Below are 43,585 nucleotides of genomic sequence, written 5' to 3'. Positions count from 1 at the left end.
TCATAAGAGGCAGTCATGCTTCCAACTCCCTTGTTGAGATCCGCAAAACCCCAACAGGATAAGCCGAAAGGCCGGAAGTGTGACTGTCCCTCAATCATTCGCAGTGATCCGTTCTCTCCGGAGGCGACCTCTTTCATGTCACCTCCCTTGTTGTCTCAGGACTTGCATGCTCAAGCGAACACCACCTGGATGTCCGTGTATTCCTCTAGCCCCTCTACGGCGAACTCGACGCCGAAGCCGGAGGCCTTGACGCCGCCGAAGGGCGCGTTCGGCTGGATTGCGCCATGCTTGTTGATCCAGACCGAACCACATTCCATGCGAGCCGCGACCTTCTTGGCGGCGGTGCGGTCGGAGGACCAGACCGAGCCGCCGAGGCCGTTCGGGCTGTCATTGGCCATACGGATCGCATCCTCGATGTCCGAATACTTGATCACCGGCAGCGCCGGGCCGAACTGCTCCTCGTCGACCAGCGCATCGCCATTCGAAAGGCCCGAGACGATGGTCGGCGGGAAGAACAGGCCCTCGCCCGCTTCACCGCCGAGCAGCACCTTGCCGCGGCCCTTGGCGTCGGCGACGAGGCGGCTCACCTTGTCGAACTGCATGCGGTTCTGGATCGGCCCGAGAACGCTCGTTTCTTCAAGGCCGTTACCGACCGGGATATTCTTCGCATAGGCGACCAGCGCCTCGCAGACGGCGTCGTGGATGGACTCATGCACATAGAGGCGCTTCATGGCGGCGCAGGTCTGGCCGTTGTTGATGAAGGCGCCCCAGAACAGACCTTCGGCGATTGCCGCCGGATCGGCGTCCGGCAGCACGATGCCGGCGTCGTTGCCGCCAAGTTCCAGCGTCAGGCGCTTCATCGTTTCGGCAGCCGAGCGCATGACCTTCTGGCCGGTGGCGCAGGAGCCGGTGAAGACGATTTTGCGGATGTCCGAATGGGCTGCCATGGCGCCGCCGAGGTTGAACTCGCCCGTATCGTCGCCGGTAACGACGTTGAGCACGCCGGCCGGCAGCACTTCGTTCATGATCTCGACGAGGCGCAGCGTCGAAAGTGGGGTCAGCGGCGACGGCTTGACAACCACCGTGTTGCCGGTGCGCAGCGCCGGCATGATATGCCAGATCGCGATCATGACAGGGAAGTTCCATGGCGTGATGGACCCCACGACACCGAGGGGCTTGCGGTGCAGCTCCACGCGGCCCTGCTCGTTGTCCTGAAGCACCTTGACGGGCAGCGAAAGCCCGGTCGTGTAGCCGGCCCAAGCAACCGTGCCGCCGAGTTCCCAGCGCGAGCCCAGGCCGTTCAGCGGCTTGCCCTGTTCGCGGGTCAGAAGTTCCGCGAGTTCTCCGGCATGCGCTTCGATGCGGGCGGTGACGGCGGCACAGGCGGCCTGCAATTCTTCGTCGCTCTTGGCCGACCAGGCCGGAAACGCGGCCTTGGCGGCGGCGACGGCGGCGTCAAGCTCGGCCGCACCCATGTTCGGCGCGCGACCCACTTCCTCGCCCGTCGCCGGGTTCAATACGCTGAAAGTCTTTTGGCCGATGACCGGCTTACCGTTGATCGTCGCGCTGTGCAGCGTCATGATCGCCTCCTCCCTTCAAGCCCCACCTCATGCAGGACTATTGGCGGGATAGCCTATACGAAGTGCTCGAGCCCCACTTGGACGGGGCCGTCCAGCGCATTGGACAAATCCGTCAATGGCAGCGCTCGACAGGGCTGCGGACAACTGCGCCCGGCGTGATGCCGTATTTTTTGCGGAACTCGCGGTAGAAGTAGGAAAGGTCGTTAAAGCCGGCATCGAAGGCGATGCCCGCGATTCCCTGTCCGCCCTGGCCTTGCTGCGGCGCGCCAAGGCGCGCACGCGCAAGCTCCAGCCGGCGACCGAGCAGCCGGTGGCCGGGCGTCTCGCCGAGCGTCTGGAAATGCCGCTGCAGCATGCGTTCGGAGACATTGAGGCGGCGGGCAAGTTCGCTCGGGCCGAAACCAGGATCGGCGCAGTGGCGATCGATCAGGGCGAGCGCCCGCGACAGCAGCGTTTCGGCCGGCCGCGCCTTCTCCTGGGTCCGGATACCCTGGAGATACGCGCCCATCAGGCAGAAGAAGGCTTCGCCGAGCTGCGTCGTCGCGCCCGGCTCGGCGAGCATTTTCGTCAGCACCGCGCGCATGGCGACCCACAGCGGGTCGTCGCGGCTGATCGCGACGCCACCGGTGCATTCCTTGCCAAAGCGGTGCAGCATTTCGTGGCGCGGCATGTGCAGCGACACCTGGCTGGAGCGTACGCCGTCATAGACAAAGGAGGACGGCAGTACGGAATCGACAAGGAACATATCGCCGGGCAAAAGTGTGGCCGTCTTTTCGCTCTGCTCGACGCGGCAGTGGCCCTCGTCCTGGATCAGAAGGAAGAGATGCTCGCCCGGGTCCTGCCGGATCGAGCGGGTGCTGCGGCTGACATGGCGCGCGTCGAGCCCGACCACGGCCGTCTCGAAGTAGCCGATGCGGCGGCTCGCAACATCACCGGCCATGGTATCGTCGCGGCCCATCGGCTCGAGATCGAAGGCACCGCAAACCTTGCGCAGCTCCGCCTGCAGAATTTCCACCGGAACCGGTTTATGGACTGGTGTTATCAGTGACTGCATCATGCCCTCCCTGGCCTTTGCAGATGGCTTGCATGGGATCGTATCACGTTACCCGTCGCGGGCGCTGGATATACCTCCACCCCCTGCCGGCCATCTCCGCCAGAAGCCACGCCCAAGCGGCCGGCAATGCCACTTCCAGCGGCGCCCGGTGACGGTAGAACATAGTCTCGATGCGGATTTCCTCCCGCGTACGGCCCATAATTGACTGACCGGTCGGTTGATGCAAGTACTTTCTACTGGAGCCGGCTTTTCGAATGTGATTGATGCTCACCCTTGGGTACGGCCGCGACTCTCCCGCTTTCACCCCCTTCGATCGTGTCGGGACTGGATGGCCTCTTTTGGGTGGACACGGTGGCCAGGCGAGACGGCAGTGCAACCGGCTGGCAGCACTCCTGGGCGCGCCTTAGCAGCCGCCGTGTTTAAGCTATTGCAACTTCAGCGATCTACAGGAATATTAGTGTCTACTTCGCCGGGGGAGATACTGGTCGTTCAAAGGCGAGGCGCACGTGCATTACAGCTGAGGCGTTGAAGCGGTTGAGGCGGCAAAATGCGTGGTAAATTGTATCGAAGCCTACAATTATCGATCACGCTTGCTGCAACGGCAGCACTATCCGCGTGTGACGGCAGCAAGAACGAATACGTTCCGCCACCACCGCCGGTGGTCCATGTGGCCCAGCCGCTGGTGCAGCCGGTAACCACCTATTTCGAGCTGACCGGCAATACCGCTGCCTTTAACAGCGTCGACATCGAGGCACGCGTCCAAGGGTTCCTCGACACGATTGACTACCGTGATGGCGCGTCGGTCAAACAGGGTGATCAGCTCTTCTCGATCCAGAGCAATACCTATACGGCGCAGCGCGATCAGGCGCAGGCATCGCTGACTTCCGCGAAAGCCTCCCAGGTCGGGCGTCAGCAGGAGTACCAACGACAGCTGGCGCTCATAAAGCAGCAGGCCACCACCCAGACCAATGTGGACACCGCGACGGCCGCCTATGATGAAGCGAACGCGAACATCCTCAACGCCCAGGCGAGCCTGCAACTGGCGGAGATCAATCTCGGCTATACCCGTGTTCTGGCGCCTTTCGACGGCGTGGTGAGCGCTCATCTCGTGGATGTCGGCGCGCTTGTCGGCGTTGCCGGACCGACCAAGCTTGCCACGATCGTCCAGCTAGATCCGATTTATGTCTATTTCAACGTCAGCGAACCGCAGGTCCTGGCGATCAAGCAGGATTTGGCACGGCAGGGCAAGACATTCCGCGAAGTCGACCTTCCGAATGTTCCTGTCGAGATCGGCCTGCAGGGCGAAGACGGCTATCCGCATAAGGGTCGCCTTGATTATGCGGCGCCACAGGTCGATGCCTCGACGGGTACGCTGCAGGTCCGCGGCTTGCTCGACAACAAGGACCGCGCCCTGCTGCCTGGCTTTTTCGCCCGCGTGCGGGTCCCGGTCGGCCATCGCGACGGCGGCATATACGTCCGCGACGAATCGATCGGTTCCAACCAGCAGGGCAGCTACGTGCTGGTTCTCGGCAAGGATGACGTCATCGAGCAACGCCAAGTCAAGACTGGCCAGCGGCAGGGAAGATTACGGGTGATCGAGGAGGGTCTCGATCCCGGTGACTGGGTGGTCGCCGAAGGTATTCAGCGGGCAATTCCAGGCGCGAAAGTCGCGCCGGAGAAGGTCAAACTGGATCCCGGCGAGGACGCAACCTCTGCTCCCCATGCAACAGTCGTGCCCCGGACCGATACGCCTGCACCCTCTGCTGCGGAAGCAGCCAAGCCATGATCTCGCGCTTTTTCATCGAGCGGCCGGTACTGGCCAACGTTCTCGCTCTGGTCATGGTGCTGATCGGCGCCGTGGCGTTGATCCAGCTGCCCGTCGCGCAATATCCGAACGTCGTTCCGCCGACCGTATCGGTGACGACGCGCTATCCCGGCGCCAGCGCCAAGACGCTCGTCGATACCGTCGCATTGCCGATCGAGCAGCAGGTGAACGGCGTTCAAGACATGATCTACATGCAATCGACGAGCGCCAGCGACGGCACCTACTCGTTGAACGTCACCTTTGCCATCGGCACCGATCCAGACCAGGCGCAGGTGCTCGTCCAAAACCGCGTGGCAATCGCCATGTCGTCGCTGCCGCAGGCCGTGCAGCTGCAGGGTGTAACCACGCAGAAGAAATCGACGTCCATCCTCGGCTTCGTCACTCTGACCTCGCCGGACAACCGCTTCGACAGTCTCTTCCTCTCCAACTATGCGGTCATCAACCTGCAAAGCGAGCTCTCGCGTCTACCGGGCGTCGGCAGCGTCACGGTTTTCGGCGCGGGCCAGTACGCGATGCGCATCTGGATGGATCCCAATCTTCTGCAGGCACGGGGCCTGACGCCGAACGACGTGATCTCCGTCGTGCAGCAACAGAGCCAGGAGGTGGCGGCCGGCCAGATCGGCATACCGCCGGTGCCGACCGGCCAGGATTTCCAATACACGCTGAACGTCAATGGCCGCCTCAGCGAGGCGCCCGACTTCGAAAACATCATCGTCAAGGTCGATGCCGAGAACGGTGGCCGCATTACGCGCATCCGGGACATCGGTCGGGTCGAGCTGGGTGCCCAGACCTACAGCCAGACCTTCATGCAGAACGGTCATCCCGCGACCGGCATCGGCATATTCCAGCTGCCGGAAGCCAATGCTCTTACCGTCGCCCAGGAGGTGGGCGTCAAGATGGCCGAGCTCTCCAAGAGCTTTCCGCCGGGATTGCAATACCAGATGCCCTTCGACACCACAAAGTTCGTCACTGCCTCGATCGACGAAGTCTACAAGACGCTTATCGAGGCGGGTGTTCTGGTGCTGATCGTCATTCTCGTTTTCCTGCAGGACTGGCGGGCGACGCTTGTGCCGGCAACCACGGTGCCGGTGACGATCATCGGCGCCTTCGCGGCCATGGCCGCCCTCGGCTTCACCGTCAATCTGTCGACCCTCTTTGCCATCGTCCTTGCCATCGGCATCGTCGTCGACGACGCCATCGTTATCGTCGAAGGCGTCGCTCGCCACGTCGAGAGGGGCCTGCCGGGTCGCGAAGCCGCCGAGAAAGCGATGGATGAGTTGTTAGGGCCGGTGATCGGCATCACGCTGGTGCTGATGTCGGTCTTCATTCCCGCAGCGTTCCTGCCGGGTCTAACCGGGCAGCTCTATCGGCAATTCGCCCTTGTAATTGCCGCCACCGCCCTCATCAGCGCCATCAACGCCATGACGCTGAAGCCGACGCAGTGTGCCCTTTGGCTGCGGCCACCCATCCCGCCGGAACAGCGCAACTTCCTCTACCGGGCCTTCAACCGCGCCTACGATCCGATCGAGCGCCGTTACGCCGGCCTGATCGGCCGGATGGTGCACCACAGCGGCCTGATGGTCGTGATAGCGCTCGCGCTAATCGCGGTGGCTGGCTGGGGTCTGGCCCGCCTGCCGACCGCCTTCCTGCCGGTCGAGGATCAGGGCTATGTGCTCATCGGCGCTCAGTTGCCCGACGGAGCCTCCAAGGAGCGAACCGATCAAGTCTTGCAACAGGTCGGCACGATCGCCGCGGCGACACCGGGGGTCGAAAACGTACTGACCATCAGCGGCATTTCGGTGCTTGATAACAATGCCAGCCTGCCGAACGCAGGCGTTGCCTATGTCGTACTGAAGGATTGGGGCGCGCGCGAGAAGGAGAAGGGGCAGGACCTACTGTCGATCTACGAGCATCTGAACGGCGCGCTGAAGGAGGTGCTCAACGCCAATACACTTGTGCTCGTGCCGCCCCCCATCCAGGGCATCGGCAATGCCAGCGGCTTCACCATGCAGGTGGAGATCCGCAATGGCGACTTCGATTACCCCCTCCTCGAATCTCTGGCCAACAGTATCGTCAGCAACGGCAACAGCCAGTCCGCTCTACAACGGCTGAGCACCAGCTTCCGCGCCGGCGTGCCGCAATTAGCGGTCACCGTCGATCGGATCAAGGCCGAGACCCTTGGCATTGAAGTCGGCCAGGTCTTCTCCGCGCTTTCCGGCTATGTGGGCTCCAGCTATGTGACGCAGTTCAGCAAATTCGGCCGCACCTTCCAGGTCTATGTGCAGGCCTCGCCCGACGCGCGCGTCAGCCCTGAGGACATCCGCAGGCTGATGGTCAAGGCGGGCAACGGCACCATGGTGCCGCTAGGAACCGTGGTCGACGTCACTCCCATGCAGGGTCCGTCCCTGATCAGTCTCTACAACCTCTATCCCAGCGCCACGATCGTTGGCGGGGCGGCGACGGGCTTTAGCTCCGGCCAGGCGCTCGACGTGATGGAGCAGATCGCCAGCAATACACTGCCCCCGACCGCTGGCTTCGACTGGACGGCAATGTCCTACCAAGAAAAAGCCGTCGGTTCGCAGATCTACTTCGTCTTCGCACTCGCCATACTGCTCGTCTATTTCGTGCTCGCCGGCCAATATGAAAGCTGGATCCTGCCCCTCGCTGTGCTGCTGGCGGTGCCTCTGGCGCTACTTGGTACGGTCGGCGCACTCATGGCGATCGGCGTTGCCAATAACCTCTATACCCAGATCGGCGTTATCCTGCTGATTGCGCTCGCCTCCAAGAACGCGATCCTGATCGTTGAGTATGCCCGCGAGCAACGCATGCAGGGGATGGAAATCCTGGAAGCAGCCGTGGAGGCGGCGCGCCTGCGCTTCCGCCCGATCTTGATGACATCCTTCGCCTTCATCCTCGGGGTGCTTCCGCTGGTCCTTGCTACAGGCGCGGGCGCCAACGCACGCCGGTCGATCGGCATCTCCGTGTTCAGCGGCATGCTTGCCTCGACCTGCCTTGCAGTCCTCTTCGTGCCTTCCTTCTATGTCGTTCTTCAGCGCTTCGAGGAATACCTCAAGCGTCGCAAAGCTCCAGCGCCGGCGTCAACCGCCTCCTCGGAAACCGAGGCAAGGGTTACCTCGGCGGGCTCCGACGGTGATTAGAAGATAGCTGATTCGGATGGCAGCCCATGAACGCTGGTCGCTGGGTGGCCCTCTTCCCTGCTGGAATTCTACGTTAACGGGGGGCGACGCGTTTGCTCCAACGGAGCGAGGCGCTCTGTCCGCATTAGCGAAGCGGCAGCTCTGTCGACGCAGGTAGCGACAAACTCAGCCGTGGACCGGCCGCGGGCTGAACGGCGGACCTGACGGACGCCAAAGAAACTATTCTAGTAAAAACAAGTATCTTCAGAAGATATTTGGCGGACAGAGAGGGATTCGAACCCTCGGTACGCTTTCACGTACACACGCGTTCCAGGCGTGCGCCTTCAACCACTCGGCCACCTGTCCTTTGGCGGTCTGCATCGGCGAAGATGCAAATCGTCGGAACGGCCGCGATATATACCGATGAATTTCTGTCGATCAACCCAAATCTAACAGTTTTTTGACTTCTTCCGGTAAAAGTGCGCTCACGCCCTCCATTGCAGCTCCACCCCTCCATCATTATCTTTTGTAGAGGTTGACGAATGGCGCGGCTGGCCGGGAAAATGCCTGCCATGTTTGATCGCCGGAGAGTTCGATGCGTTTCCTTTTGCGTTTGACGAGTCTTGTCGCGCTGGCCGTTGCCGTCATCGCCGGAACGGTCGATTCCATCCAGTCCGTTGCCGCCTCTTCCGTGGTCATTACCCCCATGGGCGACGCATGGCAGGACCTCAGCCCCTCCTCGCTGGAAAGCCTGCAATCGAGCATCGCCTATTATATCCACCCGCGCTTTTACACGCTTGCCTTCCAATGGCTGATGCTTCAGCCAGCATTCGCCGTGTTCCTGGTGTTGTCGCTGCTGTTGTGGATGGCAGGCTACAAGAGATCGCCTGCGGCTGGCCGATTTGCAGCATAACAAATAGCGTCGACCAGTTCCGGGGTTGGCTAGAAAAATCGCAACCCAACGATGATTTTGTGCAAAAAACAGCCCGCCTGAGCTGATTTTTGGCAATTGCGGCAAATTTTTACCAGTCGAAAAATTTCTCGTGAATTTTTTTTTGAGCCATGCAAGGATGCGCCCAGCCAGGCCTCCGGGGGGAGGTCGGTGGTTCCGCAGACATGCCTGAAACAGGCTTGCGGGAGGACCCAAACAAATAGAAACAATAGGGCTGCAACTCATGAAAAAATCCCTTCTGACTCTCCTGGCCGTGGCTGCCATGTCCACGACGGCGCTGGCCGCGGACGTCAAGCCGGCGCTCGTTTACGGCACCGGCGGGAAGTTCGATAAGTCTTTTAACGAAGCAGCCTTTAATGGCGCTGAGAAGTTCAAGAAAGAAACCGGTATCGCCTATCGCGACTTCGAGCCGACCGGTGACACGCAGGGCGAGCAGGCAATCCGCAACTTCGCAAGCCGTGGCTTCAACCCGGTTATTGCCGTCTCCTTCGCCTGGACCTCGGCCATCGAGAAGGTCGCAGCTGAATTCCCCGACACGAAGTTCGTCATCGTTGACGCCGTCGTCGACAAGCCAAACGTTCGTTCGGTCGTTTACAAGGAAGAAGAAGGCTCCTTCCTCGTTGGCACTCTCGCAGGCCTCGCATCGAAGTCCGGCAAGGTCGGCTTCGTCGGCGGCATGGACATCCCGCTGATCCGCAAGTTCGAATGCGGCTACGAGCAGGGCGCACGCTCCGTCAAATCCGATATCGAGGTGTTCCAGAACATGACCGGCACGACGGGCGCTGCCTGGAACGACCCGGTCCGTGGTGGCGAACTCACCAAGAACCAGATCGATCAGGGCGCTGATGTCATCTACGCGGCAGCAGGTGCGACGGGCCTCGGCGTGTTGCAGACGGCCGCTGACAACAAGAAGCTCTCGATCGGCGTCGACAGCAACCAGAACCACCTGCATCCGGGCTCCGTCCTGACCTCGATGGTCAAGCGCGTCGACCTTGCCGTCTACAACGGCTTCAGCGACGTCAAGGGCGACAAGTTCACGGCCGGCGTCCTGGCGCTCGGCGTTAAGGAAGACGGCGTTGCCGCCGCCATGGACGACAACAACAAGGCGCTGATCACGCCTGACATGCAGGCCGCGCTCGACAAGGCCAAGGAAGGCATCATTGCGGGAACCATCAAGGTTCACGACTACACGACGGACAATGCTTGCCCGAAGTGATCCGTGACTGAGACGGGCGTATGGCGGAGTCGCTCCGTCATACGCCCTTTTCGTATTTGGAGCCTGCTGTGACAGACACGCCCGCTATCGAACTTGTGGGCATCGACAAGAAATTCGGTGCCGTTCACGCCAACAAGGACATCAATCTTACCGTCGCCAAGGGTACGATTCACGGCATCATCGGGGAAAACGGTGCCGGCAAATCGACCTTGATGTCGATCATCTATGGTTTCTACCATGCCGATAGCGGCGAGATCCGCGTCAACGGCAATCCCGTCACCATCAAGGACAGCCAGGCTGCAATCGCAGCCGGGATCGGGATGGTGCACCAGCACTTCATGCTGGTCGATAATTTTACCGTGCTTGAGAACGTCATGCTTGGCGCCGAAGGCGGCGCGCTGCTCGCCAGGGGCGTTTCTTCCGCGCGCGCCGAGCTGCGCCGCCTGGAGAAGGACTACGGCCTCGAAGTGAACCCGGATGCGCTGATCGAAGAGCTTCCGGTCGGGCTACAGCAACGCGTCGAGATCCTCAAGGCCATGTACCGCGGCGCCGAAATCCTGATCCTCGACGAGCCGACGGGCGTGCTGACACCTGCTGAAGCGGACCATCTTTTCAAGATCCTTCGCGTCCTTCGCGACCAGGGCAAGACCGTCATTCTGATCACCCACAAGCTGCGCGAGATTATGGCGATCACCGACACGGTGTCGGTCATGCGCCGCGGCGAGATGGTGGCGACCCGCAAGACCTCCGAAACCACGGTCGAGGAGCTTGCCGAACTAATGGTCGGTCGCCGTGTCCTGCTGCGCGTGCAGAAGGGTGAAGCCAATCCGGGTAAGGTGATCCTGTCGGTTCGCAATCTCACGGTCAAGGACAACCGCGGCGTCATCATGGTCGACAACGTATCCTTCGACGTCCGTGCCGGCGAGATCGTCGGCATTGCCGGCGTCGCCGGCAATGGGCAGTCCGAATTGCTGGAGGCGATAGCAGGCATCCGCAAGCCGCATTCCGGCGAGATCTTCCTCGACGGTCAGCCGATCGACAAAGCCGATCCGGCGCGGTTGCGCGAGCTCGGCCTAGCCCACATCCCCGAGGACCGGCATCACATGGGGCTGGTGCTGAAATTCGAGGAGTACGAGAATTCCGTTCTCGGCTACCACCGCAATCCCGGCTACAGCAAGGGCCCGCTGCTCGATCTCGACGCGATCCGTAGGGACGCCATGGAGAAGATCGAAAAATACGACATCCGCCCGCCGAACCCGCGGCTGAAGACCGCGAACTTCTCCGGTGGCAACCAGCAGAAGATCGTCGTCGCCCGCGAAATCGAGCGCGATCCGACGGCGCTGATCATCGGCCAGCCGACGCGCGGCGTCGATATCGGCGCCATCGAATTCATCCACCGCCGGATCATCGAGATGCGCGATGCAGGCAAGGCGATCCTGCTCGTCTCCGTCGAGCTCGACGAAATCCGCGCCCTTTCAGACCGTATCCTTGTCATGTTTGCCGGCCATGTCGTCGGCGAGAAGACGCCCGATGCCGGTGAACAGACCCTCGGCCTGATGATGGCCGGCATTGCCGCGTGAGGCCTTGATGAGCACTGCTTCAGTTCCACTTCCAAATTGGATCAACTACGGCCTCATTCCGCTGTTGAATCTGCTTGTCGCCTTCCTGATCTCCGGCTTCGTCGTCTGGCTGATCGGCGAAAGCCCGCTTGCGGCCCTGTCGCTGCTGATCGAGGGCGCACTCGGCAGCGGCGAAGGCATTGGTTTTACGCTCTATTATGCGACGAGCTTCATCTTCACCGGCCTCTCCGTTGCGGTCGCCATTCATGCTGGCCTGTTCAACATCGGTTCGGAAGGGCAAGCGTATCTTGGCGGTCTCGGCTGCGCGTTGGTTGCGCTGGCGCTCGACCACTATGTCCCCTGGTATGTCACCATGCCGGTGGCCGTGGTGGGTGCCGGCCTGTTTGGCGCCGCCTGGGCCTTCATCCCCGCCTTCCTGCAGGCAAAGCGCGGCAGCCACATCGTCATCACCACCATCATGTTCAACTATATCGGCGCGGCGCTGATGGTGTATCTGCTGGTGCACGTTCTGATCGTCCCCGGCAAGATGGCGCCGGAAACCCGCACCTTCCTGGAAGGCGGCCAGTTGCCGAAACTCGGCTGGTTGATGAACCTGTTCGGTGCCAAGCTCGGCGCAGCACCGTTCAACGTCTCTTTCCTCATTGCCCTCGTTGCCTCCTATTTCGTCTGGCTGCTGATCTGGCGCACCAAGCTCGGCTTCGAGATGCGCACCCTTGGCGTCAGCCACAGCGCGGCGGCCTATGCCGGCATCCCGTACGCCCGCATCGTCATGACCGCGATGCTGCTGTCAGGGGCGCTCGCCGGCATGATGGCGTTGAACCCGGTCATGGGATCCTCGGCCCGCCTGCAGGTCGAGTTCGTGGGCGGCGCCGGTTTCGTAGGCATCGCCGTGTCACTGATGGGGAGAAATCATCCGGTCGGGATCATCTTCTCGGCGATCCTCTTTGGCATCCTCTATCAGGGTGGCGATTGGATCTCCTTCGAGATGCCCAACATCACGCGCGAAATGATCCTGGTCATTCAGGGTCTTGTTATCCTCTTCGCCGGTGCGCTCGAATACATGTTCCGCCCCGCGATGGTTCGCGTCTATCAACAGTTCAAGGCCGCGTGAGGGGAACGGACGATGGATTATTTTGACATCTTCATCAGCGTTCTGAGCTCCACGATCCGTCTGTCGATCCCGCTGATCTTCACGGCGCTGGCTGGTCTGTTCTCCGAACGCGCCGGCATCTTCGATATCGGCCTCGAGGGTAAAATGCTCGGCTCTGCCTTTGCGGCAGCCTGCGTCGCCTACCTGACGGACTCGGCATGGCTCGGCCTCGGTGCTGGCATCATTTGCTCCGTGGCGCTCAGCCTCGTCCACGGCTTCGCCTCGATCACCAATCGCGGCAACCAGATCATCTCGGGCGTTGCGATCAACTTCTTCGTCGCCGGTATCACAATCGTCCTTGGGGGCGCCTGGTTCGGCCAGGGCGGCCGTACGCCACAGCTAACTCAGGAAGCCCGCTTTGCGCCGATCGTGCTGCCGGGCGCCGATGCCGTCCGTGAAGTTCCGATCATTGGCCCGCTCTACGCGAACGTGATCTCAGGCAACAATATCCTGACCTACCTCGCTTTTCTTGCGGTTCCGCTTTCTTGGTGGATCCTCTATCGCACCCGCTTCGGCCTGCGGCTGCGCGCCGTCGGCGAAAATCCGGGCGCGGTCGATACGGCCGGCATTTCGGTGGGCTGGCTGCGCTATCGCGCGGTCATGTGCGCCGGCATCCTCTGCGGCTTCTCGGGGACCTATCTGTCGATCGCGCAGTCGGCTGCCTTCATCAAGGATATGTCGGCCGGTAAGGGCTACATTGCACTTGCGGCACTGGTCTTTGCGAAGTGGAGACCGGTGCCCGTCATGTTCGCCTGCCTGCTCTTCGGCTTCCTCGATGCGCTGGCAAACTTCATGCAGGGCAAGCAGGTTCCGCTGATCGGCGAAGTGCCGGTACAGATCTTCCAGGCATTGCCCTATATCCTGACCTGCATCCTGCTCGCCGGCTTCATCGGCGTGGCAATCCCGCCGAAAGCGGGTGGTGTGCCCTATACGAAGGAACGCTGAGAACATGTCCCACGATCTTTTCGAGGCCGCTCGCGGTGCCATGGCTTTCGCTCATGCCCCCTACTCGAAGTTCCCCGTCGGCGCCGCGATCCGCGCCGAGGACGGCAAGGTCTACACCGGCGCCAATATCGAGAACCTGTCTTTCCCGCAAGGCTGGTGTGCGGAGCCAACCGCCATCAGCGCCATGATCATGGCCGGCGCCAAGAAGATCGTCGAAATGGCCGTGATCGCCGAAAAGCTGCCGCTCTGCCCGCCCTGCGGCGGCTGCCGGCAGAAGATCTCGGAGTTCGCCTCCAAGGACACGAAGATCTACCTCTGCGATGAGGTCGGCGTGAAGAAGACGATGACCATGGAAGAGTTGCTGCCGTTCAGCTTCGAGACCGAACTCGGATGAGTGCCGCTCTCGACGTGCTTGCCGGAAGGCTCGGCGGCCTTTCGCCGCGCTACGGCATCGTGCTTGGTTCCGGTCTCGGCTCGCTGGTCGGCGAGATGACTGATGCGCATCGCATCCCTTATCACGACTTGCCGGGCTTTCCTGTCAGCGCGGTTTCGGGCCACGCCGGAGAAGTCGTCGCGGGTTTGCTTGGCGGTGTGCCCGTCATCATGCTGTCCGGTCGCGTCCATTTCTACGAGAAGGGCGATGCCAGCGCGATGCGGCTGCCGATCGAGGTGCTCAAAGGTCTAGGCGTCGAGACGCTAGTCCTGACCAATTCCGCAGGGTCGCTCCGAGACGACATGCCTCCTGGCTCGGTGATGCAGATTAGCGATCACATCAACTATTCCGGCATGAATCCGCTGATCGGCGAGGAAAGCGATCGTCGTTTTGTCGGCATGACGAGTGCTTATGATGCAGCTCTCGCCGACAGGATGCGCAATGCTGCGGAGAAGCTCGGTATCGCCTTGTCGCAAGGCGTCTACATGTGGTTCTCAGGCCCAAGCTTCGAAACACCCGCCGAAATCCGCATGGCCCGTATCCTCGGCGCCGATGCCGTCGGCATGTCGACCGTGCCGGAAGTGATTATCGCGCGAATGCTTGGCTTAAGGGTTGCGGCGGCGTCTGTAATCACCAACTATGGAGCCGGCATGACCGGCGGCGAACTGAGCCATGAGGAGACCAAGGATATGGCTCCGATCGGCGGTGCGCGCCTCGCCGCCATACTGAAGGAAATGATTGCAGGAGAACGCGAATAATGACCAACCATTCCAGCAAGGAAACGGCCGCCGTCGCCCTCTCCCTCCTCGATCTTACCAACCTCAAGGATGACTGCACCGAGGCGCAGATCGACGCGCTGTGTGCGCGCGCCCAAACCCCCTATGGCAACACGGCGGCGATCTGCATCTGGCCGCGCTTCGTTGCCCGCGCTCGCGCAGTTCTCGGCACGGGTCATCCGGTGCGGATTGCGACTGTGGTCAATTTCCCGTCGGGCGATATGGAAGTGGCCGACGTTGCCGCCGAAACACGCGAGGCGATCGCCGACGGCGCCGACGAAATCGACCTCGTCATCCCCTATCGCAAATTCATGACCGGTAGCGGCAAGGCTGTCACCGACATGGTTGCGGCGGTCCGAGCCGAGTGCAAGGACCCGATCCTGCTGAAGGTCATTCTCGAGACCGGCGAGATAAAGGATGCGGCGCTGATCCGTCGTGCCTCCGAACTCGCCATCGAGGCGGGTGCCGACTTCATCAAGACCTCCACCGGCAAGGTCGCCGTCAATGCGACCCTGGAAGCTGCCGACATCATGCTGCGGGTCATTCGCCAGAGCGGCCGCAAGGTCGGCTTCAAGCCGGCGGGTGGCATCGGTTCGGTGGCAGACGTAGCGCTTTACCTGAGCCTTGCAGAAACGATCATGGCGCCGGACTGGCCAATGCCATCCACGTTCCGCTTCGGCGCATCCGGATTGCTCGACGACATTCTTGCCGTGCTCAGCGGCACGCAATCCGCGCCCGCCGCTGCATCGAGCTATTGAGATGATCCCCCAGGAGATCATCCGCCAGAAGCGAAATGGCGGAACGCTTTCCGAAGAGGATATCCAATCGTTCATTGCCGCACTTGTGGCCGGTCAGCTCTCCGAGGGGCAGATCGGCGCCTTCGCCATGGCGGTCTGGTTCAAGGGTATGTCGCGCGACGAGGTCGTGGCGCTGACGCTGGCAATGGCCCGCTCGGGCGACACACTGAGCTGGGCAGACATAGACAGACCTATTGCCGACAAGCACTCGACAGGCGGCGTCGGGGACAATGTTTCCCTGATGCTCGCACCGATCGCGGCAGCGTGCGGCCTCGCCGTTCCGATGATATCAGGGCGTGGTCTCGGCCATACCGGCGGGACGCTGGATAAGCTCGAAGCCATTCCTGGCTATACCATCACCCCTGACGCAACAGTTTTCCGCAAGGTCGTGAAGGATGTCGGCTGCGCCATCATCGGCCAAACCGGCTCCCTCGCTCCAGCCGACGGCAAGCTTTACGCTGTCCGGGATGTGACGGCGACCGTTGACTCGATTCCCCTCATCACCGCCTCGATCCTTTCGAAGAAGCTTGCGGCCGGTCTGCAGACGCTGGTGCTCGACGTCAAGGTCGGCACGGGCGCGTTCATGGCCGAGCCTGACGATGCCGAGATGCTGGCCCGCGCCCTTGTCGATGTCGCCAACAGTGCAGGCGTCAGGACATCGGCCCTGATTACCGACATGAACCAGCCGCTGGCGGATGCTGCCGGAAACGCCGTCGAGATCCGAAACTGTCTGGATTTTCTAGCGGGCAAGAAGAAGAACACCCGCTTGGAGGCTGCCGTGCTGGCCTTCGCAGCCGAGATGCTGGCGAAGTCAGGTGTGGTGTCGTCACTTCAGGACGGTGAGGCAAAAGCCGTGGACGCGCTTTCTACGGGCAAGGCCGCCGAAAGCTTTGCCCGCATGGTCAGCCGCCTCGGCGGCCCCTCGGATCTGTTGGAGGCACCGGACAAGTACCTCGTCGAGGCGCCGCTGACGAAACCTGTCCCCGCACCTCGGTCCGGTTGGCTTTCCGGCTGCGACGTACGGGAGATCGGCATGACCGTCGTCGACCTCGGCGGCGGACGGCGTCATCCCGCCGACAGGATCGATCATCGCGTCGGGATATCCGACATTCTGCCGCTTGGCACGCGTGTAGAGAAAGGCGACCCCATCGCGCTTGTGCATGCCTCAAGCGCGGATTCAGCAGATGCGGCGGTTGCCGCCCTCGCCAAACATTACCGGATCGACGAACACCAGCCTGCCACCCCCGCCGTCATTTACGAGCGCATCGTGGCTCTTTCAGCAAGCTAAGGATCGCGTTCCGAAAAGGAGGCAGGCTTCGCCAGGAAGCGCATCCATCCCCTGAGAGCCAGTAACCACGACTTCAACGGCTATTTTGTCATCAAAAACAACCAGGGGATGTTTTGGAGGCAAACAATTTCGCCCTTACGATGAGTTCGCCGTTTACTTGCATCGGAATTGCGCAGAATATTAGCGTATGGGAGGAAGCCTTCGGCCCTCACTCTCTGTAAATTGCGCTCGAACGGCTTTCCTTCCTTGACTCAAGGGAGGACTAATCATGAGGCGGACTTTGCTGTACGCGGTGTCAGCCGCGCTACTATCGCTCGGCGTCTCGCATGCATTTGCGCAGTCGGGCAGCGTCGAGAAAGCAGTTGGCGGCTATAATTTTGCCGAAGCTGCCAAGGAAGATCCCAACACGAAGAACTTCCATTCGGCGGACGGTCATTTGACCTTCGCGATCGTGACTCATACGGCAGGCAATGGCTTTTTTGATCCCGTCTATGTCGGCGCAACCGTCGCCGGCAACATGATCGGCGCCAAGATCCTGCTGCTCGGCTCGGAATCGCCAGTTGACGATCCGGCGCGCGCAATCGAGATCCTCAACCAGATCGTCCAAGATCCGACGATCGACGGCATCATTATGACGACGCCGCAGGTCGGCGCCTACAACGACATCGTCAAAGCTGCCGAGGCGGCCGGCATACCGATCGCCACAACCAACTCATTCGATGCAACCATCCTGCATCGCAGTGCCATCAGCCATACTGGTCAGGACGCATCGGCCGCGGCAATCGGCGGCGAGGCTCTTGCCAATTGTGTGATTGCGAGCGGCGCAACCAGCGGCTCGATTCTGTTGCCGTCGTCAACTGCGATGGGCAACATCGAGGTCAACAACCGGGTCACCTCCGCTTTCAACGCCATCGTCAAAACATTGAAGGAGGCCGGCAAGCTTGACGCTTTCAAGGTTGACGCTGGACCGGAGAACGTCGGCATCGACACGAACCCCAACGATCCGGTCAACGCGCTTGTTTCGCTCTTCGAATCCCGTGGTGACGTGGTCGGTGCCTTCACCGCCAACAACGTCTTCACGCCACCGCTCGTCAAGGCCGTCGCACAGATGGGCAAGACCAGCAAGCTCTGCGCATTCGGGTTCGACCTCGGCCCGGCACAGCAGGAGGGAATCGCCGCCGGAAACCTGACCGGTTCGCTGGGACAGCAACCCTTCCTGCAGGGCTTCTGGCCTGTCATGCAGCTTTACCTGCAGATCGATCGCGGCATTTCCGCCGCCAACCTGGACACGCGTGCCCAGTTGGTGACGAAGGAGAACGTCGCAAAGGTTGGCAAGCGCTTCGAAAACTAACGCTCCGAAACGCCTGAAATCGACGCGGGAGGTGCAAGCCTCCCGCATCGCGACGGCGAGATTGATCGGCAGACACCATGGCGCCCACGACGACATCGCTAGGCCGTGCGCCGCCCCAGCTCGTCGGCGGCTGGGAGGCTGGGCTGCTGATCTTCCTCGCCTTGCTCTACCTCGGCGGGGCTATCGTCAATCCGGCCTTCTTTGGATCAACGGAGGCCCTGTTGGCGCTACTTCGCGACACGTCCCGTGTCGGGATAATCGCGGTCGGAATGACCTTTGTCATCGCCAACAAGGACCTGGATCTTTCGGTCGGCTCGACCTACGGCCTGATCGCTGTCGTTTTTGCGAGGCTCTTTGCGTCTGATGTTCTCGACATCGGCGTCATCGAGTCGGTGATCTTCTGTGTGCTGCTCGGCACGGTGATTGGCCTCGTCAACGGCGTCCTCGTGACGATGCTGAAAGTGCCCGCGTTCATTGCAACGCTGACGATGCTCTTTATCGGTCGAGGCTTCGTTCTTGCGCTCACGCATGGCCAAGCGATCTACTACTCCGGCAAGGCGGCAGACTATCCGCTCTTCTTTCATCTCGGAGAGATCAACGCTCTCGGCTTCAATAACCAGATCGCGATCTTCCTCCTCGTAGCTGTCATCGGCGCCTATGTGCTTGCCAAGACCCGCTGGGGCTATGAGACCTTCGCGACCGGCGGCAACGAGCAGGCCGCAGCCTATGCCGGCATCAACACCCAGTGGGTGCGAATTCGCGCCTACCTGATCTCGTCGCTCTGCGCGACCCTTTCCGGTCTTCTGGCTGCGGCGCAGGACAAGGGCGTCACCCCTCTTTACGGCGTCGGCTGGGAGCTTACCGTGATCGCATCTGTCGTCATCGGCGGTGCGTCGATCCTTGGCGGGCGCGGGCGCGTGCTCGGGTCCTGCCTTGGCGCGACAGTCGTTGTGCTGATCGACAAGGTGCTGCGCGAAGGTTGGCCGATCACGCGGACCGTCATCATCGATGGAGAGAGCGTTGCCGTCGGCGCCAGGTTCACCTTGCCAGCCGGTGCCGTCATGGTCTTCCTGGGGCTGCTTCTGGTCGTGGCCGTGCTGATCGAGCCCTTCCTCATTCGACGCCAGATCGCGGCCCGGCTCTGGGCCTGGCTCCGCGGTCGGCCACCGCCGCCGGCCTACGAAACCGGCGGCGTCGCTCTGGAAGGCGTGCAGACCAAAGGGGCGATGGCGGCCGACATGGCGCTCTCGGCCACGGGGCTCGGCAAGTTCCTTGCGCGGCGCGACGCACTCGCCATCATCCTGACGGTGCTGCTCTGGCTGACCGGCCTGGCGCTAAGGCCGGACTACTGGTGGAACCTGCCCAACACCTTCGCGATCCTGCTCAACTACACAGAGCTGGCGCTCGTTACCGTCGGGCTCACCTATGTCATTGCGGCCGGTGATATCGATCTCTCCGTTGGCTCGGTGCTTGCGCTCGCCGGCAGCACGGCCGCCTATTTCCTCAAGGTGCTGGGCGCCGATCCATTCACTGCCGTGGCGATGGGTCTGCTTGCGGGGACGGCTGCCGGCCTTGTCAATGCCGTCATCACCGTCGGCTTCAAGCTGCCCGCCTTCATTGCCACGCTCGGCATGTTCTACATTGCCCGAGGTCTTGCCGCTTGGTTTGTCGCCGGTCAGCAGCTGACCGGCTGGCCGGAAGGCTACAACCTGCTTGGCCGCAAGGTGAACGACGTTTTCCTGCATTTCGGTGTTTCGCTGCCCCCGGGGATGATCCGTACGGTAGCCGAGGTCGTCAGCATCCAGACGATCTTCATGTTTTTCGTCGCCCTCATCGCCGGCATCGTGCTTGCCTACACACCATTTGGGCTGAAGGTCTGTGCAGCGGGCGGCAATGTCCGCGCTGCGGCCTACGCCGGCATCAATACCAACCGTGTTCGCTTCATTGCACTAGTACTGTCCGCGTTCTGCGCAACCATGGCCGGGATCATCAACGTCGCTTATTTCCGCAGCTTCAACCCGGTTGCCGGCCAGTTCCGCGAGCTTGACGCCATTGCCTCCGTGATCATCGGCGGCGGATCAATCTTCGGCGGCTACGGCACGATGATCGGCTCGCTTGCAGGCGCGGCTGTAATAACGCTTGTCCGCGCGCTCCTGCAACTCAATGTCCAAGGCTTCAGCATGCCCCAGCACTGGATCAATGTCTTCATCGGGGTCATCCTCATTGTGGCAGTGCTGATCGACATATGGGTGCGGCAGGCGAATATCTTTGCGCGCCTGCGCGGCCGTTTCACGACAGCAGCACGAACGGGAGAAGCCATCCATGGCTGACGTGACGCCTTCGCGGCCGATTGTGGAAATGCGGGGCATCGAAAAGGCTTTCGGAGCCGTGCAAGCGCTCCGCAAGGTCGATCTCGTGCTCTATCCCGGGGAGATTCTTGGCCTGGTCGGGGACAACTCTGCCGGCAAGTCGACGCTGATGAAGATCCTGACAGGCGCCTATCAGCGCGACTCCGGCGAAATCCTGGTCGCGGGGCAGCCGGTCTCTTTCAAAAGCCCGCACGAGAGCCGCGACGCAGGGATCGAGATGATCTATCAGGACTTCGCGCTCTGCGGGAACATGGATGTCGGCCAGAACATTTTTCTCGGCCGCTGGCCTCTCAGAGGCCCCTTCGTCGATCGGAGGAAGATGTATGCCGAGGCGGACAACGTGTTGAAGCGCCTCAAGGTCGACGTGAATTCCGTCTATCAGAAGGTCGAGAGCCTGTCGGGCGGCCGCCAGCAGTCCGTGGCGATCGCCCGCGCGATCTCCTTCGAGCCGCGCGTCGTCATTCTCGACGAGCCGACCGCCAATCTTTCGGTCATGGCGACCGAGCGGCTGCTCGAAACCATGCTGGAACTGAAGAAACAAGGCGTTGCCCAGATCATCATCTCACACCGCCTCGTCGACATTTTCGCCGTCGGCGATCGCGTCATGGTCCTCAAGCGCGGTGAGTATGTCGGTGACCGCTACGTCAAGAACACCGACGAGCACGAGGTCCTGGAGATAATTGTCTCCGGCACCCGGGAGAGCGCGCTGACGGCCGACGAGGCAAGAAACCGGCCATCGACGCCCTGACGCCTATTGCTTCAAACTGAGCGATCCATCGGCAACGGAATAGGAAGCGAGCTTGCGCAGGAAGCTCATGCCGACGAGCGTGGAGGACAGGGCGCCATCTTTCAGCACAAAGGCCTCCACATCACGCACGCGGATGCCGCCAATCTCCACCCGATCCAATGTCACGTGCGCTGCCTTCGTCTTCCCGTTGGCTGTGTCGACCGAGTAGCGGAAATCAAGCTGGTTGCCCGTATAACCCAGGCGTCGAGCGAAGCTCTCATTCAGAGCGACGTAGGTCGCGCCGGTATCGATCAGGCCCTGCACCTGACGACCATTGATTCTGAAATCGCCGGAATAGTGGCCTTGAGCATCAGCCCGCAGGCGCATTGTGCCGCCACTTGCCGCGGCTCGCCCCTGTTCTGCATTGTCGGTTACGAAATTGGCCGAGGCGACCATTTCGCCGCTGCGTTTTCCCATGAGGGTCGGTATCTGTGTTGCAAGCACCGCAGCCACGCTTGCAAAAATGACGGTACGCACGAGCATCGGGACAGAAATCCTTCCTGTATAAACCCCGCGTCATGCGTGGCCATGCTTACACGTCCTACTCCCTAATCGCTGACAAGTTGCTAATGCCTGCAAAGCAAATGGTCCGGCACGCGTGTCCGGACCATCGACTGCATCCGAATGGTAAACAGATGACGAATTACTTCGTGCCGTACATGCGATCGCCGGCATCGCCGAGACCAGGCATGATGTAGCCCTTCTCGTTCAGATGGCTATCGATCGAAGCGGTGAAGACGGGCACATCTGGATGCGCCTCGCGGAAATTCTTGATGCCCTCTGGCGCCGCAAGAAGGCAGAGGAAGCGAATGTTATGGGCGCCGCGCTCCTTGAGCTTGTCGATCGCCGCGATCGACGAGTTGCCGGTGGCGAGCATCGGGTCGACGACGATGATCAAGCGTTCGGAGATATCCTCGGGAGCCTTGAAGTAATACTCGACCGGCTGCAGCGTTTCATGGTCACGGTAGACGCCGATATGCGAAACGCGCGCCGACGGCACAAGGTCGAGCATGCCTTCGAGAAGGCCGTTGCCGGCACGGAGGATCGAAGCAAAGACGAGCTTCTTGCCTTCCAGGATCGGCGACTCCATCGTCTGCAGGGGCGTCTCGATGGTCTCCATGGTGAGTTCGAGATCACGCGTCACTTCGTAGCAGAGCAAGGTGGAGATTTCGCGCAGGAGCCGACGGAAACTCCCGGTCGATGTCTCCTTACGCCGCATGATCGTGAGTTTGTGCTGCACAAGCGGGTGATCGATGACCGTTACGCCGTCCATGGCCGAGCCTTCCTATCGTTGTTCTTATCGGATGTTTCTTCCATGGAAATTGCCTTCACCGCAAGAGCGGAGGCAATTTTGCAGCATCGATCCCCAGGGCTAGCCGGATTACATCCGGGCGAAGAGCGCCTGTCGCGTCGGCTCGTCGACGAAAGCAGCCTCAATTCCCGTGCGGGTCATCTCGTTGATCGCCGCATCGCTGAAACCGAAGGCGTTGGCAGCCAATTCGTACTCGCGCTTCAGCGAAGTATGGAAGAAGGGCGGGTCGTCCGAACTGATCGTCACGCGAACACCTGACGCCTTGAGCTTTCGCAACGGATGAGAAGCGAAATCCGGAAAGACGTTCAGTGCAATATTGGAGCCGGGGCATACCTCCAGCACCGTTCCGAGATCGGCGAGCCGCTTGACGAGATCAAGGTCCTCGATCGCCCGGACGCCATGGCCGATCCTGGAAGGCCTGACAACGTCGAGCGCATCGGCGACGCTGAACGCACCGCACACCTCGCCGGCGTGAATAGTGAGGCCGAGGCCTGCATCGCGCGCGATGTCGAAGGCACGCGCATAGTCGGCAACCCGACCCATCCGTTCCTCACCTGCAAGATTGAAGCCAGTGATAAGCGGATTCGTCGCTTTGGCAGCATATTCGGCGGCGCCGATGACGCTCTCCGGGCCGAAATGACGCTCTCCGGTGACAATCAGGCGTGCCTCGATGTCGCTTTTCGCCTTTGCACGACGCACGCCTTCGCACACGCCCTCGATGTAGGCATCCGCTCCAAGCCCGATCCGCTTGCCGTGATCGGGGGAGACGATCAGCTCGCTGTAGATCGTTCCGATCGCGGCAAGCTCATCGAGATAGGTTTCCGTCAGCAGCGCGTAGTCTTCCTCGGTCTTGTAGACCTCCGAGACCTTGTCGTAACACTCCAGAAAGCTCGCGAAATCATGCCAGACATAGGTGCCGTCAGCGAGGTAGGGGCTGATGTCGATGTTATACTTGCGAGCCTGCGCCACGGTGAGCGTCGGCGGCGCCGCTCCTTCCAGATGGCAGTGCAGCTCGACCTTCTTCAAATGCGACGTCATAGAAAGCTTCTCCCGTGCGCGCCCGCCGGAATGCGCAGATGGCGGGCAATCGTCTCGCCGATATCCGCATAGGTGGTACGAATGCCAATATCGCGAGAACGCAGTCCCGGCCCGTAGGCAATGATCGGCACGCGCTCGCGCGTGTGATCGGTGCCGCGCCACGTCGGATCGCAGCCGTGGTCGGCGGTCAGGATGACGAGGTCGCCGGGCTTCAACTTGCCACCCACTTCGGGAAGCCTGCTATCAAAGGCCTCAAGCGCTGCGGCATAGCCGGCGACATCCCGGCGATGGCCGTAGACCATGTCGAAATCTACGAAATTGGTGAATACCAGTTCGCCATCCTCGGCGGAATCCATTGCCGCAAGGCTTGCGTCCATCAAAGCCTCATTGCCATTGGCCTTGATCACTCGCGAGACGCCCTTATGCGCGAAGATGTCGCCGATCTTGCCGATGGCATGGACCTTGCGCCCTTCCTTGACCAGCCGGTCGAGAAGCGTCGGTTCCGGCGGCGGCACCGAAAAGTCGCGACGGTTTCCGGTGCGCTGAAACTTGGAAGCGGTTTCGCCGACGAATGGTCGTGCGATGACGCGGCCGATATTGTAATGATCGAGCAGCGCCCGGGCGATCGTGCAGAAGGTCATGAGCCGGTCGAGGCCGAAATGCGTCTCATGCGCGGCAACCTGGAAGACAGAGTCGGACGAGGTGTAGCAGATCGGCTTTCCGGTCCGGATATGCTCTTCGCCGTGGCGGGCAATAATGTCGGTACCAGAGGCGTGGCAGTTGCCGAGTATCCCGGGAATGTCGGCCGCCTTGCAGAGCGCCTCGACAAGCTGCGGCGGAAAGGCATCGCCTTCTGTCGGAAAGTAACCCCAGTCAAACGTTACCGGCGTTCCGGCGATTTCCCAATGGCCGGACGGAGTGTCCTTGCCACGCGAGACCTCGCTGGCGGAACCGTACATCGCGTACACCTTCTCCGGCACCGGCATTCCGGCCGGAAACCTGCCAGACGCCGCCTTGGCGAGATGGACCAGGCCAAGTGCCGACATATTCGGAAGCTGGAGCGGGCCTGAGCGCAATCCCTCGCGATCGCCAGCACCGGCAGCGCAGAATTCCGCGATATGCCCCAGCGTGTCAGCGCCTTCGTCGCCATAGGCTGCCGCATCCGGCGCGCCGCCGACACCAAAGGAATCCAGAACGAAAAGAAAGGCTCGCGCCATGCACCACCTAGCGACAGGAAATTGACGTCCCGCGCATCGCGGGCCACTTCTCAAGCCTTATAACGGCCGAGCGGACTTGGCAAACGAGGCTGACGCGTCAGCAATCGCCGCACGCTATCGTGGTGCTCCCACGGGGAGAAAGAAATGACTGTGGCTGATCGTGATCGTGCTGCCGTTCGGCAGCAAGTTGGGTGCGTTGAGCCGGATCAGAAGTCTAACGGAATTCGCAGATACTCAGCAGCTATTGCTGGCTTGCCGTTGCGGTCTCTGTGCCTTGTTGGCTATGCTGTTCGCAATTCGGAGTACAAGAAAGAACAGAGCGCTCCGTTTGGCGAAAAACGCGAACAGTGTTGGCCTCATCAATCGACACCAGGATGCTCTCATCCAGTATTGCGTTGCCATCCGCATCAAGCAGCACAAGATTGGTTGTTCCGAAACTGCGCCCGGTCAGGACGATCGTCTTGGAATCCGCCACGGTTGCGTCGGCAACCTTGGCGTTTCCGACGATGACCTTGCTCACTGGACGATCGAGTTTCAGAACGCGGGCTTGATCCATGTAGACCCGCAGAATGTCCTGTTGCGCGAGCGCGGATCCGCCAAGGCCGAGGGCGGCAAAAAAGCTGGCCAGGATGATCCTCTTGCCACTCGGCGACATTTGATTCTCTCTCGGGTTACGGCGATTTTCACCAAGCAGCATGAGAAAAATTGGTGAATGAAGTCTTAAGCCTATTATGGTTTATCGAAGACGCTAGTTTTATGAGCCACATTGCGACAGGGGCTTCGAGGGCATTAGCCTTTTCACCGCCATCGAATATYGGCACGAGGACATTCCCTAGCATCAAACGCCTTTACTACCGGGCGCGCAGGACGTTTCTATAAAACTCTTAACAATTGCGATAGGGAATACTTACCATCCTCAGGCATCGGTCATAATTTACCGGACGGTAACCTAACTCTTTAAGTTGATGGAAACAGGCCCGCGCTAAATTGTTGCAATCCGATCAACGGCAACAGTTGGCGGACTGCTGAACATCAACTGGAGTTAGGAGTTACCATGACCAAGCTTGTTAGCCGTTTTCTCAAGGACGAATCCGGCGCGACCGCAATTGAATATGGCCTGATCGCAGCGCTTATCTCTGTTGCGCTGATCACCGGAGCAACCGCAGTGGGCAGCAAACTGAACACTGTCTTCATGGGCATTTCCGGCAGCATGGAAGATGCCGCGACGAAGGCTGCAGCGCAGACGGGTACGCCGTAATCGGCGTTTTGCGCCCAGGCGCCCGACGCCAACCAAAAACGGCTCACTCGCACACAAACGGGTGAGCCTTTTGTCTTTAGTACGGTGGCACAATGATCGTAGCTGCAGTCCTCGTAGTCTTCCCGCTTTGCCTTGCCATCGCGGCATTCTCCGACCTCTTTACGATGACGATCCCGAATCGGGCATCGATAATTCTTGCACTTGCCTTTGCAATCATAGCGCCACTGACGGCAATGCCCCTTTCGCTAATCAGCATGCATGTCGTCGCCGCTCTTTCCGTTCTCGGCGTATGCTTTGCTCTGTTCGCCCTCAACATCATGGGCGGCGGTGACGCAAAGCTGCTTGCAGCGACATCGCTCTGGTTTGGGTTCAATCCCGCACTCTTCGAGTTCCTCGCCTATGTCAGCATAATCGGCGGCATCGCTACGTTCGTAATTCTCATTATCCGCGCACAGGCCAATATCATCCTCGCCATCGGATTGCCTGTCCCCAGTTCAATTCTTCTCGCCAAGAAGATTCCCTATGGTATCGCGATCGCGATCGGCGGCTTCGTGGCCTTTCCCTCTTCACCGCTTTTTCTTATGGCACTTGAGGGCCTGAAGTAACGGCAAGTTAATCCTCCGTTAACTTAAAATCGAAGGCTTTCATTAACTATAATTATACCAATTGCAGGCCATTCTTCGGGTATCGCGAATCCCCGAGGAACGATTAATGAAGCCCGCCCGCCTTTTGATACTAGGAGTCGCTGTCGTTGCGGCCGGCCTTGCCGGCGTGCTGGCGATGAGCCTCGCGGGTCGTGGCTCCGTTGTCACCCAGGTCAAATCAGTCGTCGAGAAAGAGCCGACCGTCAAAATACTGGTCTCCGGTGCCAACCTCCCGGTCGGCGCGCGATTGGATGACAAGGCCGTCCACTGGATGGCCTGGCCGCAGAGCGGCGTCGTCCAGGGCTTCATTACCGAAACCGACAAGCCAGATGCCCTGAAAGACCTGCAGGGCGCTGTCGTTCGCCTGCCGATTTTCGAGGGCGAGCCCATCCGCGCGGAAAAGATCGCGGATTCGAACAGCCGCATCCTGTCCTCCCTCTTGCCCTCCGGAAAACGTGCCGTCGCAACCGACATTTCGGTTTCGACAGGTGCCGGCGGGTTCATCCTGCCGAATGACCGCGTCGACGTGATTATGGTCCGCAAATCCAAGGAAGCCGACAAGTATCTGACCGAGACTGTGCTCAGCAATGTGCGCGTACTCGCGATCGACCAGCAGATCCAGGAAAAGGAAGACGGCTCCAAAGCCGTCGTTGGTACCACGGCAACGCTCGAGCTAACCCCCGACCAGACCAAGGTACTGGCCGTTGCCCAGCAAATGGCTGAGCGGCTGTCGCTGGCATTGCGTTCCGTTGCCGACGCCCAAGAACAGGATACGAGCGCTGCTGACTACCTCCTCAGCGGCGATAATGGCAGCGCCATCGTGCAAGTCATCAAATCAGGCTCAATCGTCACAGACAGCAGCAGTGCGCCGAAGGCCGAGTAAAGGAAATGGGAATGGGCAATTTGAAGCGCTACACAAAGCCCTTGATGGCAGGTTGCTTGTCCTTTGCGATCGCATTCACGGGCGCCGCTCCGGGGGTTCTCGCTCCTGTTCTCGGTGCAAGAGCTGCGTACGCGGTTTCCGATGGGATCGTTAACATCACCCAGGCTGGACCTGGCGCACACCGCAGCCTGAAGCTCGGTTTGAAGAAGGCGATTGTCGTTGACCTTCCGGTCGATGCACATGACATCCTCGTCTCGGACCCCTCCATGGCCGACGCGGTCACTCGTAGCTCGCGGCGTATCTATCTGTTCGGTAAGCAGGTTGGCCAGACGAACATATTCATTTTCGGCGCCGATGGGCAGCAGATCGTCAGTCTCGATATCGCGATCGAACGCGACGTCGCCGGCCTGGAGGCCAATCTCCGGCGCTTCATCCCTGACTCTTGCATCAAAGTCGAGATCGTGTCCGACAATATCGTGCTAACCGGCACAGTTCGCACGCCGCAAGACGCGGCACAAGCCGCAGACCTCGCGCAAGCCTTCCTGAAAGGTGGCGAAGCAACAACGCGTACGGAAACAGCCAGCGCTTCTGGCGGAGACGGTTCGGTGGCCCTTTTCGCCGAAGGCCGCCAGACCTCACAGGTCGTCAATCTGCTGCAGATCCAGGGCGAAGACCAGGTCACGCTGAAGGTCACCATCGCGGAAGTTCGCAGAGAGGTACTGAAGCAGCTTGGCTTCAACAATCTCGTTTCCAATTCCAAGGGTCTCTCGGTTGCCCAGCTCGGCTCCCCGAGCTCCGACAGCGCCGCCGCAATCGTTGGCGGCGGCCTAGCGGCCCTCTTCAAGAGCTCGATCGGAAAATACGATATCTCGACCTATCTCAACGCGCTTGAACAAGCGAAGGTCGTGAAGACGCTGGCCGAGCCGACACTAACGGCGATTTCCGGCCAGGCAGCGACCTTCAATTCCGGCGGCCAGGTGCTTTATTCGACGACGGACAATGACGGCAACGTCACGATCGTTCCTTACAACTACGGCATTAATCTCGCCTTCAAGCCGGTCGTCCTGTCCTCCGGCCGAATCAGCCTAGAAATCAAGACGAACGTATCGGAGCCCGCCCCTTCCGTTTCCGGCTCAACGCCAACCTACCAGCGCCGTTCGGCCGAGACCTCCGTCGAGCTTCCCTCGGGTGGCTCCATCGCGCTTGCTGGGCTGATCCGCGACAACGTATTGCAGACCTCGAACGGCACGCCGGGTGTCAACAAGATCCCTCTGCTTGGCACATTGTTCCGGCAGCGCACTGTCGAGCGTGATGAGACCGAACTTGTCATCATTGCAACGCCCTATCTCGTTCGCCCGGTTGCTCGCGATCAGCTCAGCCGCCCGGACGACAACTTCAGCCCGGAAAACGACGCGGCGACCTTCCTGCTCAATCGCGTCAACAAGGTTTACGGCGGCCGTGAAACGCCCGTCGCCGACGCGCAATTCCATGGCTCCATCGGGTTCATCTACAAATGAGCGCGGCAGGATCAGCAATGGCACAACACAGAGATCAGCCGATGGCCCACATGCAGAACACCGCACATGATTCCCGCCGTTCGAAATCGCTGCTGACATTTATCGCGGTGGCTGCCGCCCTGCTTTCCGGCTGTGCCTCCCATGACCAACTGACGACCGGTGGCATTCCCGACGACTATCGCCAGCGACACCCGATCGTGGTTGCCGAAGCAGAGCAATCGGTCGATATCCCGGTCGCGTCGACGGACCGCCGCCTCAACATCGCCCAGCGCGACATGATCCGCGGCTTCGCGCAGAATTACACGTCGCGGGCAACCGGGCCGGTTTATCTGCTGACGCCCGAGGGATCGCCGAATGCGGCGGCAGCACGGCAGCTGCGGGGTCAGGTACGCGCTGAGCTTTCCGCCCGCGGCATCGCAAGTTCCAAGATCGTCAACAGTTCCTACGGAGCGGCCGGCGCGGGTGACGCAGCGCCCATTCGCCTGACTTTCGTCGGCACGACAGCAATGACGTCGCAGTGCGGTCAATGGCCGAGAGACATCATCAACGATTTCACCAACCAGAATTATTACAATTTCGGTTGTGCAACGCAGAACAACCTGGCTGCACAAGTGGCAAACCCGGAAGACCTGATCGCGCCTCGCGGCATGACCCCGATTGATGCGGCCCGCCGCAACGCTGCGATCAAAGAGTATCGCGAAACGACAAGCACGATTGAAGACGTCACCAGCAGCTCCAACAGCTTCTGATCAGTTTAGGACCGAACGATGAGTACAGTCGAATACGAGATCAAGAATACGACGGAGCTGCGCAACGCAGAAGATGCCGTTCGTATGGCCGAGCTCGAGAACATGCGGCCCTTGCCCCGCATATCGGTCCACGCCTTCTGCGAAAGCGAAGAACTGCAGCGTGTCATGGAGCGTTGCAGCCATGACCGCCGCATGTCGAAGGTCAGCCTGCGCATCACAAGCGGCGGCATTGCTGCGGCCGCTAACATGTTCGCCACGGCGCCAACGCCCAATCTGATCATTCTCGAAACCAGGACGGTATCTGCAAGTGTGCTGAACGAGCTGGCGCCGCTTGCCGCCGTCTGCGACCCGTCCACCAAGGTCATCATCATCGGCTATCACAACGACATCGCGCTCTATCGCGAACTTGTGCGCAACGGCATTTCCGAGTATATGGTCCAGCCCGTCGCCATGCCCGATATCATGATGGCGATGGCGACGATCTTCGTCGACCCTGATGCCGAGCCGCTCGGCCGCAGCCTCGCCTTCATCGGCGCCAAGGGCGGCGTCGGTTCCTCAACGATCGCCCACAATTGCGCCTTCGGCATCTCCAATCTGTTTTCGACCGAAACGATCCTGGCCGACCTCGACCTGCCCTACGGCACGGCCAATATCGATTTCGACCAGGACCCGACCCAGGGCATCGCCGAGGCGGTTTATGCGCCGGAACGCCTGGACGAAGTGTTTCTCGATCGCCTGCTGACGAAGTGCTCCGAGCATCTGTCGCTGCTTGCGGCCCCTTCCCTTCTCGACCGCGCCTATGATTTCGAAGGACAGGCGTTCCAGCCCGTGCTTGAGGTCCTGCAGCGCAACGCCCCCATCACCGTGCTCGACGTGCCGCATGCCTGGTCGGAATGGACACGCTCGGTGCTGGCCAGCGTCGACGAGGTCGTCATCTGCGCCTCTCCCGATCTTGCCAACCTGCGCAACACCAAGAACATGATGGATGCGCTGCGTAAGATGCGGCCCAACGACAAGATGCCGCATCTGATCCTCAATCAGGTCGGGATGCCGAAGCGGCCGGAGATCAGTCCGGCCGATTTCTGCGGTCCGCTGGAAACCGATCCGATCGCGATCATCCCCTTCGATGCCAACCTCTTCGGCAACGCGGCCAACAGTGGCCGGATGATTTCGGAGATGGATGCAAAGTCACCGACGGCGGAAACATTCTCGCAGATATCGCACATCGTGACCGGGCGGATTGCCATCAAGAAAGCACGCAAGGGTGGATTGCTCGGCCTGCTGAAGCGCAAATGACGCCCGCCAAGATCGGATTGGAATAAGGCATGTTCGGAAAACGCGGAAACGAGGGTTTTGGCAAGGCGGGCGGCACCATTGCGCCGCCTCCGCCGGTTCTACAGCCCTCCCCGTCTGCCCCTGCGATTCTGGTCGAGCCGCAGCGCGAGCCCCCGCGCCAGCAGGTTCCGCCGCCGCCGATGCAGACGCCGCAGCGCAAGCGCCCGACCCGCACGGATGAATATTACGACACGAAAGCGCAGGTCTTCTCGGCGCTGATCGATACGATCGATCTGTCGCAGCTTGCCAAGCTCGACGGAGAAAGCGCGCGCGAAGAAATCCGCGACATCGTGAACGACATCATCACGATCAAGAATTTTGCGATGTCGATTTCCGAGCAGGAGGAACTGCTCGAAGACATCTGCAACGACGTTCTCGGTTACGGCCCGCTCGAACCGTTGCTCGCCCGAGACGATATCGCCGACATCATGGTCAACGGCGCCGGCCAAACCTTCATCGAAGTCGGCGGCAAGACCATCGAATCCGAAATCCGCTTCCGCGACAATTCGCAGCTGCTGTCGATCTGCCAGCGCATCGTTAGCCAGGTCGGCCGCCGCGTCGATGAATCAAGTCCGATCTGCGACGCCCGCCTGCCCGACGGCTCCCGTGTCAACGTCATTGCGCCTCCGCTCGCGATCGACGGGCCGGCACTCACCATCCGCAAGTTCAAGAAGGACAAGCTGAACCTCGAACAGCTCGTTCGCTTCGGCGCCATCACGCCTGAGGGAGCGACGCTTCTCCAGATCATCGGCCGCGTCCGCTGCAACGTCGTCATTTCGGGCGGTACCGGTTCGGGCAAGACGACGCTGCTCAACTGCCTCACCCGCTACATCGACGTGGACGAGCGCGTCATCACTTGCGAAGACACGGCAGAACTGCAGCTGCAGCAGCCGCACGTGGTACGCCTCGAAACCCGGCCACCGAACATCGAAGGCGAAGGCGAGATCACCATGCGCGATCTCGTCAAGAACTGCCTGCGTATGCGTCCGGAGCGGATCATCGTCGGCGAAGTGCGCGGACCGGAGGTTTTTGACCTGTTGCAGGCAATGAACACCGGTCACGACGGCTCGATGGGCACGATCCACTCGAACTCGCCGCGCGAATGCCTCAGCCGTATCGAGTCGATGATCGCAATGGGCGGTTTCACTTTGCCGGCAAAGACCGTGCGCGAGATCATCTCCGGTTCGATCGACATCATCGTCCAGGCGGCCCGCCTGCGCGACGGCTCGCGTCGCATCACGCAGATCACCGAGGTGATCGGGATGGAAGGCGACGTCATCATCACCCAGGACCTGATGCGCTACGAAATCGACGGCGAGGATGCGTCCGGCAAGTTGATCGGCAGGCACAAGTCGACCGGTATCGGCAAGCCGCATTTCTGGGATCGCGCGCGCTACTTCAACGAAGAAAAGCGCCTTGCCGCGGCACTCGACGAAATGGAAGCGAAATCCAAGGATTAGTGAGATGTTCGGGTTCGATCCTGTTGTGTTGGCCATTGTCGCGCTTGCCGCCATTGCGGCTGGCGCCGTTTGCTATGGCCTTCTCTTCACGCGGATGGAAACCGAAAAGAAGTCGGCCAATCGCGTCAACCGCGTCGCTTCGGCGGAGGCTGACAAGGCCGGCGTCAAGGCAGCCCGCGACCGCGTCCAGGAAATGTCGAAGCGCCGGAAATCGGTGCAGGACAACCTGAAGGACCTTGAGAAGCGCCAGCAGGAAAACACCAAGAGGAAGCTGTCGCTGAAGTCGCGGCTGACCCAGGCCGGCCTCAAGACCACGCCGGGACGGTTTTACATGTTCAGCGCCATTGTTGGCCTTGTCTTGATGTTCGTTGCCTTCCTTGCCGATGCGCCTGTCATGGTCGTGCTCGGTCTGCCCATCATTGCGGGACTTGGCATGCCGCGCTGGGTACTGGGCTTCCTGATTAAGCGGCGCCAGAACAAGTTTCTCGATGAGTTTCCCAACGCGCTCGACGTCATCGTACGCTCGATCAAATCAGGCCTGCCCTTGAACGATGCCATCCGGCTCATCGCCAATGAGGGCAAGGATCCCGTGAAGAGCGAATTTCGCCGCGTCGTCGAATCACAGCAGGTAGGCCTCAGTGTACCGGATGCCTGTGCACGTATGAGCAATTTCATGCCTCTGCAGGAGGTCAGCTTCTTTGCAATCGTTATTGCGATCCAGTCGCAGGCAGGCGGCAACCTTTCTGAAGCCATCGGCAACCTCGCAAAGGTCCTGCGCGACAGAAAGAAGATGAAGGCGAAGGTCAAGGCACTGTCGATGGAAGCAAAGGCGTCGGCCGTTATCATTGGCGCGCTGCCGTTCATCGTTGCAACCCTCGTCTATCTGACATCGCCGGAATACATGCTGATCCTCTTCACCGACCCTCGCGGCCACCTGATCATGGGTATATCGGCGGTCTGGATGTCGATCGGCATTTTCGTCATGCGCAACATGGTCAATTTCGACATCTAGTGGAGAACGGGCGTGTCATCTGACCTCGCGACCAAACTGACAGACCCCTCCATGCTGATCGCAGTGTTCGTGGCGATCGCTGTCTTCGCCAGCCTGTATACAATCGCTGTCCCGTTCTTCGAGCGCGGCGACCTCAACAAGCGCATGAAGGCCGTATCGACGGAGCGCGAGCAGATTCGCGCTCGCGAACGCGCGCGCATGAACACCGATTCCGCCGGGAAAGCTTCCCTTCGTACCCAGAACAACCGCTCAGTGCGACAGATCGTGGAGAAGTTCAACCTTCGCGAGGCACTGGTCGACGAGAACACCATGAACAAGCTCCGGGCAGCCGGGTTTCGTTCCGAAAATGCCTTGAACATGTTCCTTGTCGCGCGCTTCCTGTTGCCGTTCCTGTTCTTCGGCCTTGCAGTTTTCTGGGTCTTTGGTCTCGATCATCTGGCCGACAAGCCAACGACGATGCGCTTCCTGGTGACGCTCGGCATCGCCTATGTGGGCTTCTATGCACCGAACATTTTCATCTCCAATCGCATGTCAAAGCGCCAGCACTCGATCAAGCGTGCCTGGCCCGACGCGCTCGACCTGATGCTAATCTGCGTCGAGTCGGGTATTTCGATCGAGGCCGCCATGCGTCGTGTATCCGAAGAACTCGGCGAGGCCTCGCCGGCGCTGGCGGAAGAGATGATTCTGACGACCGCCGAGCTTTCCTTCCTTCCCGATCGGCGGGTTGCGCTTGAGAACCTCGGCCTGCGCACGCAGATCCCACTGGTGCAGTCCGTCACCCAGGCCCTGATCCAGGCGGATCGCTACGGCACGCCGGTTTCCCAGGCGCTGCGCGTCCTCGCACAGGAAGGCCGCGACGAGCGCATGAACGAGGCAGAGAAGAAGGCTGCGGCACTTCCCCCGAAGCTCACGGTGCCGATGATCCTGTTCTTCCTGCCGGTTCTCGTCGCCGTCATCCTCGGGCCAGCTGGCATCCAGGTCGCGGATCGCTTCTAGTATTTCGACGAGGCTGGCGATCTACACGCATTGGGCATAGGGTCGGGCGTTTTCCGAGTCAGCTGGAGCCCGCGATGTCGTCTGTAAGCATCTTCCTGAGTATCATTGCCGCCCTTTCGATAGGGGCGATGAGCCCCGGTCCGAGCTTTGTCCTCGTTTCACGCATTGCAATGTCGCGTTCACGTCTGGACGGGCTTGCGGCAGCACTCGGCATGGGCATTGGCGGCGTTGCCTTCAGCGCGTTAGCGCTGGCGGGGCTGACGGCACTGCTTGCGCAATTCGAGTGGCTTTATCTGGCGCTGAAGGTGGCGGGTGGCGCCTATCTCGTCTACATCGCCCTCAAGATCTGGCGTGGCGCGCGCGAGCAGATCCATATCGGCGACGCGGCAAGCGACCATCGCTCACTCGCCCGCAGCTTCATCACCGCTCTGCTGACACAGCTCAGCAACCCAAAGGCGATCGTCGTCTACGCCAGTATCTTCGCAGCCTTGTTGCCGAAGACGGTTCCGCTTGGACTGATTTTTTCGCTGCCGATCGGCGTGTTTGCCGTCGAAGCCGGCTGGTACACGATCGTCGCGCTCGCATTCTCGGCCAGCCATCCGAGGCGGCTCTACCTTGCTGCGAAGACGTGGATCGATCGCCTGGCAGGGACGGTCATGGCCGGCCTCGGCGTGCAGCTTGTCACCTCGGGGCTAGCCGGCCGCTAACGTCAGTTCGTGGCGGTGGGACCGCTACCGCTATCCTTGGCCGCAAGCTTTTGCCAGGAATTCTGCTGTGACAGCATAGAGCGCAGATAGGCGACATTGGCGTCAGCCTGTTCTTGCGAAAGCTCGCCACGCGCAATCTTTTCAGCTTCCGGGAACCGGCCTTGAAGGCCAATGACGAGCGCCAGATTCTGACGGACCCGACTATCGGCGGTGGGCTGGCCTGCGGCCTGACGCAGATAGGTCTCGGCCGTTCGGAGGTCACCGGTCAGCACATAAGACATACCGAGGTTCGACAGGATCGATGCTTCGTTCGGCTGGGTGTCGAGCGCTTCGCGATAGCGCTGGCGGGCTTCGGCAGAGCGGCCGAGCTGATCGAGGATCGCGCCCTCCGCCGATGTGAGCTTCCAGTCCGGACGATCCGGCGTCTGAGCGCGACCGATCGTATCAAGCGCCTGCTGTAGTTGACCGGCGGCAGCCTGGGCCTTTCCGTAGGCCGCGAGCACGGTTCGATCAGTCGGGTTGGCAATGGCAACCTGCTGCATGACCGCCAGCGCCTGGGCGTCGCGGCCCTGCATGCGCAAGAGGTTGGCATAGTTCACGCCATTGACGGCATCGCGCGGGTTCTTTTCGTAGGCCTGTCCGACACGCTCGGACGAGCTGCGCAACTCGGCTTCGTTCATCGCTTCGACCGGCTTGGCGAGGGTCGGCACCGATCCCGTCGTCATCCGATCCTTGGTTGTCGTGCAGCCGGCGAGTGCCAGGGCGACGAGCGCGGTCGAAGCGCCCTGAAAAACCCGAGTTTTGAGCGAAGTATTGGCCGAAGCAGGCATCATGTGTCCCTGAGATCCGAATCGGCGTCTGACCTCAAAGCGGAACAGGGAAAGGCTTTGACGCAATCTTCACTCCAGCAATAGTCTGTTAACCCTAACATACCGTTAAGACGCGATTCCCGGACTTGCCTCGAAGGAAACACATGGCACCCTATCAGTTCATCGAGAGACCGACCCCGTTCAACACCAAGGGCGGCTCGACCCTGCCGATCTTTGCCGTCACCCCGGCGCATATTGAAACCGGCACGATCGATCCCATCGCGCTCGATTGGGCCAAGAAGGCGGGATATAAGGCCGAAAGCGGCTCACTGCTGCTCATTCCGACAGAGGACGGTCATCTCGGGGGCGCGTTGTTCGGGCTCGGCACCAATCCGTCCGAGCAACCTTACATTACCGGTAAGCTTGCGCGCACGCTGCCGGCCGGCGACTGGCACATCGAAACCGCACCGCTGACGGCCAACCGTCTCTCGCTTGGCTTCGGCCTCGGCAGCTATCGCTTCGACCGGTACAAGTCGGAGAAGGCGTCCGCTCCAACGCTGATGATCCCGCGCGATGCTGACGGAGCGGATATCAAGCGACAGCTTGCCGGCGTCTTCCTGGCGCGCGACCTGATCAACACGCCGACTAACGACATGGGACCGAACGAACTGGAAGCCGCCTTCCGCGGGCTTGCCGCCCATTACAAGGCGGAAATCAATGTCGTCAGCGGTGACGATCTGCGGCAGAACTTCCCTCTGGTCTATACGGTCGGCCGCGCGAGCGCCGATGCGCCGCGCCTGCTCGAAATGCGATGGGGCAAGAAGGGTCACCGCAAGATCACGCTCGTCGGCAAGGGTGTGTGCTTCGACACCGGCGGTCTCGACATCAAGCCGGCCTCTTCGATGCTGCTGATGAAGAAGGACATGGGCGGCGCGGCAAATGTCATGGGGCTGGCGCTGATGATCATGGACGCCAAGCTCAAGGTCGATCTCAGGGTTATCATTCCCGTCGTCGAAAACTCGATCTCGTCCAACGCCTTCCGCCCGGGCGACATCTACCGGAGCCGCAAGGGGCTGACGGTACAGATCGACAATACCGACGCCGAAGGCCGGTTGATCCTCGCAGATGCGCTTGCCTACGCTGACGAGGATGCTCCCGACCTCCTGATCGACATGGCGACGCTGACGGGTGCGGCGCGCGTGGCTCTCGGTCCTGACCTGCCGCCCTTCTTTACCGACGATGCCGAACTCGCCGAGGACTTGACCGAAGCAAGCCTTGAGACGGACGACCCCCTGTGGCGACTGCCGCTCTATGCCGGCTATGAAAAGGATATCCGCACCAAGTTTGCCGACATCACCAATGCGCCGGCGGGCGGCATGGCCGGTGCAATCACCGCCGCCCTGTTCCTCAAGCGCTTCGTCTCCAGCGCCACAAGCTGGGCGCATTTCGATATCTACGGCTGGGCGCCATCAGAACGACCGCACTCCCCCGGCGGCGGCGAGGCGCAGGCCATTCGTGCGCTCTATCACCACATCCGGCAAAGTGTGCGTTAACGCGATCGTTAAAATTTTATTCACCCTTTGGGGCGTCAGATTTTCCGCCCCATTGCTTTGCGCGACCACGTGCCGGAAAATGGAACGTGGGGCGTAACGAGTTTCCGGAGGAGCCATGCCGATCGCACTGACGGCTTCGCAGGCATTGGGCCTGTGGCATGGTGTGACGCTCGATCAGGTCAGACTCGATGATCGCGATTTGACGTTGCGCCAGATGGCGATCCTGCTGCATATCTATCTCGTGCCGCCGCCGCATACCGTGCGCGGCCTAGCTGCGACGCTCAACGTGACCAAGCCTGTCATCACGCGGGCCTTGGATACGATGGGGGAAATGGGTCTGGTCGACCGTGTGCGCGACGAACGCGACCGGCGAAATGTCGTGATAAAGCGTACCGTCGGAGGGGCGCTCTATCTGGAAAAGCTTGGCGATCTCGTGCGCGACCAAGGTCGCCGCCTGACGCCGTGAAAGGGATACAATGACGATGCTTGATCGCCGCTTGCATGCCTACCGACCGGATCTCGCCGAGGCGAGACTGGAAGGACGTGTGGAAGCCCTGCGCTTCGTTGCCGGCACACCGGCCCGGGTAGCCGTGCCGGTCATCGGTTTGCGGCCAGTGCCCGATCTCGCCAAGGGAATCGATACGGAACTGCTCCTCGGAGAGGAGGTCACCGTCTACGATCGCGCCGACGGATGGTGCTGGGTCAAGGCCAGCGGCGACAACTATGTCGGCTATCTGCCGGAGACCGCCCTTTCGGACGTGCTTGTTGCGCCGACACATGTCGTCACGGTCCAGCGGACTTTCCTCTATCAAGAGGCGGAGCTGCGCAAATCGTACCAATCCATCCTATCCATGGGCAGCCGCGTCCGGATTGTCGGTGAGGCAGAAACACGCGGCAACCACTATGTGATGCTGGAAGACGGCACGGCGATCTTCGCAAAGCACGTGCGGCCGATCGGCGAAGCTCAAGGTGGCGACTATGTCGACGTCGCAAGCCGGTTTCTTGAGACCCCCTACCTCTGGGGTGGTCGCTCCGGACTTGGCATCGACTGTTCGGGCCTCGTTCAGCTCTCGATGCTGATGACGGGACGAAGCGTGCCGCGCGACACCGACATGCAGGCGGCGGGCCTTGGCGAGCCGATCGACCGGGCCGACCTGCGCCGAGGCGATCTGGTCTTCTGGAAGGGGCACGTTGCCATCCTGGAAGATCCGGAAACGATCATCCACGCCAACGGCCATACAATGACCGTGGCTCGCGAAAACCTCCAGGATGCCATCAAACGCATCGGCTGGCTCTACGAGCAACCGACAGGCTATCGCCGCCCGGTCATCTGACCGGCGGCTTCGGCCATGACCTGATCCCGCCCGTCCACGTTTCAAAAGCCTTCGACAGCTTCAAGACAAACATGTCATTGAAGCGGGGGCCGACGATCTGCAGCCCGATCGGCATCCCTGATCGCGAAAAGCCGCAATTGATCGAGGCGGCGGGCTGCTCGGACAAGTTCCACGGCACCGTGAAGCAGATGTGCTCGAAGGGACGCGCGGGATCGTTCGTCGGCGAAGCCCATTCGGCCGGATAGGAGACGATAGGGTTGGTTGGCGAAATCACGGCGTCGACCTTCGTGAACAGTCTACCGCAACTCCTGCGCATCTCGATCGTCTGATTGAAGCCCCTGACGGCGTCCACGCCGCTTACGGAAGCGCCGCCCTCGGCCCAGGCGTAAATGTAGGGGAGGATGCTGTTTCTGCGCTCACGGCTTAGCTTCTCGATTTCGCCCCAGAAGCGCGCACGCCAGAAGCTATCCAACCCGTCCAGCATCTCCCGCGTCAGAACAGGCTGAACAGGGATGACAATCGCGCCGGCCTCCTCAAAACGTCGGCCGGCAGCCTCAACGGCCGCCCGCACCTCGTCCTCGACCGCGAGGCCACAGCCGGCATCAGGCATCAGCCCAATCTTCAATCCGCGAACATCGATCTGAAGATCCATCCAATCGAGATCCGCTGGAGGCAGGCTGGTGCCATCGCGCCAGTCCGGACGCGAGAGCGTCGCCATCGCTTGGGCCGCGTCTTCGACGGTACGCGTCATCGGTCCGGCGCAACGGCCGACATAGAACGGATCGATCGGGATGCGACCGTGGCTCGGCTTGAAGCCGAAGATCCCTGTCCAGCCTGCCGGCAAGCGCACCGAACCACCGATGTCGGTACCGATGTGCAGGGGCCCATAGCCCGCAGCGGCCGCAGCAGACGCCCCGGCGCTCGATCCTCCGGGATTCTGCGTGGTATCCCAGGGATTGCGGCTTAGGGGGTGGAAGCTGGAAAGACCCGAGGAAAGCATCCCGTAATCCGGGCAGGTCGTCTTCGCAAAGAGCACCGCGCCGTCCTCGCGCAGCCTGGCCGCGGCCGGCGCATCCTCGGTCGCAGGCTGCAGTTCGACCGCCTTGGTCCCGAGTGGCACCGGCTGCCCCTTGGTAGCGATCAGTTCCTTCAGCGTCGCCGGGATGCCATCGAGGAGCCCAATCGTTGCTCCCCTCATCCATCGGTCGCTTGACGCTTGCGCCTGCTTGCGCGCCGCCTCCGGGTCATAGGCGTAGAGCGCGCAGATGGCCGGCTCCCACGCTTCAATGTGTCGTTCCAGTGCCAGCCAATATTCAAGCGGAGACAGGCTTCGATCGGCGAAGCGCCGCCTCAATTCGTGGATCGTCAAGTCGGTTTCGGACATGGCACTCTCATCCAAACCTGTGGTTTCGAACACTGACGGCACTCGTCTCGCGCGGGTCGAGCATGTCGCGCAGCCCATCGCCAAGCATGTTGAAGCCGAAGACGCAGAGTGCGATGGCAAGGCCGGGCAGGATGGCCAGCCATGGCGCGAGCGGCAGGTAGGTTTGCGCGTCGGCCAGCATACGGCCCCAGGTCGGGGCGGGTGGTGCGATCCCGAGGCCAAGGAAGCTGAGCCCGGCCTCCGTCAGCACGGCCAAGCCCAACTGGATCGTTACTTGGACAATGATCTGGCTCATGATGTTCGGGAGCACGTGGCGGACGGAGATCGCGAAGCGGCTGTTTCCGATTGCGCGGGCAGCGAGCACGTAGTCCCGGCTCCAGGCTTGGAGGGCCGTGGCAAGCGTGACGCGGGCAAAGACGGGAATCATGAACGTTGCAATGGCAACGATCGCAGTAAGCCGGCCCGGACCGAGAAAGGCGCCCAGCATCATCGCCGAAAGAATCGGCGGCAGCGCGAAAACGACGTCGCAGGCGCGCATCAGCAACGTTTCGAACACGCCCCGCACGGCAGCGGCCGAGATACCGGCGATCGAACCGAGCGTCCCGCCGATCGCCACGGCGGCAACGGCGATGGAAAGGGAATTCCAGCAGCCGACCATCAGCATCGAGAGGACATCTCGGCCGAATTGGTCCGTGCCGAGAACGCCGAACGCGAAAGGGGCCTGCAGCTTGTGAATGATCTGCATCTTCGCTGGCGGCAGCGGCGTCCAGACCAGCGACAGCACCGCGACGGCGACAAGAAGGGTGATGACACCGCCGCCGACGACCAAATTCATTCTCCGGCTAATGTCAAATCGCCGGCGCTTGAGGCCTATTGGATTGGAGGCGATCGGCGCCATGTCAAACGCCTTTCCGCAGGCGCGGGTCGATCGCCAGATAGGAGAGATCGACGATGAAGTTCATGACGATAACGAGCCCGGCAAAGAGCAGGACGACATCCTGCATGACGATGATGTCGCGCTGCGACAGCGCCTGATAGGCAAGACGACCGAGGCCCGGAAGGTTGAAGACATTCTCGACCAAAACCGCGCCAGCAACCAGGAACGGGAACTGCAGGCCGAGGATCGTCAGAACGGGAACGAGGGCGTTCGGCACCGAGTGCCGCCACAGGACGCGCCGCTTCGACAATCCCTTGGCAAGGGCTGTCCTCGTGAAATCCTCATGCAGGGTTTCCAGAACGGCAGAACGCGTGACGCGTGTCAGGACCGCCGCTTGCGGGAATGCGAGCGCCACCGCGGGCATAAGAAGCGCTTTGAGGGCTGGCAGGAAGCCGGCGTTCCAACCCGGGAAACCTCCGGCCGGCATCCAGCCGAGCGCCGTCGAAAACAGCATGATCAGCAGTAGAGCCACCCAGAAGCCCGGAACGGCGATGCCCATCTGCGAAAATATCGAAGCGACAGCGTCAGGCAATCCGCCTCGATGCGCCGCCGCAAGGGCACCGAGAGGGATCGCGATGGCGACGGAAAGCATGATCGCCATCAGCGCCAGCGGAAGCGTAACCGCCAGTCGCTCATGAATCAGGCCGGCAACCGGCACACCGTAGGTGTAGGATTGGCCGAGGTTTCCGCGGAATACGCCAGCGAGCCATTCTCCATAGCGCCACAGGAGCGGCTGGTCGAGCCCAAGCTCGTGACGCAGGCTTGCGAGCGTTTCCGGTGCGGCTGACGTGCCCAGCATGATGGAGGCCTGATCGCCCGGCAGCAGATCCATCACCGCAAAAATCAGCAGCGAGACGATAGCGAGCGTGACAATCAGACCGACAAGGCGACGAGACAGAAGCGTTATCATTTCACGTCCGGTACGATCCGCCGCCTCACCATATCATCAGCCCGTAATCAGTCTTCCCAGGAGACGTTCGTAAGGACGTTCGAGGGAATGGGTTCATTCTCCCAGAGACCCTTCAGCTTCTTGTCCCAGACGCCCAGCTTGGGCATGACGAAGAGATAGAGCGCCGGCACATCCTCGGCCAGAATCTTCTGGGCGTCGCCGAAGATCTTCGCTTGCGCTACAGGATCCGAGGTCTCCTGCACCTTCTTCATCAGCTCGTTGAACGCGGGATTCTTGTAGTTGAAGTAGTACGGATCACGGGCGTAGATGTCGATGTCGAGCGGTTCGGCGTGCGCTACGATCGTCATTTCGTAGGCGCGGTCCTTCATGACATCCTGCACCCACTTGGCCGGGAATTCCGTCGGTTCGATGTTCATGGTTACGCCGATTTCAGCCAGCATCGCCTGCATGACCTGCGCGCTACGTGGCGCATAAGCCATTTGCGGCGACTTGATCGTGAAGGTGAAACCATCAGGATAGCCGGCTTCGGCAAGCAGCGCCTTCGCCTTTTCGGGATCATAGGGCAGCGCGCCGGTGAGATCGACGTAGCCGGGGTCGTTCGGCGTGTAGTGGCTGCCGATCGCCGTACCTAGCCCCGACCAGGCGCCGTCAATGACCGTCTTCCGGTCGATCGCCATCATCAACGCCTGACGGACGCGTTTGTCGTCGAAAGGCTTCTTCGCGTTGTTCATGCCGGCGACAACCTTCAGCTCGGTATTGCCGATCTTGGTCGTAAGCTTCGCATCGCCGTCAAACGAACTCATCAGCTCAGGCGCCGCGAATTCCGGAATGGCGTCGACATCGCCCGACTTCAAGGCCGCGGCCTGGGCCTGCGGATCGGCGATGAAGCGGAAGGTCACCTTGTCGAGCTTTGCCGTGGCGTCCTTGCTCCAATAGTCGGCGTTCCTTGCGAGCTCGACCTTGTCGCCCTTTGCCCAATTCACGAACTTGAACGGGCCGGTGCCAACGGGCGTCGTCTTATCCCCGGCGGCAGACTTCGGGCCGACCATCACCGAGGCCGGCCAGCCGAGCCAGTAGAGGAGACTGCCTGTTGGAGCCGCGAGATGCAGGACGAGCGTTTCCGGGTCCGGTGTCTCTATGGAAGTGATCGAGGCGAAGAAGCGCTTTTGCGGGTTTACCGAGTCAGCACCGCGCGCGCGATCGAGCGCAAATTTCGCTGCAGCGGAATCGAAAGCCTCGCCATCATGGAATTTGACGCCGCTCTGCAGCTTGAACGTATAGGTTAGACCG

Annotated in this window: 39 protein-coding genes and 1 tRNA gene (1 of these 40 running past the window's edge); 27 read left to right on the top strand and 13 right to left on the bottom strand. The window is 60.9% G+C overall.

Annotated elements, in window-relative coordinates; all coding sequences use genetic code 11:
• Positions 1–170: 170 nt before the first annotated feature.
• Together AC1DPR_RS14805 and AC1DPR_RS14800 are read right to left on the bottom strand one after the other, a co-directional pair.
• The gene (locus AC1DPR_RS14805; RefSeq protein WP_477816592.1) at positions 171–1,580 is read right to left on the bottom strand and encodes an aldehyde dehydrogenase family protein; all 1,410 of its coding nucleotides are present in this window, start codon (positions 1,578–1,580) and stop codon (positions 171–173) included.
• 112 nt (positions 1,581–1,692) lie between these two features.
• Positions 1,693–2,634 carry a helix-turn-helix domain-containing protein gene (locus AC1DPR_RS14800; RefSeq protein WP_477816591.1) on the bottom strand — a complete coding sequence of 314 codons (942 nt, stop codon included), beginning with the start codon at positions 2,632–2,634 and terminating at the stop codon, positions 1,693–1,695.
• A gap of 547 nt (positions 2,635–3,181) precedes the next feature.
• Between AC1DPR_RS14800 and AC1DPR_RS14795 the strand changes: the two genes are divergently transcribed.
• Both AC1DPR_RS14795 and AC1DPR_RS14790 read left to right on the top strand, forming a co-directional pair.
• Positions 3,182–4,420: an efflux RND transporter periplasmic adaptor subunit gene (locus AC1DPR_RS14795; RefSeq protein WP_051085557.1), complete on the top strand. Its 1,239-nt coding sequence runs from the start codon at positions 3,182–3,184 to the stop codon at positions 4,418–4,420.
• Entirely contained in the window at positions 4,417–7,617 is a 3,201-nt protein-coding gene (locus AC1DPR_RS14790) for an efflux RND transporter permease subunit (RefSeq protein ID WP_018855298.1), read from the top strand. The genes AC1DPR_RS14795 and AC1DPR_RS14790 overlap by 4 nt, the downstream gene beginning before the upstream one ends.
• A 255-nt stretch (positions 7,618–7,872) precedes the next feature.
• Here the strand turns inward: AC1DPR_RS14790 and AC1DPR_RS14785 are convergent.
• Positions 7,873–7,962, bottom strand: a tRNA-Ser gene (locus tag AC1DPR_RS14785).
• A gap of 229 nt (positions 7,963–8,191) precedes the next feature.
• Here AC1DPR_RS14785 and AC1DPR_RS14780 point away from each other — a divergent pair.
• From AC1DPR_RS14780 to AC1DPR_RS14725, 12 genes are all read left to right on the top strand, one after another.
• Positions 8,192–8,509, top strand: coding sequence for a hypothetical protein (locus tag AC1DPR_RS14780; protein ID WP_018855299.1), 318 nt, complete (start codon positions 8,192–8,194; stop codon positions 8,507–8,509).
• 262 nt (positions 8,510–8,771) lie between these two features.
• Positions 8,772–9,764 (top strand): BMP family lipoprotein, encoded by a 993-nt coding sequence (locus AC1DPR_RS14775; RefSeq protein ID WP_018855300.1) that lies wholly within the window; start codon positions 8,772–8,774, stop codon positions 9,762–9,764.
• Positions 9,765–9,832: 68 nt separating this feature from the next.
• Positions 9,833–11,344, top strand: coding sequence for an ABC transporter ATP-binding protein (locus AC1DPR_RS14770; RefSeq protein WP_025659799.1), 1,512 nt, complete (start codon positions 9,833–9,835; stop codon positions 11,342–11,344).
• 7 nt (positions 11,345–11,351) lie between these two features.
• On the top strand, positions 11,352–12,455 hold the full coding sequence (locus AC1DPR_RS14765; protein WP_018855302.1) for an ABC transporter permease: 1,104 nt from the start codon (positions 11,352–11,354) through the stop codon (positions 12,453–12,455).
• Between the two features lie 12 nt (positions 12,456–12,467).
• On the top strand, positions 12,468–13,439 hold the full coding sequence (locus tag AC1DPR_RS14760) for an ABC transporter permease (protein ID WP_018855303.1): 972 nt from the start codon (positions 12,468–12,470) through the stop codon (positions 13,437–13,439).
• A 4-nt stretch (positions 13,440–13,443) separates the two neighbouring features.
• Positions 13,444–13,833 carry a cytidine deaminase gene (locus tag AC1DPR_RS14755; protein ID WP_062375681.1) on the top strand — a complete coding sequence of 130 codons (390 nt, stop codon included), beginning with the start codon at positions 13,444–13,446 and terminating at the stop codon, positions 13,831–13,833.
• Positions 13,830–14,630, top strand: a complete 801-nt coding sequence (locus tag AC1DPR_RS14750) for a purine-nucleoside phosphorylase (protein ID WP_018855305.1) — start codon at positions 13,830–13,832, stop codon at positions 14,628–14,630. Before AC1DPR_RS14755 ends, AC1DPR_RS14750 begins: the two co-directional genes overlap by 4 nt.
• Positions 14,630–15,406: a deoxyribose-phosphate aldolase gene (gene deoC, locus AC1DPR_RS14745; RefSeq protein WP_018855306.1), complete on the top strand. Its 777-nt coding sequence runs from the start codon at positions 14,630–14,632 to the stop codon at positions 15,404–15,406. The genes AC1DPR_RS14750 and deoC overlap by 1 nt, the downstream gene beginning before the upstream one ends.
• Before the next feature lies 1 nt (position 15,407).
• The gene (gene deoA / locus AC1DPR_RS14740) at positions 15,408–16,733 is read left to right on the top strand and encodes a thymidine phosphorylase (RefSeq protein WP_018855307.1); all 1,326 of its coding nucleotides are present in this window, start codon (positions 15,408–15,410) and stop codon (positions 16,731–16,733) included.
• A gap of 268 nt (positions 16,734–17,001) precedes the next feature.
• The gene (locus tag AC1DPR_RS14735; RefSeq protein ID WP_113470495.1) at positions 17,002–18,084 is read left to right on the top strand and encodes a substrate-binding domain-containing protein; all 1,083 of its coding nucleotides are present in this window, start codon (positions 17,002–17,004) and stop codon (positions 18,082–18,084) included.
• A 77-nt stretch (positions 18,085–18,161) separates the two neighbouring features.
• Positions 18,162–20,414: an ABC transporter permease gene (locus tag AC1DPR_RS14730; protein WP_477816590.1), complete on the top strand. Its 2,253-nt coding sequence runs from the start codon at positions 18,162–18,164 to the stop codon at positions 20,412–20,414.
• Entirely contained in the window at positions 20,407–21,201 is a 795-nt protein-coding gene (locus AC1DPR_RS14725; protein WP_113160395.1) for a sugar ABC transporter ATP-binding protein, read from the top strand. Before AC1DPR_RS14730 ends, AC1DPR_RS14725 begins: the two co-directional genes overlap by 8 nt.
• Before the next feature lie 3 nt (positions 21,202–21,204).
• Here the strand turns inward: AC1DPR_RS14725 and AC1DPR_RS14720 are convergent, their stop codons facing one another.
• The 5 genes from AC1DPR_RS14720 to AC1DPR_RS14700 all read right to left on the bottom strand — a co-directional run bounded on the left by AC1DPR_RS14720 (position 21,205) and on the right by AC1DPR_RS14700 (position 25,462).
• Positions 21,205–21,723: a TIGR02281 family clan AA aspartic protease gene (locus AC1DPR_RS14720; RefSeq protein ID WP_018855311.1), complete on the bottom strand. Its 519-nt coding sequence runs from the start codon at positions 21,721–21,723 to the stop codon at positions 21,205–21,207.
• A 160-nt stretch (positions 21,724–21,883) separates the two neighbouring features.
• Positions 21,884–22,513 (bottom strand): uracil phosphoribosyltransferase, encoded by a 630-nt coding sequence (gene upp, locus AC1DPR_RS14715; protein ID WP_018855312.1) that lies wholly within the window; start codon positions 22,511–22,513, stop codon positions 21,884–21,886.
• 108 nt (positions 22,514–22,621) lie between these two features.
• Positions 22,622–23,590 (bottom strand): adenosine deaminase, encoded by a 969-nt coding sequence (locus AC1DPR_RS14710; protein WP_477816589.1) that lies wholly within the window; start codon positions 23,588–23,590, stop codon positions 22,622–22,624.
• Complete coding sequence (locus tag AC1DPR_RS14705; protein WP_477816588.1) at positions 23,587–24,807, bottom strand: phosphopentomutase; 1,221 nt, start codon at positions 24,805–24,807, stop codon at positions 23,587–23,589. Before AC1DPR_RS14705 ends, AC1DPR_RS14710 begins: the two co-directional genes overlap by 4 nt.
• A 241-nt stretch (positions 24,808–25,048) precedes the next feature.
• Positions 25,049–25,462, bottom strand: a complete 414-nt coding sequence (locus tag AC1DPR_RS14700) for a pilus assembly protein N-terminal domain-containing protein (protein ID WP_018855315.1) — start codon at positions 25,460–25,462, stop codon at positions 25,049–25,051.
• Between the two features lie 399 nt (positions 25,463–25,861).
• Here AC1DPR_RS14700 and AC1DPR_RS14695 point away from each other — a divergent pair, with 399 nt between their 5' ends.
• The 10 genes from AC1DPR_RS14695 to AC1DPR_RS14650 all read left to right on the top strand — a co-directional run bounded on the left by AC1DPR_RS14695 (position 25,862) and on the right by AC1DPR_RS14650 (position 35,368).
• Positions 25,862–26,065: a Flp family type IVb pilin gene (locus AC1DPR_RS14695; RefSeq protein ID WP_112642127.1), complete on the top strand. Its 204-nt coding sequence runs from the start codon at positions 25,862–25,864 to the stop codon at positions 26,063–26,065.
• Between the two features lie 92 nt (positions 26,066–26,157).
• Entirely contained in the window at positions 26,158–26,670 is a 513-nt protein-coding gene (locus tag AC1DPR_RS14690) for an A24 family peptidase (protein WP_477816587.1), read from the top strand.
• A 106-nt stretch (positions 26,671–26,776) separates the two neighbouring features.
• Positions 26,777–27,592 (top strand): Flp pilus assembly protein CpaB, encoded by an 816-nt coding sequence (gene cpaB / locus AC1DPR_RS14685; protein ID WP_477816586.1) that lies wholly within the window; start codon positions 26,777–26,779, stop codon positions 27,590–27,592.
• A 5-nt stretch (positions 27,593–27,597) separates the two neighbouring features.
• Entirely contained in the window at positions 27,598–29,109 is a 1,512-nt protein-coding gene (locus tag AC1DPR_RS14680; RefSeq protein WP_442965916.1) for a type II and III secretion system protein family protein, read from the top strand.
• A gap of 17 nt (positions 29,110–29,126) precedes the next feature.
• Positions 29,127–29,858, top strand: a complete 732-nt coding sequence (locus AC1DPR_RS14675; RefSeq protein ID WP_026371530.1) for a CpaD family pilus assembly protein — start codon at positions 29,127–29,129, stop codon at positions 29,856–29,858.
• A gap of 18 nt (positions 29,859–29,876) precedes the next feature.
• Positions 29,877–31,154, top strand: a complete 1,278-nt coding sequence (locus tag AC1DPR_RS14670; RefSeq protein WP_018855321.1) for a CpaE/TadZ family protein — start codon at positions 29,877–29,879, stop codon at positions 31,152–31,154.
• A 29-nt stretch (positions 31,155–31,183) separates the two neighbouring features.
• The gene (locus AC1DPR_RS14665; RefSeq protein ID WP_018855322.1) at positions 31,184–32,653 is read left to right on the top strand and encodes a TadA family conjugal transfer-associated ATPase; all 1,470 of its coding nucleotides are present in this window, start codon (positions 31,184–31,186) and stop codon (positions 32,651–32,653) included.
• Between the two features lie 4 nt (positions 32,654–32,657).
• Complete coding sequence (locus AC1DPR_RS14660) at positions 32,658–33,665, top strand: type II secretion system F family protein (RefSeq protein ID WP_018855323.1); 1,008 nt, start codon at positions 32,658–32,660, stop codon at positions 33,663–33,665.
• 12 nt (positions 33,666–33,677) lie between these two features.
• Positions 33,678–34,661: a type II secretion system F family protein gene (locus AC1DPR_RS14655; RefSeq protein ID WP_018855324.1), complete on the top strand. Its 984-nt coding sequence runs from the start codon at positions 33,678–33,680 to the stop codon at positions 34,659–34,661.
• 74 nt (positions 34,662–34,735) lie between these two features.
• Positions 34,736–35,368, top strand: coding sequence for a LysE family translocator (locus tag AC1DPR_RS14650; RefSeq protein WP_477816585.1), 633 nt, complete (start codon positions 34,736–34,738; stop codon positions 35,366–35,368).
• Between the two features lie 2 nt (positions 35,369–35,370).
• Here AC1DPR_RS14650 and AC1DPR_RS14645 read toward each other — a convergent pair whose 3' ends face one another.
• Complete coding sequence (locus AC1DPR_RS14645) at positions 35,371–36,198, bottom strand: tetratricopeptide repeat protein (RefSeq protein ID WP_026371531.1); 828 nt, start codon at positions 36,196–36,198, stop codon at positions 35,371–35,373.
• A gap of 143 nt (positions 36,199–36,341) precedes the next feature.
• Between AC1DPR_RS14645 and AC1DPR_RS14640 the strand changes: the two genes are divergently transcribed.
• The 3 genes from AC1DPR_RS14640 (at position 36,342) to AC1DPR_RS14630 (ending at position 39,064) form a co-directional block, all read left to right on the top strand.
• Positions 36,342–37,730: a leucyl aminopeptidase gene (locus AC1DPR_RS14640; protein WP_018855327.1), complete on the top strand. Its 1,389-nt coding sequence runs from the start codon at positions 36,342–36,344 to the stop codon at positions 37,728–37,730.
• Positions 37,731–37,845: 115 nt separating this feature from the next.
• Positions 37,846–38,196, top strand: coding sequence for a MarR family transcriptional regulator (locus AC1DPR_RS14635; protein WP_018855328.1), 351 nt, complete (start codon positions 37,846–37,848; stop codon positions 38,194–38,196).
• A 10-nt stretch (positions 38,197–38,206) separates the two neighbouring features.
• On the top strand, positions 38,207–39,064 hold the full coding sequence (locus AC1DPR_RS14630) for a C40 family peptidase (RefSeq protein WP_477816584.1): 858 nt from the start codon (positions 38,207–38,209) through the stop codon (positions 39,062–39,064).
• On the opposite strand, the gene AC1DPR_RS14625 is transcribed toward AC1DPR_RS14630, so the two are convergent.
• The 4 genes in view from AC1DPR_RS14625 to AC1DPR_RS14610 are tightly spaced (at most 47 nt apart) and all read right to left on the bottom strand, a layout consistent with a single transcriptional unit that may run on beyond the window.
• Positions 39,057–40,448: an amidase gene (locus AC1DPR_RS14625; RefSeq protein ID WP_477816583.1), complete on the bottom strand. Its 1,392-nt coding sequence runs from the start codon at positions 40,446–40,448 to the stop codon at positions 39,057–39,059. The two genes, AC1DPR_RS14630 and AC1DPR_RS14625, sit on opposite strands and share 8 nt — an antisense overlap.
• Positions 40,449–40,455: 7 nt before the next feature.
• On the bottom strand, positions 40,456–41,346 hold the full coding sequence (locus AC1DPR_RS14620) for an ABC transporter permease (RefSeq protein ID WP_477816582.1): 891 nt from the start codon (positions 41,344–41,346) through the stop codon (positions 40,456–40,458).
• A gap of 1 nt (position 41,347) precedes the next feature.
• Positions 41,348–42,295, bottom strand: coding sequence for an ABC transporter permease (locus AC1DPR_RS14615; protein ID WP_477816581.1), 948 nt, complete (start codon positions 42,293–42,295; stop codon positions 41,348–41,350).
• Between the two features lie 47 nt (positions 42,296–42,342).
• On the bottom strand, positions 42,343–43,585 hold the 3' portion of the coding sequence (locus tag AC1DPR_RS14610) for an ABC transporter substrate-binding protein (RefSeq protein WP_026371532.1). The gene runs 287 nt beyond the window's last position; 1,243 of the gene's 1,530 nt are visible here — the last part of the coding sequence; its start codon lies off the right edge, out of view; it ends in the stop codon at positions 42,343–42,345.

Source organism: Rhizobium sp. 01T417 (genome assembly GCF_056398905.1).
This window is presented reverse-complemented; position numbering and strand designations above follow the sequence as displayed.

What these genes read in the sequence shown, in the direction of transcription:
- AC1DPR_RS14660 (WP_018855323.1), top strand. Translation starts at nt 32,658, where the DNA reads ATGTTCGGGTTCGATCCTGTTGTGTTGGCCATTGTCGCGCTTGCCGCC.
- AC1DPR_RS14615 (WP_477816581.1), bottom strand. Translation starts at nt 42,295, where the DNA reads ATGATAACGCTTCTGTCTCGTCGCCTTGTCGGTCTGATTGTCACGCTC.
- AC1DPR_RS14725 (WP_113160395.1), top strand. Translation starts at nt 20,407, where the DNA reads ATGGCTGACGTGACGCCTTCGCGGCCGATTGTGGAAATGCGGGGCATC.
- AC1DPR_RS14630 (WP_477816584.1), top strand. Translation starts at nt 38,207, where the DNA reads ATGACGATGCTTGATCGCCGCTTGCATGCCTACCGACCGGATCTCGCC.
- deoA (WP_018855307.1), top strand. Translation starts at nt 15,408, where the DNA reads ATGATCCCCCAGGAGATCATCCGCCAGAAGCGAAATGGCGGAACGCTT.
- AC1DPR_RS14730 (WP_477816590.1), top strand. Translation starts at nt 18,162, where the DNA reads ATGGCGCCCACGACGACATCGCTAGGCCGTGCGCCGCCCCAGCTCGTC.
- AC1DPR_RS14735 (WP_113470495.1), top strand. Translation starts at nt 17,002, where the DNA reads ATGAGGCGGACTTTGCTGTACGCGGTGTCAGCCGCGCTACTATCGCTC.
- AC1DPR_RS14805 (WP_477816592.1), bottom strand. Translation starts at nt 1,580, where the DNA reads ATGACGCTGCACAGCGCGACGATCAACGGTAAGCCGGTCATCGGCCAA.
- AC1DPR_RS14690 (WP_477816587.1), top strand. Translation starts at nt 26,158, where the DNA reads ATGATCGTAGCTGCAGTCCTCGTAGTCTTCCCGCTTTGCCTTGCCATC.
- AC1DPR_RS14695 (WP_112642127.1), top strand. Translation starts at nt 25,862, where the DNA reads ATGACCAAGCTTGTTAGCCGTTTTCTCAAGGACGAATCCGGCGCGACC.
- AC1DPR_RS14760 (WP_018855303.1), top strand. Translation starts at nt 12,468, where the DNA reads ATGGATTATTTTGACATCTTCATCAGCGTTCTGAGCTCCACGATCCGT.
- AC1DPR_RS14620 (WP_477816582.1), bottom strand. Translation starts at nt 41,346, where the DNA reads ATGGCGCCGATCGCCTCCAATCCAATAGGCCTCAAGCGCCGGCGATTT.
- AC1DPR_RS14650 (WP_477816585.1), top strand. Translation starts at nt 34,736, where the DNA reads ATGTCGTCTGTAAGCATCTTCCTGAGTATCATTGCCGCCCTTTCGATA.
- AC1DPR_RS14645 (WP_026371531.1), bottom strand. Translation starts at nt 36,198, where the DNA reads ATGCCTGCTTCGGCCAATACTTCGCTCAAAACTCGGGTTTTTCAGGGC.
- AC1DPR_RS14790 (WP_018855298.1), top strand. Translation starts at nt 4,417, where the DNA reads ATGATCTCGCGCTTTTTCATCGAGCGGCCGGTACTGGCCAACGTTCTC.
- AC1DPR_RS14625 (WP_477816583.1), bottom strand. Translation starts at nt 40,448, where the DNA reads ATGTCCGAAACCGACTTGACGATCCACGAATTGAGGCGGCGCTTCGCC.
- AC1DPR_RS14795 (WP_051085557.1), top strand. Translation starts at nt 3,182, where the DNA reads ATGCGTGGTAAATTGTATCGAAGCCTACAATTATCGATCACGCTTGCT.
- upp (WP_018855312.1), bottom strand. Translation starts at nt 22,513, where the DNA reads ATGGACGGCGTAACGGTCATCGATCACCCGCTTGTGCAGCACAAACTC.
- AC1DPR_RS14675 (WP_026371530.1), top strand. Translation starts at nt 29,127, where the DNA reads ATGGCACAACACAGAGATCAGCCGATGGCCCACATGCAGAACACCGCA.
- cpaB (WP_477816586.1), top strand. Translation starts at nt 26,777, where the DNA reads ATGAAGCCCGCCCGCCTTTTGATACTAGGAGTCGCTGTCGTTGCGGCC.
- AC1DPR_RS14780 (WP_018855299.1), top strand. Translation starts at nt 8,192, where the DNA reads ATGCGTTTCCTTTTGCGTTTGACGAGTCTTGTCGCGCTGGCCGTTGCC.
- AC1DPR_RS14750 (WP_018855305.1), top strand. Translation starts at nt 13,830, where the DNA reads ATGAGTGCCGCTCTCGACGTGCTTGCCGGAAGGCTCGGCGGCCTTTCG.
- deoC (WP_018855306.1), top strand. Translation starts at nt 14,630, where the DNA reads ATGACCAACCATTCCAGCAAGGAAACGGCCGCCGTCGCCCTCTCCCTC.
- AC1DPR_RS14705 (WP_477816588.1), bottom strand. Translation starts at nt 24,807, where the DNA reads ATGGCGCGAGCCTTTCTTTTCGTTCTGGATTCCTTTGGTGTCGGCGGC.
- AC1DPR_RS14765 (WP_018855302.1), top strand. Translation starts at nt 11,352, where the DNA reads ATGAGCACTGCTTCAGTTCCACTTCCAAATTGGATCAACTACGGCCTC.
- AC1DPR_RS14665 (WP_018855322.1), top strand. Translation starts at nt 31,184, where the DNA reads ATGTTCGGAAAACGCGGAAACGAGGGTTTTGGCAAGGCGGGCGGCACC.
- AC1DPR_RS14710 (WP_477816589.1), bottom strand. Translation starts at nt 23,590, where the DNA reads ATGACGTCGCATTTGAAGAAGGTCGAGCTGCACTGCCATCTGGAAGGA.
- AC1DPR_RS14720 (WP_018855311.1), bottom strand. Translation starts at nt 21,723, where the DNA reads ATGCTCGTGCGTACCGTCATTTTTGCAAGCGTGGCTGCGGTGCTTGCA.
- AC1DPR_RS14775 (WP_018855300.1), top strand. Translation starts at nt 8,772, where the DNA reads ATGAAAAAATCCCTTCTGACTCTCCTGGCCGTGGCTGCCATGTCCACG.
- AC1DPR_RS14680 (WP_442965916.1), top strand. Translation starts at nt 27,598, where the DNA reads ATGGGAATGGGCAATTTGAAGCGCTACACAAAGCCCTTGATGGCAGGT.
- AC1DPR_RS14755 (WP_062375681.1), top strand. Translation starts at nt 13,444, where the DNA reads ATGTCCCACGATCTTTTCGAGGCCGCTCGCGGTGCCATGGCTTTCGCT.
- AC1DPR_RS14670 (WP_018855321.1), top strand. Translation starts at nt 29,877, where the DNA reads ATGAGTACAGTCGAATACGAGATCAAGAATACGACGGAGCTGCGCAAC.
- AC1DPR_RS14800 (WP_477816591.1), bottom strand. Translation starts at nt 2,634, where the DNA reads ATGCAGTCACTGATAACACCAGTCCATAAACCGGTTCCGGTGGAAATT.
- AC1DPR_RS14640 (WP_018855327.1), top strand. Translation starts at nt 36,342, where the DNA reads ATGGCACCCTATCAGTTCATCGAGAGACCGACCCCGTTCAACACCAAG.
- AC1DPR_RS14700 (WP_018855315.1), bottom strand. Translation starts at nt 25,462, where the DNA reads ATGTCGCCGAGTGGCAAGAGGATCATCCTGGCCAGCTTTTTTGCCGCC.
- AC1DPR_RS14635 (WP_018855328.1), top strand. Translation starts at nt 37,846, where the DNA reads ATGCCGATCGCACTGACGGCTTCGCAGGCATTGGGCCTGTGGCATGGT.